The following is a 57,671-nucleotide window of genomic DNA, read 5'->3' on the forward strand; positions in this document are numbered from 1 at the left end:
ATTAGGCCTGCCGCTAGCGTTCATCCTGAGCCAAGATCAAACTCTCCATTGTAAAATGTTCTACACCCGTTCGAAAACGGGCTGATGTCGAGTGCTGACCTTGCTCACATATTGACATTATGGTCAAATTCGTTTCGCTTGGTTTGTTTCACTGTGCTTCTTCCGAAGAAGAAGCAGCAAGTGGAACACTTACTATTTTGTCTATTTCCGTCATTCAAAGAACGTGTGATGCCTCCATTTGAAGCGTCAGTGTGGGTTGGTGTGTTAGCCCGGGGTTGTCGTTACCGACCTTTGTTCGTTTTGGGATTGCAAAGGTAGAAACTATTTTTGATTCGTCAACCTTGTTCGAAAAATTCTGTGTTTTTCGATTTGATTCCCAAATCTACTCTTTCGATTAAAGTAGCTTTTTTGTTTGTGAGTCAGCTGGTTATGGCTGGCTTTTGGTTACCTGCTCCTTTTGGGAGTGCAAAGGTAGAAGGTTTTTTCGGATTTCAAATTTTTCGGCGAAAATTTTTGAATTATTTTCGTTCCGATTTTCAAGTTCTGGCTGCTTCCGATTGGAGCGGACTGCAAAGGTACGGTGGCTTTTTTCGCTGGTGCAAGCTATTTGAGAAATAAATCTCGGGGCTTGCAGCTGGCTGCGGTGGGTAAGACAAGCTTCCTTCCGTGGGAGTTCCCAGCCTTTCAATTTGTTGCCGGAGCGGGTGCTTTTGGCGTTTCCGTTGGTCCGTTTGACGTTTCGGGACTGCAAAGGTAGGGGGACTTTGGGAGGCGGCAAGGAAACTTTTACGAAATAGATGGATTGGGGTTGTAAGTGGTTGAGGTTCGGGCGCAAATTTTTGGTCTGAGCCCGAACCTCAATGGCACTAGTAGTTCTCTGACTCTTCTTATAGGTCTGCTCGGAGTTCATCAGGATTTACAACAAACCCTGTTTTACCATTAATGGAGAATACATTTATCAGAAAGCCGTTTTCTTCAAAAGGTGTTAGACGTGTTGACATTAGCTCTTCAAGAGTAAGCTTGTGAGGTAAATATCCTTGCCACTCTCCTACTGCGTTCAGTTCGGCGTACGCTGCTACGGGCCAGAGGGAAAATAAGGTATTCCCTTCGAATTATGCTAGTGCCCACGTTCCATCGGCATGGGTGAGCGTGTGGGCTGCTACAAAATCAACGACCCTTTTTACCATGTATTGGTATCGGTCGAACGGTTTCAGAGCTGATACGCTGTCTGTCGCCTTCTGATTTGGCTTGTATTCCATAGCAGTACTAGCGGTGAAGGGTGCTAATACGGTCAGGGCCGACGCTAACGATGCGGATGGGGACTTGGAGCTCGCGTTCGAGGAAATCGAGGTAGGCGACTAGATTGGGGGGGAGTTGGGCGGCGGCGGTGAGGGTGGTGAGGTCGCAGTGCCAGCCGGGAAGGGTAATGTACTCGGGGGTAATGGTGGTGAGCTCGCCGGGGTCGGGGAGCTGGGGGGTGCTTTCGCCGGTGGCGGTGCGGTAGTGGGTGCAGGCCTGGATTTCGATGAAGCCGTCGAGGACGTCGGCTTTCATGAGGTGGAGCTCGGTGACGCCGTTGAGCATGATGGCGTAGCGGAGGGCGGGCAAGTCTATCCAGCCGGTGCGACGGGGGCGGCCGGTGGTGGAGCCGAATTCGTGGCCGGCTTGGCGGATTTGCTCCCCCACTTCGTCGTGGAGCTCGGTGGGGAATGGGCCGCTGCCGACGCGGGTGCTGTAGGCTTTGATGATACCGTAGACCTTATCGATGTGGCGCGGGGCAATGCCGAGGCCGGTGCAGGCACCGGCGGCAATGGTACTGGACGAGGTGACGTAGGGATAGGAGCCGAAGTCAATATCTAACAGGGAGCCCTGGGCACCTTCGGCGAGGATGCGCTTGCCTTGGGTGAGGAGGTCGTTGAGAAGGTATTCGGTGTCGGTGAGCTGGAGGCTGCGCAGGAATTCGATGGCGGAGAAGAAGTCAGCTTCGAGAGGCTCGATTTCAAGCTCCTTGTGGTGGTGGGCGGCAATGGCGGCGTGCTGCGCGACGGCTTCTTTGTAGCGCTGCTCGAAATCGGGCAGCAGGATGTGGCCGACGCGGAGGCCGACGCGACCGATTTTGTCGGAATAAGTGGGACCGATGCCTTTGAGGGTGCTGCCGATTTTGGTGTTGCCGCGGGCTTCTTCGCTGATGCGGTCGAGGGCGCGGTGCGAAGGGAGGATGAGTTGGGCTTTCTTAGAGATGTAGAGGTTTTTGGACCAGTCTACTCCCCTATCGGTGAGTTTCTGGAGTTCCTGGCGGAAAACGACGGGGTCAAGGACGACGCCGTTGCCGACGATGTTGAGGATGTGCGGGTGAAAAATACCACTGGGCACCTGGTGCAGGACGTGCTTTACGCCGTCGAAGAAGAGGGTGTGACCGGCGTTGGGACCGCCTTGGAAGCGGGCGACGGCATCGTAGGTCGGCGCGAGAACGTCTACGATTTTGCCTTTGCCTTCATCGCCCCATTGGAGGCCTACTAATACGTCTACTGGCATGTGCTTGTGTGAAAACCTCACCCCCGGTCCCTCTCCAAAAGAGAGGGGAGCCTAACGGTGAATAATTGAAAATTTATTGATGACGGATTTAGGCAAAAAAACGGCCGCCTAATTGGCGGCCGGGGTTAGCTGTAGGCGGGCGGTGGCTTCGTCGGGCGAAACGGTGAAGATATTGTTTAGCTTGGTGATGGCCAGCATCTTTTTGGGATGGTCGGCGGGGTTGATGAGGACCAACTCGCCGCCGCGGCTGCGGAATTTGGTGAGGAGCGAGACGAGGATGCCGATGCCGGTGCTGTTGATGTAACGGATTTCGGAGAGGTCGACGGCACAGTGGGTGAGGTCTTCGCCGAGGTGCGTATTGACGGATTGCAGAAGCTGGTCGGTGTCAGGGCTGCCAATGAGGTCGCCGTTGAGGCGGAGGAACAGGATGCCGTTATCGACGGTGCTAGTGGTGGTCATACGTGGGAGTTTCGAGCGGCGGCCTGGGCGCGGCAGTCGCCGCAGATGCCGTAAAGATTTAAAGAATGGTGCAAGATATGGAAGTTCAGCAAGTCGCCGACCATGGTTTGGATGCCGTGAATGCGGGGGTCGCAGAATTCCACCACTTTATGGCATTCAGTGCAAATAACGTGGTCGTGCTGGCGGTAGCCGTAGCTTTTCTCGTACTGGGCGAGGTTGCGGCCGAACTGGTGCTTGCTGACGAGGCCCTGTTCGACCAGCAAATCTAGGGTGTTGTAGACGGTGGCGCGGCTTACTTGCAGGCCGCGCTCCTTCATACCGGCGTAGAGCTCATCTACATCGAAGTGGCCGGAGCGGGCGTAAATTTCTTCGAGAATGGCGTAACGCTCGCCGGTTTTGCGGAGGCCTTTGTTTTCGAGGTGGGCGGTGAAGAGCTTGCGGACTTCGTCGAGCTTATCGGTATTGAGGGTTGCCTCGGAAGCGGGGCTGGGCGTGTGCTTGGCCGCGTAGCCGGTTTCGGATGAGCCGCCCATGCCCTGGTCGGCCGCATCGGCGGGGGCAATTGGGGCGGAATTGGCGGGGAATTTAGGCACAGTATATATAAGGTGTATATCGGCGGGACAAAAGTACGGCTGTTCTGACGGAACGCCTCCCCCCCGGCCTCCTCTCCGATGGAGAGGAGGCCGGGGGGGAGGCGCATTTATCACCTTTTATTGTTCGAAATAGAGGTGGTAATGGTTGGCGCAGCCGGGATTGAAGGCGGCCTGGCAGTGCGGGCAGGTATTATTGCAGCTTAAGTAGCTGGCGATAGGTAAGGTTTGGTGGCAGCTGCCGCAGTAGATGGCTTCGGTCTGGAATTCGGCTTTGGGCCAGACTTGCGCGGGGTGATTGGCAACTTCATTGTGGCACTGGATGCAGGCGTAGAATTTGTCGCAGCATTTGTGCTGGATGGCGATAATGTCGCGCTCGGAGTGGTAGTGGGCGCATTGGGTGCGCTCATTGACATCGCAGCCGTGGATAGAGATGGGCGTGGTGGCTTTCACGGCTTACGAATCGAACCGCTCGACCTGGAGCACGCCGTCGACTCTTTTGAGGCGCTGGATAAGTTTGGTGAGGTGGTCGGTGTCGTTGACGAAAACCATAATCTGGCCTTCGAAGAAGCCATCATCGGCAGTGATGGTGATGGAACGCATGTTGACCTTGAGGCTGGTGCTGATGATGCGCGTGACGTCGTTGACGAGGCCCACGCGGTCAGAACCTTTGAGGCGGACGCCGGCCAGAAAGGCCAGTTCGAGTTGGTCGGTCCACTTGGCGCGCACGATGCGGTTGCCGTAGTTCGACATTAAATCAACGGCGCGGGGGCAGCTGGTGCGGTGGATGATGAGGCCCTGGTCGGTTTCAAAACCAAACACGTCGTCGCCGGGAATGGGGTTGCAGCAGCGGGCGATGCTGTAGTTGAACTTGTCGGTGTGCTCGCCGACCACCAGCATATCGGGGCGCACGCCGCGGATTTTCTGAACTTCGTTGTCGAAGGTTTTGGGTTCGAGCACGGCCGGCAGCGGCTTTTCAGACGTGAAAAGCGACTCGCGGATGGCGCGGCCGTCAATCTGCCCCGTAGCTAAGCGGTAGTAGAATTCCTGGGCGCTGGGCGCGTTGAAATAGGCCAGCAGGCGGTTGAAGTTGTCCTGCGTGAAGGGCACGCTGATGAGTTCCAGGCGCTTTTCGAGCAGGAAGCGGCCGTCTTCGGCTTTGGCGCGCTTGTCGTCGCGCAGGAAATCCTTGATTTTGGAGCGCGCCTTGGTTGTGATGACGTAATTGAGCCACTCAGCCGTGGGGCGCTGTTTGTGCGAGGTCAGGATTTCGACCTGGTCGCCGTTGTGCAGCTGGTAGCTAAGGGGCTCCAGCTTCTGGTTTACTTTGGCTCCGAGGCAGTGAATACCGATTTGGGAGTGAATTTCGAACGCAAAATCCAACGCCGTAGCCTTCTCCGGCAATATCAGCAGCTTGCCCTTGGGCGTGAAGGCGTACACCTCCTTCACAAACAGGTTCTGCCGGAATTCGTCCATGAATTCGAGCGCGCTGGAATTGTTGGATTCCAGCATGTCGCGCACCTTATTCACCCAGCCTTCGAGCGAGCTTTCGGGCTGGATGCTGCCAGTATCCTTATATTTCCAGTGCGCGGCGTAGCCTTTCTCGGCGATGTCGTCCATTCGGCGCGAGCGGATTTGCACCTCCACCCACTGGCCGGCCCGGCTCATGACGGTGGTGTGCAGGCTCTCGTAGCCATTGGCTTTGGGCGTGGAAACCCAGTCGCGCAGGCGGTCGGGATTGGGCTGATAAAAGTCCGTCACAATGCTGTACACCTGCCAGCAGGCAGCTTTCTCCTGCTCCGGTGGCACATCCAGAATCACGCGGATGGCAAACAAGTCATATACCTCGTCGAAGGTGATGTTCTGCTTCTTAATCTTTTTCAGGATGGAATAAATGCTTTTCGGGCGGCCTTTGATTTCGTACTCGAAGCCCTGCGCCTTCAGTTCCTCATCAATCGGCTGCACAAACTCCTTGATGAAGCGGTTACGCGCTGCCTGACTCTGCCGAACCTTGGCCTTCAGCTCGTTGTACATCTCCGTATCCGTGAACTTGAGGTACAAATCCTCCAGCTCACTCTTTATAGTATAGAGGCCAAGGCGGTGCGCCAGCGGCGCATACAGATACAGCGTCTCCGACGCAATTTTCAGCTGCTTGTGGCGCGGCATCGAATCCAGGGTGCGCATGTTGTGCAGGCGGTCGGCGATTTTGATGAGAATCACGCGCACATCCTCGCTCAACGTGAGCAGCATTTTGCGGAAGTTCTCGGCCTGCTCGCTGGTCCCGTATTCGAATACCCCCGAAATCTTGGTCAGCCCATCAATGATGCGGGCCACTTTGGGGCCGAACTCGCGCTCGATATCGGAGATTTCAGTAGGCGTGTCCTCTACCACATCGTGCAGCAGTGCCGCCACAATGCTGGTGGGACCCAAGCCAATTTCCTCTACCGCAATCTGGGCCACAGCCAACGGGTGCAGAATATACGGTTCGCCCGACTTGCGCCGCATCTCCTTATGGGCCTCCAAACTCTGGTTGAATGCTTTTTTAATCAGCTTGGCATCGCCGTCTTTTAGGTAAGGCTTGGCAGCGCGCAGCAGGCGGCGGTAGTGGCGCAGGATTTCCTGGCGCTCGGCTTCGGGAGAGATAACGGGAGGCATAATAGGTAAAGTAACAACGCAGGGCTGGAAAAGGTGGCCCCGTAAGCGCTTCTGGCACGAGTTATACCCAGACTTTGCACACAATGGTTTTCCCGAGTACCTTTGCGGGCCCGTAGCAAACGGCTGCGGCGCCCCATATGCGGATATGGCGAAATTGGTAGACGTGCCAGACTTAGGATCTGGTGCCGCAAGGCGTGTGGGTTCGAGTCCCTCTATCCGCACTTTTATTTGATGCAGGCCTTCAGTCGTATAGGCTGGAGGCTTTTTTTTCAACCTTTCAATCTGGCCGGCAGCAGCTGGCTCCCTGTTTTGAACATTACTCTCGACAAGAACGACGAGCAGCTGACCGGGCTGCTGACCGTGAACCTGACAGAAGCCGACTACGCGCCCACCGTCGACAAGCAAATCAAAGAGTACACCAAGCGCGCCCAGGTGAAGGGCTTCCGCCCCGGCATGGTGCCCGTAGGCATGGTGCGCAAGATGTACGGCAAAGGCATTCTGGCCGAGGAAATCAACAAAATGCTGGGCAAAGCGGTGGATTCCTACATCAAGGAGAACAACGTGAAGCTGCTGGGCGAACCCCTGCCCGTGCCGAGCGATGTTGATTTTGATACGGCGAAGGATTTCGCTTTCCAGTTTGAGTTGGGCCTGCTACCCGATTTCGAGCTGCCCGCCGACCTCGCCGTGGAGCGCCACCAGGTGAGCCTCGACGACGAGACGCTGGCCCAGACCAACGAGCAAATCGCGCGTCAGTACGGCGAGACGACCAACCCCGACGAGTCGGAGGCGGGCGACTACCTCTTTGGCAAGCTGAAGAAGGTGGGTGAAGAAGCCGAAGGCCGCACCATCCTACTGCCCATCAGCAAGGTGACCGGCGACGCGGCCCAGTTCATCGGCAAGAAAGGCGGCGACGTGATTACGTTTGACCTGAAGGCCGCTTTCAGCAACGATGCCGCTTCGATTTCGAACGTGACCGGCCTGAGCAAAACCGAAGCAGAAGAAGCTACCGGCGACTATGAGTTCAGCGTGGAAAAAGTGAACCGCACGGCTGCCCCGGAAATGAACCAGGAGCTGTTCGACAAAGTGTTCGGCCCCGAGGCCGTGGCTTCGCAGGAAGAATTCGATGCCAAAGTGCGCGAAACCATCCAGTCGAACTACGACCGCGAGAGCGACGGTGCTATGAACAACAGCATCGTGGAGCAGCTGGTGAGCAAAACCGAAATCAAAGTACCCACGGAGTTTTTCAAGAAGTGGCTGGTGCGCGCCAACGAAGGCAAACTGACCGCCGAGAAGGTGGAAGAGCACTACGCCGACTACGAGAAGGAGTTGAAGTGGAGCATGATTCGCAACAAGGTGGTGGAAGATGCCGGCCTGAAGGTGAGCAACGACGAAATTCTGGAGCGCACACTCGACAAAATCATGGGCCAGTTCAACATGCCGAACATGCCCGACGAGATGCGCGAATCGATGCGCAACTACGCCAACGAGTACCTCAAGCAGGAGAACGGCAAGAACTACGTGAACGAGTACGAGGCCATTCTGGCAGAGAAAGTAATCGAAAACCTGCGCGGCAAAGTTGTTGTTACGGACAAGCCCGTAACGGCCGAAGAATTCCGGACCCTGCACAGCTAACCCCTGCGCAACCCGATTTTTGGAAAAGCCCTTACGGAAACGTAGGGGCTTTTTTGTTGGGTTTCCAGCAACATTCGCTTTCTTCGTCCGTCTTACTACCCTCACCTGCGCAAGCTGAAGCATGCGCTACATTTTTCTCCAATGAATCCATTACTGAATAGACAAGAATTCCGCAAGTTTGCCGTGAAAGGCCAGGGACTGAGCGGCCTGGGCGTTGACCAGTACCTGAACCACATGGAAGGCCAGGTGCGCAATGGCATGATGCTGCCCACCAACATGACCCGCTCGGTGATTGAAGAACGTCCGCAGAACTTCCGCGAAATCGACGTGTTCTCGCGCCTTATTATGGACCGCATCGTGTTCCTGGGCACGGCCGTGGACGATTACATCGCCAACATCCTGACGGCCCAAATGCTGTTCCTGGAATCGGCCGATGCCAAGAAGGATATCCTGCTTTACATCAACTCGCCCGGCGGCTCGGTGTATGCCGGCCTTGGTATTTATGACACGATGCAATACGTGAACCCCGACGTGGCCACGATTTGCACGGGTCTGGCGGCTTCGATGGGTGCCGTGTTGTTGGCCGGTGGTGCCGCCAACAAACGCTCGGCCCTCCCCCACGCCCGCGTGATGATTCACCAGCCTTCGGGCGGCGCGCAGGGTCAGTCGTCGGATATTGAAATCACGGCGCGCGAAATCCTGAAACTGAAGAAGGAGCTGTATGACATTCTGGCGCAGCATACCGGCAAAACCTACCAGGAAATCCACGACAACTCAGACCGCGACTACTGGATGCGCGCCGACGAGGCCAAAGAGTACGGCCTGATTGACGAGGTGCTGGAGAAGAAGAAAGCCTAACCGCAGATTTTCGCGGACTTGGCGAATTCCCATCGATTCGATTAGTTCCAAAAAAGTCCCTGCTGATTTAGCAGGGGCTTTTTTATTGATTGATTTTGCGCGAGCAGTTCAGGCGCTGGTAACGGCCAATCGGAGCCGGACGGGAGGCGCGTAATAGCCAGCCGGGCGCGATGGCTGGATGGGAGTAGCGGTGAAAACCCACCCCGTGCCCCAGGCCGGTGTGACGGTGGAAGCCAAAAAAACTAATTGCAGATGTTGGGCTGGTGATTCCATTGGTGAAAGCAGAAAGCGTGACCTACGCGATGCGCGCCGCCTTATTTGGCTGGCCTTGGCAATGCCGGTGCCCGGTGGGTAACGCAGCACCACGGCAAGTCACTTGGTGTGGGATAAAACAGGGTGTGGGAATTCGTTTTCAATGAGCTAGCGCAGGGCAACTAATGGCAGCACGAGGGTGGGGCCAGCCCATTGGCAATATTTTCAGGCGTGGCCTTCGCGCATGAGGCCCCAGTTGATGGGGGCTCCAGCATCGTGGCCGGCAGCGCACTGGCCGGTGGTCTGAAAACCCAGCCGCTTAAAAAATAGCAGCATTTCTGACCTTTGGGCATCGAGGTAGCACGGGGCGTGGGTGGCCTGCATGGCGGCCAATGTGGCCTGCATCAGGCGGCGGCCCAGGCCGTGGCCCCGGGCGGCGGGGCGCACAGCCAGCGCCAGCAGGTAGTAGTGGCTGGTGGCGGTGAGACTCTGACGACGCAGCCACGCCGACGCCACCAGAAAGTGCCGCAGCCGCTGAAAGCCGGCCCAATCGAGCCGCCACAGGGCGGCGGGCAGCAGGCCCATGCGCAGCAGCCGTCGCAGCGTGACGGCCGGATGGCTGGGTCCCAGCCACACGGCAATGGCGCTGGCATCGGCATTGGTGTACACGCGGCCGTAGCACAGGCCGAAACGCAGCAGCTGTTCTAACAGCCACACTTGCTGGCTTTTGGCATCGGGGCCGGTGCAGCAATATTTCAGGACGGGGTGGTCGGCGCAGGCGGCTTCGAGCAGGGCGGTGGCCCACACCATATCGGCAGGCTCAAGGCGGCGGGCGGGCAGGGTCGTGGTGGGGGACATAGGTGCATTGGGAACGGCTGTGGTTGGTTACCAAGTGATGGCGGGCATGAGTTTTCTCCGGGGTATTCCCGTTCAGTTACGCCCGGCTTATTGGGAGATGTGGCCGTAGCCCCGGTCCGGCTGCGCGCAAATGAGCAAGCCCATTGCGTAGGAAGTAGCGTTTTTTCATGGTGAAGCGTTAATCACCAACCGTGCGTTGGCTGGTAATGTCAAAGCACGGCTTTCCCTCACCAGATATGTTGCGCCGATGTTGCAAATGCATTGGCTAACGTTGCGCTACATGCGTGAACGTTACAAAAGCTTGCTATTTTATAAAATTAGCTTGGATTAATTCAGTAAAAGCAAACAAAATCGTGACCAGATTACCTGTTTATAATTTTATTATTTATTGAAATTAATCAATAATACTTTTGCTTTTAGCTCCCTCCTCTCCTACCATTGCTCCTTGCCGGGCTACTGCGCTGGGCGGCAAACCAAACTGCCGCGAAAAGGCCGTGGAAAATGCGGCCGGGCTGCCAAAGCCCACTTGGTAAGCCACTTCGGCCACTGTACCTACCTGCGCCTGCAAAAGGGCCAGCGCCCGGTTTAAGCGCGTGGCGCGGAGGCTCTCGCCCGGCGACTGCCCGGTGAGAGCCTTCAGCTTGCGGTGAATCTGGGTGCGGCTCAGGCCAATGTCGGCCCCAAGCTCATCGACGCCGAAGGATTCGTCGGCCAGGTGGCGTAGCATCGACTCGCTCACGCGCCGCAAAAAATCCTGGTCGAGGGACAGCTGGCCGGCGGCGGCGGCAGTATGGGCCGCCGCCTGCCCGGGCTCCAGGCTGGCCAGGGGGGCGGCGCTGGATGCCGCCGGGGGCAGCGGGGCAAAATGGGCTTGCACCTGCCGGCGCAGCGCCAGCAGGTTGCGCACCTGCGCCCGCAGCTCACGGGGGTTGAAGGGCTTGGCGAGAAAACTATCGGCACCGGTTTCGAGGCCTTCGAGCTTGGCACCGGGGCCGGATTTGGCCGTGAGCAGCACCACCGGAATGTGGCTGGTGGCGAGGTCGCTTTTCAGTTGGGTGCATACCTGGTAGCCATCCAGGCCGGGCATCATCACGTCGCTCACCACGAGGTCGGGCACTTCGGCCCGGGCCAGGGCCAGGCCGGCATCACCGGTGGCGGCCAGCAGGAGGCGGTAGCCGGCCGGGGCCAGCGTACTGTGGATGAATTCGCGCACCTCGTCGTTGTCTTCAATGACGAGGACGAGGGCAGGCTCGGCGGCGCTTTGGATGGAAACGTCGGCTTCAGAGCTATCAGAAACAAGCAGTGGGGCCAGCGGCGGATAAGCAGAACTGGGCGTGGTGGGCCCGGCCATCGAGGCCGGCACCTCGCTGGCCGGGGCGACGGGCAAGCCGTGGGGCAGCTGCACCGTGAAGGTAGAACCAGTGCCGGGCTGGCTCACTACGGCCACCGTGCCACCGTGCAGCATGGTGAGCTCGCGCACCAGCGCCAAGCCAATGCCGGTACCGGTAGGCCGGGCCTCGCTGCCAGGGTTATTGGCCTGAAAAAAACGGTCGAACAGGTAGGGCACGTCTTCGGCAGCTATGCCCGAGCCCGTGTCCTGTACGGCAATGCTTACGCTGCCGACGGGAGCGATGGCCGTGGCCGGCTCCTCGGTCACAGACACAGTTACGCGGCCACCGGCCGGGGTGAAACGCAACGCATTGGCCACCAGATTGGTGAGAATTTCTTCCAGCTTGGCCGCATCGAACACCAGTGGCACCGGCTGAGCGGGTGCTTGACAGGTCAGGGCAATCTGCCGGCCGACAGCCAGCGCGTCAAAGGACGCAACCACCTGCCGTACGGTCAGCACAACATCGCCCTGGGTGAACACCGGATGGAGGGCACCGGCTTCAAGCTTGCTTAAATCGAGTAGCTGATTGATGAGCGTGAGCAGCTTACGGGCATTGCGCAGCACCAGGCCTGCCTGGCGGCGCACGGCGGGGTCGGCCGGGCCGGTGGCCAACTCTTCGGCCGGCCCCAGAATGAGCGTGAGCGGGGTACGAAACTCGTGGCTGACGTTAGTAAAAAAGTCGGTTTTCACGCGGTCCAGTTCCTGAAGGTGTTGCAGGGCCTGGCGTTCCAGCTGACGGTCGGCGCGCTCGCGCTCGCGGTCGCGGGTGTAGGCGCGCACCGCGTACATCATACAGGCAAAACCCGCCGCATACAACAAGTAAGCCCACCAGGTGCGCCACCACGGCGGCTGCACCCTAAAGGGAAATACTGCCGGCCGGGGGCTCCACAGGCCGTTTTCGTTGGCGGCCCGCACCTCAAACTGGTAGTCGCCGGGCGGCAGGTTGGTGTAGGTGGCGGAGCGCGCCGCCGATGGGCCGTTCCAGCGCTGCTCGAAGCCCGCCAGCCGGTATTGGTAGCGCACCCGGCCGGGCGTGGTGAGGCTGGTAGCGCCGTAGTCGAAGGTGAGGTAGTTGAGGCGGTGCGGCAGGCGAGTATGGGGCAGCAGCACCGTGTCGTGCATAAACAGACGAAAGCCGGTGAGCTGGGGGCGCGGTGGCACGCGGTTGGGGTGAGCCCCGGCGGGCGTGTAGCGCATCAGGCCAAACACGGTGCCGGCCCACAGCACGCCGTTGGGCTCGGCCAGCACGGCATTGATGCCGGTTTCCTGGCCAATGAAGCCTTCTTCCCGGCCAAAAAAATCCTGGCGGCCGGTGGCAGGCGTGTAGCATAATAAGCCCCGGGTGGTACCCAGCCAGACGGCATCGCTGGCGTCGCACTGCACAAAATAGGGGTTGTTGACGTGGGCACCCGGCACATCCCGCAAAGGCACCGGCCGCAGCCCGGCGGCCGCATGCGCGGGGTTGTAGCAAAACATGCCTTCGCCGAAACTACTGAGCCACAGCCGCCCGTGGCCGTCCTCACTCATCGAAAAAACACTGAGCGGCTCGGCCCCCACCGGCCGGGGGGCCACGGTGCGGAATCGCAGGCCGGGCAGCGTGCCGGGGCGGGCGGGGGCGGTTTCCTGGGCTTCGAGCAGGCCGAGGTTTTCGGTACCCAGCCAGATGGTGCCGGTGCGGCTGCGCAAGAGCTTCATCACGCGCCGCGCCCCGGCCAGGGTGGGTCCCACGTATTGCTGGTAGTGCGCCGTGGCGGGGTCGTACACTATCAGGCCCTGGGTTTCGGTGGCCAGCCAGATGCGGCCGTGTCGGTCCTCGGCCAAGCTGGCCACGGTGGCGTCGCTGAGCTCCGGAATTTGGGTATTCAGCGAAAGCCAACGCGCTTGCCGGGGGCTCCAGATGGCGGTGCCGCCTTTGGTGGCACCGGCCCACACGTCGCCGTTGGCCCGCTCCAGCACAGCCCGGATGATGTTGTAGGTGTCGGGCGTGCGCGAGGGCAGCACCCGGCAGCGCGTGGCCGGAAACGGCCCTGGGTGTAGCAGCGCTAGGCCATTATTGGTCCCCACCCAATAGTCGCCGCTCGTGCCCCGGGCCTTGGCCAGGGCATATACTTTGGCTCCGGGCAGCCCATCGAGGGTGCCGAACAGGGCAAAGCGGGCATCGGGCGGGTACTGGGTGAGGCCATTGGCGGAGGTGGCCCAGAGGTTGCCTTCGCGGTCGCGCAGCAGGTCGCCCCGGCGGTAGCTGTGGCTCACCAGGCCGGTACCCGGCAGGCAGCGGGCCACCGGGGCCGTGGCCCGCTCCAGGTAGCTCAGGCCCTGGCCCGTGAGTACCCAGACGCGGCCGGCCGGGCCAGGCTCCGCCACAGTTCGCAGCACTTTATCGGAGCACAATCCTTCAGCAGCAGTGTATTGACGCACCCCGCCACCAGCGGCGGGCAAGTCGAGCACAAACAGGCCGGCGCGCTCGGTGCCCGCCCACAGGCGGCCATCGGCGGCGGCGTTCAGGGCCAGCACCGGCCCGATGGCCAGGGCAGGCGGCCACGGCCCCGGCAGCGGCAGCAGCTGCCCCGTGGCTTCGTCTACGAGTAGCAGCCCCTGGTCGGTGGCAACCCACAGGGTACCGGCCGGCCCCAGGGCCAGGCTATTAATGGCAGGTGGCTGCCCGCCCGGGCCAATGGGCAGCGATACCCGCTGCACCTGCGGGGCCGTAGGCCAGGCGCGCCGTCCTGGCTCCCGGGGCCAGCGCAGGCAATACAGGTTGCCGCCGCCGGTGCCCACCCACACCCGCTGGCGGGCGGCGCTGTCGCGGGCCAGGATGGCTCGTACATCGGTGGGATAGCCCGGCACGCGGGGTGTTACGCGCTGCACGCGCTCGGAGGTGGGGTTGAAGTAACAAAGGGAGCCATCGCGCAGGCCCATCCAGAGGCCAGCGGCCGGGCCGGGGTCGGCCGCCAGGGCCGTTACGCGGGTGTTGGGCATCCCCGATTGGGTGGTGAGCGAATGGAAGGCGTGGCCATCGTACCAAGCCGCTCCTACTTCCGACACCAGCCACAGCCGGCCCAGGCCATCCTGCGCCAAGGCGCTCACACTGGTTTCGGGCAGCCCCTCGGCCAGGCTGAAACTGCGCGACGGCAGCGTCTGGCCCACGGCTGCTAAGCCGGACAGTGCGGCCATACTGCCCAGCACCACCCTCGCTAGCCACCAAAACCGCTTGTATTCAAGTCCCATACCAGTGCCGTTTAATTTAGGGATTCGAATATGGTAGATTGCCAAATATAAGTAATGCCTCCTGAATTGGCTTACCGTAACTAGCGGCCTGACCAGCAACGGCCACGGCCGGCTCGACGCAACCATCCGCACCCAAACAGAGTCGTTTTATAACCACCTCAAAGTCCTTGCGGCAACTACCTGCCGATTCAGGCAAGCAGTTTACGGGCAATGGCTTGCCCCTTAAATTACGCCAATTTCGCGAGCCATGACGTGCAACCGCACGGCTTGCCCGGGTGAATGCGATGGCACCATTTTTCTAGCCGTCGACGTTGGGCGTGTCGTATCTTTGAGCCCGCTTGTTCTAAAACTTGCCCCTCCACCCTACTCTATTCCTCCCTCCGTGGCCGAAATATCCTGTTCCTTTTGCAATAAGAGCAAGCGCGAAGTCGCCGTCATGATTTCGGGCATTAATGCCCACATTTGCGAAAAATGCGTGGGCCAGGCCCAGCATATCCTCGACGAAGAAGCCAAAGCCCAGGATGCCGGCAAGCAGCCTAAGTTCAACCTCATCAAGCCCAAAGCCATCAAGGAGCACCTCGACCAGTACGTGGTGGGCCAGGACGAGGCCAAGCGCGTGATGGCCGTGGCCGTGTACAACCACTACAAGCGCCTGATGCAGAAGCCTCAGGAAGATGAAGTGCAGATTGAAAAGTCCAACATCATCATGGTGGGCGAAACCGGCACGGGCAAAACGTTTCTGGCGCGCATGCTGGCCAAAATCCTGCAAGTACCTTTCTGCATAGCCGATGCGACCGTGCTGACGGAGGCCGGCTACGTGGGCGAAGACGTGGAAAGCATCCTCACCCGCCTGCTACAAGCGGCTGACTACAACCTGGAAGCGGCCGAGCGCGGCATCGTGTACATCGACGAAATTGATAAGATTGCCCGTAAGAGCGACAACCCCAGCATCACGCGCGACGTGAGCGGCGAGGGCGTGCAACAAGCGCTGCTCAAGCTGCTCGAAGGCACTAATATCAACGTGCCGCCGCAGGGTGGCCGCAAGCACCCCGAGCAGAAGATGATTTCGGTGAACACCGAGAACATCCTCTTCATCTGCGGCGGTGCCTTCTCGGGCCTTGACCGCATCATCAAGAGCCGCTTGAATACCAAGCCGATGGGCTTTGCCAAAACGAACCTGGAGGACCAGGTGGACACGCAGAACTTCCTGCGCTACGTGTCGGCCCAGGATATCAAGAGCTTCGGCCTGATTCCCGAGCTGATTGGCCGCCTGCCCGTCCTCACCCACCTCAACCCGCTGGACCGCAGCACGCTGCGCCTGATTCTGACCGAGCCCAAAAACTCGCTCGTGCGCCAGTACAAGCGCCTGTTCGGCATGGAAAACATCGAGCTCAGCTTCACGGAGGACGCGCTGGAATACATCGTGGAGAAGGCCGACGAGTACCGCCTCGGGGCGCGCGGCCTGCGCTCCATCTGCGAGAGCATCATGACCGATGCCATGTTCGAGATGCCGTCGGAGGAGGGCTCCGACGAGTTGCAAATAAGCCTGAGTTACTGCCGCAGCAAGTTTGAGAAGTCGCCGCTGCGGCACATGCGGGCGGCATAAGGCTTTCCGCTCTGCTGTACCGGTTGCCACATAATTACAAGTAAAGAGCCCGCCTGAATTATCAGGCGGGCTCTTTACTTGTAATTATGTGGGAGCGCAGTGGGCTGACTAGTGCATGCATCAGAGATTGTACAGGGAGATTCCACTTTTTAAAAATACCTGTACAATCTGGCGGCTGCGCTTGTACAGGTATTTTTGAAAGATAAAATCTACCTGTACAAATACCAACGCTATCCGGTGCTTTTGAGAATGGCAGCTTACCACATAACGGGTTTCATTTTCCACGGCTCATAAAAAAGGCCCGCCAATTGGCGGGCCTTTTCCGTTCATAATTGGAAATTTTCCAATCAACTTTCACTACTCCACTACCACGCGCTGGATGCTTGGGGCGCTACCCTCCGTTTGCACGGTGAGCAGGTAGGTACCGGTGGATAAGCCAGTGGTGGGCAGCTCGGTGGTGCTGCCGCTGAAGGTGCGGGTAGCTACCAGCTGGCCCAGCACGTTGCGCAGGGTGGCGCTGGCCTTGGCAGCCGGGGCCGTGAGGGCGACGTGCAGGGTGGATTTGCCCGCTACCGGGTTGGGCCACACGCTGAACTCGCTCTGGTTGGCCCGGGCGGTGGCCAGGCCAGTGGTCACGGTGTACACGTTGGTGGTGGTGCTGGGGCCGCCGGCCGTCGTCACCACCACGTTGCCGGTGGTGGCACCAGCGGGGATGAAGAAGGTGATGGTGGTCCCGTTCACGATGGTGAAATTCGTGATAACCACGCCGTTCAGGGTGATGGAGGTGGTGCCCAGCAGGTTGGTACCGGTCAGGGTTACGTAGGTACCGACGGCCCCGGTGGAGGGCGTCAGGCTGGCAATGGTGGGAGCCGGCGGCACTACCGTGAACAGGATGCCGTTGCTGGCTCCGCCGCCGGTCGTCACAACAACGTTGCCGGTGGTGGCGGTGGCGGGCACTACGGCCGTCATGCTGGTGGCGCTGGTCACGTTGAACGTGGTGGCCGCTACCCCGTTGAACGTAATGCCCGTAGCACCGCCAAAACCGCTGCCCGTGAGGGTAACCGTGGTACCGGTGGGGCCGCTGGGCGGCGCAATCCGGCTGATGGTGGGCACGGGCGTGGTGACCGTGAAGAGCAGGCCGTTGCTAGCAATGCCATTGCCGGCGTACACGATTACGTTGCCGGTGGTAGCGCCGTTGGGCACGGTCACGGCAATGGTCTGGGCATCAATAATGCCAACGGTAGCCGTCGCCACACCGTTGAAAGTCACGCGCGTGACACCGGTGAAGTTGGTACCGGTCAGCACCACGCCCGAGGCGATGGGGCCGGTGTTGGGCGTGAGGCTGATGAGCGTGGGGGTGGGCGGCGGCGTGGCGCAGGTAGTGCTGAGCACGAAATTGCCCGCCGCGATGGCCCCGGTGCCCCGGTAGCCACTCACAAACACGTAATAGGTGGTACCAAAAGTCGAATTAAACGTCACCGTCGAGGCCAGCGAGTTGGCGGCGCAGGTAGCAGCGTCATCATTGGCACCCACGCAGGTGAAAGACCCGCAAGTGCCCGAGTACACAAACAGCTTGGAGTCAAAGTTGGTAGCAGCGTTGCAGGTCGATACCGTGATGCTGGCACCCGTGCCCACAATGCTGTAGAACACGCCGGCACCGTCCACACTGATGGCGGTACAGCTGCCCGTGGGGTCGCCGGTGGCCGTGGAGCCAACGGTGGTGCCGGTGACCGACTGGCCGCAGGTCAGGGCAATGGCGCTGGAGCAGGCATCGTTGGCTGGCGGCACCGTGAAGGCCGTGGTAGAAGTACCCGTACCGCCCAGGGCCGTCACCGCGATGAAGCCAGTGGTAACTCCGGCCGGCGCGGTCACCGTAATCTGGGTAGCCGAGTTCACGGTGAAAGTGGGGGCCACGGTGCCGTTGAAGGTCACCTGCGTAGCGCCGGTAAAGTTGAGACCGGTGATAACCACCACGGTACCCGCCATGCCGTTGGTGGGCGTGAAGGACGATATAATCGGGGCCGGAATCACCACAAAATTGGTGGTCGAAACACCGGTACCCACGGGCGTCGTCACGGCAATGGGGCCCGTGGAAGCACTTGCCGGTACAGTGGCCGTAATCTGGGTGCTCGAAACGACCGTGAACGTAGGCGCAATAGTCGTATTGAATTTCACCTGCGAAGCCAAGGTGAAGTCGGTGCCGGTAATGGTGACCACTGTGCCCACCGCCCCCGTTGTGGGCGTGAAGCTGATGATAACGGGCGGCGCGCCCACCACAAACGGCGTAGCCGAAGTAGCCGTGCCGGTGGGGGCCGTGATGGTGATGGGGCCGGTGGTGGTGCCAGCGGCCACGGTAGCCGTGAGCTGCGTAGCCGAAACCACCGTGAAAGTGGCAGCAGCGGTGCCGTTGAAAGCCACAGCCGTAGCACCCGTAAAATTTGAGCCCAGCACCGTTACCACCGTGCCAGCCAAGCCGCCCGTAGGCGTGAAGCTGGAGATGGTGGGGCCGGGAGCCGGCGTGGTGATGGTGAAATTGGTGTTCGAGATGTCAAAGAAGTAGTTGTCAGCGGCTTCAACCATGATGCGCGCCTGCGTCTGGTTAGCCGTTGGGCTCGGGGCAATTACCACGGCCGAACCGTTGTTGGGCACGGCAGTGGCCAGCGCGGTGGGGTAGGTCAGGCCGCCGTCGAGGCTCAGGCGGATGTTGACCGTGGCGCAGCTAACGGGGGCATTGGTGGTGCCGGCCACATCCCAGGTTACGGTTTGGGCCGCGCCGCCCGTCCAGGTTACGGCCGTGTTGGGGGCCTGCACCACGAAGGGGCCGGAGGTGCTGCTCACGCTCAGGCTCACCAGCGAGCTGTAGTTGACGCCGCCGATAACGCCGGCCGGGCCGCTGTGCTCATCGCGGGCCGTGCAGCGGAACGCCAGCGTGCGCGTCACGGTGGGCAGGCGCTCGCCGATGACGGTGGTGTTGTTCAGCAGGTTGCTCAGGCGCGGGAAGTAGCGCGTGCCGCTGGTCAGGGGCACGAAGGAGCGGAACAGGGGCACGTTCTGGCCGGCCACCTGAGCATCGTTGGGCGCGGCCGAGGGACCGAGGTCCAACTCTTCCCACATATAAGTGAGAGCATCGTTGTCGGCATCCGTAGCGGTGGCCGTCAATTTGAAAGGCGTACCAACGGGCAATGTTTTACCGCTGGCGGGAGCCGTCACCACGGGGGCCGTGTTGCCGGTGGCCGTGGCAGTGCTGCACGTCGTGCCATCAATAAAGGCGCGCATCTCCTGGTAGTTGCCCGTGTGGAAAGTCGGGTCCGAGTGGGGCTGCAAGTCATTGGTAGAAGTACAGATACCGGCATACGCCATGATGGTCGTGCCCGAACCGGGCTCCCAGGCCGTGGTAGCATTGCGGTTGCCGCCAGAGCAGCTGCCCGCGTTGCCATTGAAGGGGTGGTTACCGCCAAACTGGTGGCCCATTTCGTGGGCTACGTAATCAATATCGAAGGCATCGCCCACGGGGCTGGGCGACCCGGTCAGGCCCTGGGCCTTTCTGGTCCCGCACACCACACCCAGACCCGCCACGCCACCGCCGCCCGTGCCCACTAAGTGGCCAATATCGTAGTTGGCATTGCCGATGATGGCATCGACATTATTCTGATTAGCCGTCAAGTCGCCGCTGGTGTTGGCGTAAGGGTCGGTAGCCGCATTGGTGTACACCAGCAAGCTGTTGTTGGGCACGAGCACCAGGCGCACGGCCAACTCTTTTTCATACACGCCCACCACACGGTTTACGGTGGTTACGATGGCGGCCTGGCCCAGCGCCACGGTGCCCCCGTGGAAGGTGGTGTACTCGCCGGTAGCGGCCACCGCCAGGCGGTAGGTGCGCAGCTGCGGGCCAGTAGACAGCGCGGTGGCACTGCTACCCGAAGCAGTCCCGGCCAGACGAGTGGCCGCCGCTTGCTTATCGGCGGGAGTCAGCTGGAAATCACAGCTAGGAATAGGACCAGCGGCCGTGGCGGCCCGGTTCATATCCGTCTTGTAGAAGGCCAGGTAGTGCCGGGTATCGGTCCGGGTCACGGGGTCGATGTAGAAGCTCTGGCCCGCGCCGGTCAGCACCTGGGCATGAAAACCCTGGGGCGACAAATCGAGGCGCAGCGAAGCCGAAGCATCATCCAAGCCCACGCCGGCGTAGGTCTTGATGGCCGGGAACTGCGCGGCCAATGCGGGAGCCATAACCGGGGCTTCGCGCAACGCAAAACGGCCGGTGCCGCCGTTGGGCAGCGGCAGCGCCAGCACCAGCGGCGCGGCGTCGGGCCGGGTTTCGAGCGGGGCCGTGGCCAGGGCCGCCCGCAGGCCGTTCACGTCTAGCGTGAGGGGCTGCGAGTGGAACAGCGCCGCCGACAGAGGCGAAGCCGCCGCCGCACTGCGGGCCTCAGCATCGGCCTGAAAGAATTGAGGCGTAGCCTGTTGGGCATTGGCCCCGAAAGTCAGGCCCAGGGCCAGCAGCAGGGTGCCCACCCGGCCACGGCCAGTACCAGCAGCAACGGATGCAAGCCGTTGGGTGGCCGGCCAGCGAAAGTAATTTTGTTTCATTAAGAAGAGGGGGGTTGGTATGAGAGGAGTAAATCTAAGGAATAACCGGTACTCAGTAAGGCGTTTAGTCGGCTAAGAGGCTGATTTAGCCGACAATTCCAGTTCCCGCAGCTGACATTTGAGCCTAACGCCACTATTCGCGTTTTATGAACATAAAAAAAGCCCCTGGAAATACCAGGAGCTTTTTGTAGATAATCGGCCGCCGCTAAGCGCGTCTGGCCGCTATTTATTTCGCAGGTAGCTCACCATCAGCTCGGCGGTTTTTTTGGCGGCCTGGTGCTGGCCGAGCTTTTCGCGCAGCTCGGCGTAGCCGGCCTTCATGCGGGCCAGATAGGCGGGGTCGGTGAGTAGGCTGCGCAGCTCATCGAGCAGGTTGCGGGCCGTGAAGTCACCCTGAATCAACTCCTTCACTACCTCGCGGCCGGCAATCAGGTTCACCAGCGAGATGTAAGGCACTTTGATGACCATCTTGCCGATGGCGTAGCTCAGCGAGCTGGTGCGGTAGCACACAATCTGGGGCACATCAAACAGGGCCGTCTCGAGGGTGGCCGTGCCGCTGGTGACGAGGGCCGCCGTGGCGTGGCTGAGCAGGTCGAACGTCTGGTCGAAGACGAAGCGGATACCGTTGCGGTGGAAGTGCTTGTAGTAGTTAGGGTCGAGGTTGGTGACGCCGGCCACCACGAACTGATATTCCTGAAACCCCGGCAGAATGGCAATCATCTCGTGCAGCATCTCCTCAATTTCCTGCTTGCGCGAGCCCGGTAGCACGGCAATAATGGGCTTGTCGGGCTCCAGGCGGTTGCGCTCGTAGAAGTCGGTGGTGGGCTGAAACTCGGCCACGGCATCGGCCGTGGGGTTGCCCGCGTAATCAACGTGGTAGTTGAACTTCTGGTAGAACTCCGTCTCGAAGGGCAGGATGACGAACATCTTGTCCACGCGGGCCTTCACCTGCTCGACGCGGCCCTGGTTCCAGGCCCATATTTTGGGCGATATGTAGTAGAACACCTTGATGCCGTGGTCTTTGGCAATTTTGGCCATGCGCAGGTTGAAGCCCGCGTAGTCAACCAGAATCAGCACATCGGGCTTGTAGGCCAGCAAGTCCTGCTGGCACTGCTTGAGGTAGCCGCGAAACTTGAGGATGCTGGTCGCGGCCTCCAGAAAGCCCATGATGGCCAGGTCCTGGTAGTGGCGCACGAGCTCGCCACCTTCGGCCTGCATCATGTCGCCGCCCCAGTAGCGGAACTGGGCGTCGGCGTCGTGCCCGCGCAGTTCGTGCATGAGGTTAGCAGCGTGGAAATCGCCCGACCGTTCGCCGGCAATGAGGTAGTATTTCATTTGTTGAGTTAAGAGTTAAAAGTTATGAGTTATGAGTTCTTGTTTGGGATGCTGGCTGGGTGAGAATCGACCAGGCCTCAACTCATAACTTTTAACTCTTAACTTCTTCAGCCGCCGTAATATTCTACGAAGTTGCGCGGCGTTTCGTAGAGTTTGATGCAGTGCAGCTTTGCGGGAGTGATGGCGGGCAGCTCGCGCTCGATGATTTGCCAGAAGGCGATGGCCAGGTTTTCGGTGCTGGCCATCTGGCCGGCCATGAAGGGCACGTCGAGGTTGAGGTTTTTGTGGTCGACCTGGTCGGTGATGTGCGTACGCAGCAGGTCGGATAGGGCCTTCAAATCGACGACAAACCCGGTTTCGGGGTCGGGTTCGCCCTTCACCGTCACAATGAGGTCGTAGTTGTGGCCGTGCCAGTTGGTGTTGGCGCAGGGGCCAAATACTTCGCGGTTGCGCTCCTCGCTCCACTTGGGATTATTGAGCTTGTGGGCGGCGTTAAAATGTTCCTGGCGACTGATGTATATCATTCTAGTTATTAGCTGTTAGTTGGCAGTTGTTAGTTTCGAAAGGCATTTATGTTTCCTGACAACTGACAACCAACAACTGGCAACTATGAAGTTTTCCGCAGCAAATATACGAAGAAGGGTACCCCGAACAGGGCCGTGACCAACCCCACCGGCAGCCCGGCCGGCGGGTAGAGCAGCCGGGCCAACAGGTCGCAGGCCAGTAAAAAGCTGCCGCCCAGCACCGCGCACGCCAATAAATTGTAGCGGCCCGTGGTGCCCAGCAGCCCCCGCGTGAGGTGCGGAATGAGCAGGCCCACGAAGCCCACCGGCCCGCACAGCGCCACCACCCCGCCCGTGAGGCCGGCCGCCAGCAGCACCAGCAGCCAGCGGAGCCGCGCCACGGGGAGGCCCAGGGCGGCGGCCCGCTCCTCACCCAGCAGCAACAGGTTGAGGTCTTTTTGCAGAAATGCCAGCACCAGCAGGCTGATGCCCAACGCGGCGGCCGGGTACGGAAGCACCTGCCACCCGGCCCGCTCGAAGCTGCCAAAGGCCCAGAATACCACGCTCCGCAGGCTGCCCTCGGGCGAGGCCAGGAAGGTGAGCAGACTGCCCACGGCCGCCGCCAGCGCCCCCACGGCCACGCCCGCCAGCAGTAGCGGGGCCGGCAGAATCCGGCCGCGCCGGGTGCCCAGCGCCACCACCAGCAGCGTGGCCCCGAATGCCCCGACCAGAGCCGCCACCGGCGGCAGATACACGCCCATAAACGTGAGCGACGGCACCAAAATATACGTCGCAATGGCCCCCAAAGAAGCCCCCGAGGCCGTGCCTAATAAGTAAGGGTCGGCCAGCGGGTTGGTGACCAGCGTTTGGAGCAGATAGCCGCTCACGGCCAGGCTGGCCCCGGCCAGCAGCGCCAGCACCAGGCGCGGCAGCCGCAGTTGCACCAAGACCAGCTGGGCCGGGTCGGCAGGATTGTAGTGCTGGAAGGTGTTCAGGACGAAGCTGTACGACGTGGTGTAGCTGCCCACGCGCAGACCCAGTATGAGCAGGGCCAGCGTGAGCAGCAGGCCGATTAGCAGCCACAACGCAGGGCGACGAATCGGCATTAGCGGGCGGAAGTGGGCGGTTTGGGCTCGGCCTGATTCAGCAAGACTTGTAGCTCCCGCACCGACTCGACCACGCGCGGACCGGGCCGCTCCATAAAGTTGCCGGTGATGGCGAATACACGCCGATTTTTATACGCCTTGATGCCCTTTAGCTCGGGGTAGTTTTTGAAGAACGTGCTGTCCAGCTTACCGAAGCTGCCGCCGAGCAGCAGGTCGGGATTCAGCTTGAGCACGTACTCGCGGGTGAGGGCCGGATAAGGCTGCGGGAAGGTTTCGGTGATGGCATTCTGGCCGCCGGCCAGGCGGATTTCATCGGTGAAGAGCGTGTTCTGGCCATAGCTGTAAATGGGGTCGAGCCAGGTGATGGCCAGCACGTTGGGCGGCGTGGCAGCTTGATGAGCGGCTGAGTTAGTCAGCAGCATCAGATTGTGCCGGAGCGAATCCGTAAGTTGGCGGGCCTGCGCCTCGCGTCCCAACAGCCGGCCTACTATGTCAATACCTTTAAAAACATCCTCCACAGTACGGTAGCGCTGGAAATACACCGGGATGCCCAGGTCCTGGAGGCGCTTGGCATCATCGACGGAAGTAATGCCTTCGATGGTAAAAACCACGTCGGGCTTCAATAGGACCAACTTTTCCAGGTCGAGCGGGTAGTTGTTGACGACCGGCTTGCGGTAGACGGCGGCGGGGTAGTTGTCCTGCGGCACGCGGGCCACGATGGTGGCAGTATCGGCCACGGCGAAGAGAATTTCGGTCATGCTGGGGGCCAGGGCCAGCACGCGGCGCGGGTGGGCGGGCAGGGTCAGGGCGCGGCCCATTCCGTCGAGCACCTGCACAGTGCCCGTTTTTTCGGTTTCGGATTGGCAACCCAGTAGCAGGGCCAGGGGTAAAAGCAGCAACAGAACACGCATGGCGCAAAGGTAGGCGGGCGGCCCGGCGCGCCGGTTTACCTTTGCCCACCTCCGCTTCAATCTTCGCTCCCATGATAGTAGTCACCGGCGCGGCCGGCTTCATTGCCAGCTGCCTAGTTTCCCGCCTCAACGCCGCCAATTTCAACGACATTGTGGTGGTGGATAATTTTTCCATCGAAAAGAAGCTGCCCAATATCGAAGGCAAAAAGCTGCGCGAGTACGTGGACCGCGAAACGTTTTTCGAGTGGCTTGATACCAACCACGAGCAGGTGGAATTCATTTTCCACCTCGGGGCCCGCACCGATACCGCCGAGATGGACCCGGCCGTGTTCGACGTGCTTAACCTGAACTATTCCAAGCAGATGTGGCTGGCCTGCGTGAAGTATAACCTACCGCTGGTCTACGCCTCCTCGGCCGCGACTTACGGCGATGGCACCCTGGGCTACACCGATAAAGACGAGGCCCTGTTCCCCCTCTACCGCCCGCTGAACCCTTACGGCGACTCGAAAAACGACTTCGACAACTGGGCTTTGCAGCAGGCGGAAAAGCCGTATTTCTGGGCGGGTCTAAAGTTTTTCAACGTGTACGGCCCCAACGAATATCACAAGGGCCGCATGGCTTCGGTGATACTGCACGCCTTCAACCAGATTCAGCAGTCGGGCTCGATGATGCTCTTTAAGTCGCACAACCCCGACTATACCGACGGCGGTCAGATGCGCGATTTTGTATATGTGAAGGATGTAGCGGAAGTGTGTTTTTTTCTATTGAACCACCGCACGCACTCGGGCATCTACAACCTGGGCAGCGGCCAGGCCCGCACCTTCCTCGATTTGGCGTTGAACACGTTCAGCGCGCTGGGCCGCACGGCAGATATTCAGTTCCGGGACACGCCGGAGGATATTCGGGATAAATACCAGTATTTCACTGAGGCCGATATGAGCAAGCTTCAGGGCATTGGCTACGACCAGCCATTTACGCGCCTGGAAGACGGCATTGCTGATTACGTGCAGAACTACCTCATGCCGGGGCGGTATATGTAGCGCGTACCGTGGACTCTGCGAGTCCGCGCATTGCCAGAACAACACGCGGACTCGCAGAGTCCACGGTACATTTTCAATTGCCTCACCTCCTTACGCCCGTGCCTCAACCCGCCCGTCTCGTCATTACCGTTGTGGGCGGCGGCTTCGCGGGCACGGCGCTGGTGTTGCAGCTGCGGCGGCAGGCGGCGCTGGCGGGGGCCGAAATTCACCTCATCGAGCCGCGGGACGCGCCCGGCCCCGGTCTGGCCTACACCGCCCGCCGGCCCGAGTACCTGCTCAACGTGCGCCCCGGCGGCCTGAGCCTGTACCCAGACGTGCCCAACCACTTTGCCGACTGGCTGCAAGCTCAGCCCGAAAGTGCCGCCGGCATCCCGGAATTTGCCTCCCGCGCCGCCTACGGGCGCTATTTGCGTGAGGAGCTGGCCCGGGAACTGGTCACGTCCGCCGTGCGCTGGCACCACACCAGCGCGGTGGCCGCTCCGCTCCTGCCCACTGGCCGCCGCGCCGTGCAGCTGGCCGATGGCACCGTAATCAGCAGCGATATCGTGGTGTTGGCACTGGGCAACTTCCCGCCCCCGCCGCCCGCCGGCCCCGACTACCGCTACCTTCAGCACCCCGGCTACCACGCCGACCCTTGGGTGATTGGCAACCTACGCCGCATCGGCCCCGACGAAGACGTGCTGCTCATCGGCTCAGGCCTGACGGCAGTAGATGTGCTGCTGGCCCTGCGCCAGGATGGCCACCGCGCCCCCATTACCGTGGTGGCCCGCCACGGGCGCTGGCCCTCGGCCCACGGCCCAGCAGCGGCCGCATACCCCAGTTTCTACCCAGAGTTGGCCCCCGAAACCACCGTAACGGGTGTGGTGGCGGTGTATAAGCGGCACCTGAAAGCCGCCGCCGCGCAGGGCCTCGACTGGCGGCCGGTACTGGATTCGCTCCGGCCCGATTTGGGCCGCATTTGGGCGGCGTGGCCGCTGGCGGAGCAGCGCCGGTTTCTGCAGCACCTGGCGGGGGTGTGGGCCGTGGCGCGCCACCGCAGCCCGCCCCAGAACGCTACGGCGGTGGCCGCCCTCACGGCCGCCGGACTGGTGCAACTGCACATCGGCACGGTGCGCGAAATTTTGCCGGACGGCAACCGGCTACGGATTGGCGTGCGGGCTCATGGGCTGAATAGGTGCTGGCACACCGCCGACCACGTTGTGAGTTGCGCGGGGCCGCTACTGGACTACACCCGCATCGCCGACCCGCTGGTGGGCAGCCTGCGCGCGGCCGGTGCCCTCACCCCCGACCCGCTGCATCTGGGCCTGCTCACCGATGCCCACGGCGCGCTACTGGCCGCCGATGGCACCGTTTCGCCGAACCTGTTCACGCTCGGCCCCAGCCGCCGGCCGGCTTACTTTGAGTCAACAGCTGTGCCGGAGCTGCGGCAGCAGGCGGCGGCGCTGGCAGCCCATCTGGCGCAATAAAAAGCCCCCGAAACAACTATTTCGGGGGCTTTGAATATCTGCCGGCCTGGCGGTCAGGCAGCCATGCGCTCCTGGCCGGGGTAGAGCGGCAGTACCGGGGCCTCATCAGCGAAGAAGGACGAAGCAGCAGAAACCGTTGCGGGAGCGGCAGCCGTATCAGTGGCGTGGTGGCGCAGGGCGCGCATCAGCAGGTAGCGGTATTTCTCGGCATCGGCCACGGCTTGCTCGATGGCTTGCAGGGCGGCATCATAGGCCACCACGGGCTGCAATTCGCGGCGGGGGCGGCGGGCTTCAAACACTTGGTTTTCGAGGTATTGGACGGCGGACTTCATCGCAGGAATCGGCTGGTTTTAAGTCATCTGACAGCGTACTTTATCAACCCCAAAACCTTCATTTTCATTCCAGAAAACAAAGGTTTTACCACTCATTTGACAAGCAAAACGGGGGCTCAGAATCAATGATTCTGAGCCCCCGTTTTGCTTGTTAATCAGCTAAATTTTTAGCCGATTTTCAGCACTACTTTGCCAAACTGCGCGCCCGCATCGAGGCGGCGCAGGGCGGCTTCGCCCTCGGCCAAAGGGAAGATTTCATCAATGACCGGCACAATCTTTTTCTCGGTAACGAGGTCCAACATGCCGTCGAAATCTTGGGCATTGCCCATGGACGAGCCCAGCAGGCTGAGCTGCTTCCAGAATACTTTGGCGGGCGGGATGTCGGTAATATTGCCCAGTGTACCCCCGAAAAACACGATGCGGCCACCCTGCGCGGCGGCGTCAAGCAAGGCCCCAAAGGCACTGCCCCCGGCACTGTCGATGATAACATCGAACGCCCCGCCGGCTTGTTGGGTGAGGGTTTTCACCCAGTTTTCGGCGTTGTAGCTGATGCCGCCTTTGGCTCCCAGCGCCTGGGCACGGGCAATTTTTTCCTCGGAGCTGGACGTTACCCACACCTCGGCACCCCGGGCCACGCACAGCTGCACCGCCGTGATGGCCACGCCGCCGCCCACGCCGGTCACCAGCACGCGCTCGCCGGGCTGTACTTGGGCGCGGGTGAAGGCCGCCCGGTAGGCCGTGAGGCCGGCCAGCGGCAGGGCCGCGCCCTGCTCGAAGCTGAGGTGGGCCGGCAGCGGCCGGATGTACTGGGCCGGCAGCGTAATGTATTCGGCAAAAGTGCCGGGGTCGGGCATGCCGAGAACTACAAATTCCTTGGCTTGGACGCGAAGATTATCACCCCAGCGCAGGCCGGGGTTGATGAGCACGCGGGTGCCCACGGTCGGGGCATCGGCGGGCACGTCGGTGCCGTGGGCGGCTACTTCGCCGGCTCCATCGGCCCCGAGGGTGCAGGGCAGCTTGATGCCGGCATACTTGCCCTGCTGAATGAATACGTCACGATGATTAAGAGCGGCGGCGTGCAGTTTCACCAGGATTTCGCCGGGGCCGGGCGTGGGCGTGGGCACGTCGCGCACGGTGGCGGGCTGGTTGATGGCATCGAGCTGGAGAGCTTGCATGAGGTGACTTTTGGATTTAGGTTAGTGGGGAACGGTAAGGAGCATCAGACTGAGCGGAGCGCAGTCGAAGCATTTCTACTGCGTAAGTAGCGGTAGAGATGCGCGGATAAGCGTCACATGGCACGTTTTGTTGGCACTACGCCGCCCCCGGATGCTCCACGCTCTTCAACCCGATAAACGACAGCGGGCCGGCAATGAACAGGCCCGTGGCCAGCCCGCCAAAGTGGGCTGCGTTATCAATGTTGCCGGTGAGGCCCGAGAGCAGGTTGCTGAGCACCAGATACAGCACGAGGCCCAGCATGGCGCGGCGGTCGGATTTATCGAGCACCAGCTTCTTGCCAATCAGGAGCGCCAGCAGCAGGCCGTAGAGGCCGAAAATAGCTCCGCTGGCCCCTACTGAGTTGATGCCCTGGGTGTTCCACCACAGGCTGGCCAGGCCGCCGCCCACGCCGCAGGCCAGGTACACCAGCAGCAGGCGCAGCGGCCCCACCCGGTCTTCCACCAGCAAACCCAACAGCCAGAGCGAGAGGATATTCAGCAGTAGGTGCGAGAGGCCGGCATGCACAAACATGTAGGTGAGCAGCCGCCAGGGCTGGCCGTGCAGCGTGAAATCGGTCACGTTGGAGCCCCAGCGCACGAGCTGCTGCCCGGTGGGGTCGGAGGCCGATACGCCGCTGAGCACCATGAGGCCGAATACCAGCAAGCAGGCATCGATGAGTAGCGGCGTGGCGAGGAAGCGGCGCGAGGGAATGAGCAGCCCGCGAAGCAGTTGGCCCAGCAGCTGCGGCCAGGTTTCGGCCTCGGTTTCGGCGGGTGGCGGGGGCGGGGCGAGGCGCGAGTTGTCGGGCAGCAGGCCGCGCCGGTTGAGCTCGGCCACGGCAGCAGCCCCCACGGCGGGCGGGTAGCGGGCCGAATTCTGGGCCAGGTACAGCAGTTCGGCTTCGGGCTTCTGGGCGAAGAGCTGGGCAGCGAGGGCGGCCGTGGAGCCGGGGGCGTGGTCGGGGGGCGATGATTCCATGGAAAGCCGGACGCGGCAAGGAGTGCGCCAGCTTCCCCAACCGGCCACTTTGCCAGATGTTGGAATTGGGCCGCTTACAGTCGCACCCGACGCACGATGGTATTGTAGGGCTGGCCCGTGACCGGCGATTTTGACAGCAGGCCGGAGAGCAGGTCGCTGACATCGGCGGTGCGTTTGCGGGTCTGGTCGTTTTCGTAGCTCTGGGGGTTGTTGGCCACAATCAGCAGGTCGTTCAGGCCTTCCTGCTGCTGCTGGGCCACGCGGGTCATGAGGTCGAGGTGGGTGGTCATGGCCGGGCCAAATTTATAGCTGTAGCGCAACGCCTTGTTCCACTGCTCCCAGGTGGCTTCCACGGCCTGAATGTGGCCCGGGAGGGCGGCATCAAGCTGGCCCTGCCGGGCCTGGTTCATCACGTATTCGGTCTGGGTTTCGGCGGTCCAGAAGCGCTTGGCCAGCTCGCGGTATTGGCGCAGGGGCATGGCTTCCTGGGCCGCAGCGGCGCGCTCGGCGGCCGGAATGCGCTGCACCTGCCGTTGCACGCTGGCCGTCACGGCCGGCCCGAAGTCGGGGATGGTGGAGGTGGCCACCGCTATGAGGCGGGGCGGCGCTTTGGGCTTGGCCGGGGCGGCGGCCACCGTTGGCGCGGGGTTATTGTTCTGCTTGATGAAGTAGAATACGCCCAGGCCCAGGGCCAGCACCACGGCTACGGCCAGCACCAGCGGGCCGGTAGGCAGGCTGCGCGTAGCTGGCGCGGCGGCCGTGGCCAGCGGGGCCGGCGCGGGCTGGGGCAGCGCCACGCCCCGGCGGCGCAGTTCGCGGCGGGCTTCGGCCACAATGTCGGGCTGGTAGTGGTCAGGGTTTTCGACGAAGAACTGCAACTCGGCGTCGGTTTTCTGGTGGTAGAAGTCGGTGATGGAATCGGCCACGGCAGGCGGGGAAATGGGTTGAAAGGGAAAACCGGCGGCAAGATGGCATACACCGCGCAATCGGCCGCGCCCAACCGTGCGGGCCGTCGGCCGTAAACCCAGCTATGGGGCCGCTTTCGCGTCTCTCTCATCCTTTTCATTTCCTCTCAACCATGCCCGACCCCACGCAGAATCCCACCGACCCGCAGCCCGACTTCGCGCCCACGTCGAGCACGCCCGACGAATCGTCGGAGCAGGCTGCCACCGTAAACCCTACGCCCGACAAAGGGCCTGATGAGCAGCCCCGCACCGGCAGCACCATCCCCAGCAGCACCCAGCAGAACATGGGCGACGGCGCGGGCATTCGCGGTGACTATGGCGACGCCAGCCAGACCAATGGCCTCGAAGGCGGCCCCGATACCAGCCCCGACACCCCCGACCAGCCGATGACCGATACTGAGCTCACGGGCTCGTAAGTCCGGCAGCAATAACCGCTTAAAAACGGTCATGCTGAACGCAGCCGAAGCATCCCTATCGCAGTACTAAATCCTATTAGTTGCGCAGTAGGGAGGCCTCAGCTGCGCTCAGCATGACCGTTCTTTATTCAGCATGACCGTGCTTTTGCATCATACCTACCCGCTTTAATGGCGTAATTTGCGGCCATTATTCCCGCTGCTGATTATTCCTTGATGCTCCGTTTCCTTGCCGCTGGCCGGTTTTTGCTGTTGATAATGTTGCTGAGTGGCCTCGGCAGCCTGGTTCCCGCGCTGGCCCAGACGGCGGGCGACTCCACCGAAACCCCGCCGCCGCCCAAACGCGAGCTGCGCGGCATGTGGATTGCCACCGTCGAAAATATCGACTGGCCCAACCAGCGCGGCGAGGCCCCCGAGCAGTACCGCCGCGACTACCGCCGCCTGCTCGATGCCGGCCAGCGCGCCGGCCTCAACGCGGTGTTCGTGCAGATTCGGCCCGCCTCGGATGCCTTTTATAAATCGGACCTGGAGCCTTGGAGCAAGTGGCTGACCGGTGTGCAGGGCAAGGCCCCCGCCAATGGCGACGACCCGTTGCCCTTCCTCATCACCGAGGCGCACCGGCGCGGCATGGAGTTTCACGCCTGGTTTAACCCCTATCGCGCCACCATGGACTCGGTGACGCGTCGGCTGGCCCCCAACCACCCTTACCGCCAGCACCCGCAGTGGTTTTTGCGCTACGGCGGGCAGCTGCTGTACAATCCCGGCCTGCCGGAAGTGCGCGCCCACATCACCCGCGTGATTCTAGACGTGGTGCGGCGCTACGACATCGACGCGGTGCATTTCGATGATTATTTCTACCCCTACCCCGACCCGGGCAAGGTGTTTCACGATGAGGCGGCCTTCCGCGATTTCAATCCCGACAGCCTCCAGAAGCTGGGCGATTGGCGGCGGCAGAACGTCAACATTCTCATCCGTGACCTGCACGACAGCATTCAGAGCGCCAAGCGTTGGGTGAAATTCGGCATCTCGCCCTTTGGGGTTTGGATGAATAAGTCGAAGGATTTTCCGCAGGGCTCCGATACCCATGCCGGGCAGCCGTCGTACTCGAATTTGTATGCCGATACGCGGCTATGGCTGGAAAAAGGCTGGATTGACTACGTGGTGCCGCAGCTGTACTGGAGCACCAATTTCCGCCTCTGCCCCTACCCCGTGCTAGTGAAATGGTGGGCCGAGAACCACTTCGACCGCCACCTCTACATCGGCCACGGCACCTACCGGATGCTGGAAAGCACCCGCTCCGATACCACCTGGCGCAACCCGCGCGAACTGCCCCGCCAGATTCGCATCAACCGCGCCACCGATGGCGAGGCCGTGGGCAGCGTGTTCTTCTCGGCCAAGTCGGTGCTCACTAACCCGCTCCACACCACCGACTCGCTGCGGCAGGACCTGTTCCGCTACCCCGCCCTGGTGCCGGCCATGCCCTGGAAAGACAACGTGCCGCCCCTGCCCGTGACCAACCTCACGCTGCGCCGCCTCAGCCACTACGTGACGCTGAACTGGCAGTCCGGCCTGCCCGCCGCCGACGGCGACGCGGCCACCTACTACGTCCTCTACCGCTTCGAGCCCACCGAGGCCAGTACCCCCAACGACCCGCGCCACATCCTGGCGCTGCCCCGGCCGGCCCCCGGCTTCCCCGCCACCTACGTGGACACCACGGCAGTGCCCGGCCAGGCCTACGCTTACTACGTGACCGCCGTGGACCGCCTGCACAACGAGAGCCGGCCCATGCGCGTCATCACCACCGGCCAGCAATCGGCGGAGCTGGCCCTGGGCCAGGCCCCCGGCGGGGTGCGCCCGGCCGCCCCCGCCGTGGCCGCGCAGCCCGCGCCGGCTACCCCGCGCCCCAGCATCCGCCTCAATGCCCCAGCCGACAAGCCCGAAGCCTCGGCTCCTTTTTCCAAGCTCAAAATCAAGGAGAAGCCCAAGAAGCACGGCTTCTTTGCGCGGCTGTTTGGCCATTAATTCCGGCAGTATTTCAACGGCGTCGCATTGTAGCTTCCTAACACAATAGGACTGCAAAATACTGCGTTTCAAGTACGACGCAACGCTGCGCGAAATTCATTGAACCGAATTTATTCTTTTCCATCTTCGCTATGAGCCGGTTCCTTTTCATCTTCTTCGCCCTGTTCAGCACGGCCGCCGCTGCCCAGCCCCGCCTGAACGCCGCTCTCAAGCACGAGTTGGACAGTATTTATGTCCTCGACCAGCACTACCGGGAACTGATAAGTGCCGCATCTACCCCCCGCGGGGTTGACTCTGTGGCACGGCAAATGGGCATAACTGGCCCCGAACTCAGCAACTACCTGATTGGCAAGATGCTGATGACCGACTCCAGCAACATGCGATGCGTGGCCCGCATTATCCGGCAGCACGGCTACCCGGGCAGGGCACTAGTGGGCACGCCCGCAAATGAGGCGGCCTTCTACGTTATCCAGCACTCCAACGCCATCCCGCGCTACCTGCCGCTGGTGAAGCAGGCTGCCGAAACCGGCGAACTGCCCTTCCGCCTCTACGCCATGATGTTGGACCGCCAGCTCATGTACGAAGGCAAAGAGCAGGTGTACGGTACACAGGGACGTTTTTTCACGATACCGAACCCGGCTACCGGCCAGCCGCAGTCCGTCAAAATCATTTGGCCCATCAAGGACGCGGCTGGCGTGAACGCCCGGCGGCGCAAAGCCGGTTTCGACCAAACCGTGGAGGAAAACGCACAACGCCTAGGCATCCCCTACCGCCCACTCACGTTGACCGAAGTAAACAAAATGCAAAAGCAATAGCCTGACATAAGGTTTTACCAAACCAAAAGAGGCCTTTCCCGCGCGGGAAAGGCCTCTTTTGGTTTGGTAGTAGCTCAAAGCTGCTACAGCGACCTGTACTCGAACCGCACCCGGGCGCTGGAGCCGGCACTGCCTGCCTTCACGCTGAGGATGCGCAGGAGCATGACTTCCGCGCCGCGCACTTTCACGGCAAACACGTCGTTGGCCGCAATTGCGCCCACGTCGGCCAGGGCCAGCGTGGGGTTCAGGTAGAGGGCCGTGGCGGTGGTGTTCACGCTGGGCGAGGAGTAGAAACCGGCCGCGAGCTGCGCCGCCGACAGGCGGTAGAGGCGCGTGGTGTTGGCCGCCGACAGCGTGACGCTGTTGCCGGTGCCGCTCAGGAACAGGTCTTTGGCGGTGGCGGGGTTGGCGGCGGGCTCAATGAGGCCGGTGCGCAGGTTGAACGCCAGCGAATCGAGCGTCACGCCGGGGCCGCCGGCTATGCGGCCGGTGCGCAGGGTTGCCAGCGGCGTGGGGTTGGCCACGTTGATGGGCGGAGCGGTAATGGTGAGCGTCTGCACGGCGGCGTAGGCTTCAAAGATGAAGGTGACGGGCTGGCCGTTGGCTTTGGGCGGAATGGTCACGTCCACGGTGCGGGGGTTGGCCGCGCCGGTCGTGGGGGTGCGTATCACGCTGGCCCGCACCCGCGGCTGCGTGCCGATGCGATAGAAGGTAGTGAGGCTATCCACGCCCTTAAACAGCAAGCCCGTAGCCGGCGGCGTGGGCACCGCGCCCAGCCCTCCTTTGTTGAGGATGACGGGGTAGCCGATAACGTCGCCTTCGCTTTGGGCCGTGGCCGTAAGGGCATTACGGAACACCGGCACCGGCGGCGTGGTGGCAAATTCCAGCGTGGCCGGCGCGGCCACCGTGTAGACGAAGCGGCGCAGGCGCTTGCCGCCGTTCTGGAAGTTCAGGGTCACATCCACGCGCACCAGCACGCCGTTGGCGGCGGTGGCGGGCACCACGTAGGGCAGCGCCTGCACCAGCAGGCCGCCGGCGGCATTGTAGGTACCGTTGGCCGCGTAGGTGCCGGTCACCGTCGAGTCGGTTTTGCCCACTACCTGAAACACGGTCACGTCGCGCAGCTGGTCGGCCTCGGCGAAGGACACGTAGAGCGGCACGGCATCGCCGGGGGCGTAGCGCGTGGCCAGGGGCACCCGGGGCAGGCCCAGCCCCGCAAAGCCAGGGGCCGAGTCGGGGGTGTAATAGGTATCCAGGTCTTTTTTACAGCTGCCCAGCAACAGGCCCAGCAGCGGCAGCACCAGCAGCAGCAGGGTTTTACTTGAAAAATGGCTCATATAACGGGAGGTTAAAGTCGTGAAAGGGGTATTCAGAAGAACGTCATGCTGCCGCTATTGGGTCATGCTTCGCTACGCTCGGCATGACCCAATGGCGGCCACTACCGCTACGGGCGGTCGAACCACAGGGGCTTGGTGGCGTAGTCTTCGTTGGTCGTGGCGCCGGCCTCGGCAAAGAGGGCAGCCACGGCGTTGGGATTCACGGCTACTTCGGTGGCACCGGGCAGCAGGCGGCGCGGGAACTTTCCGGGGGCCAGGGCCAGCGGCGGCGTGCTGCCGGTGTACTTCGGAAACTGCAGGTTGACGTAGATGGCCGTGCTGAAATCCAGCCGGCGCATATCCGACCACGAGTCCGGGTTCAGGAACATGGCGATGTACTTCTGCTCCATAATGCTGCGCAGCGTGAGGTCGGCCGGGTTCTGGGGCACGGCGGCGCTGGCCAGGTAGGCATTAATCTGGGCATCGGTGATGAAGGGGAACGTGACGGTGGGCGGCGAGTAGGTGCCGCCGGTGCTCATCTTCTTCATGTGCGCCCGGATGCCTTCTTTGAGGGCGGCTAGGGCACGGGGCAGGTTGTTGGCCCGGAAGGCGGCTTCGGCCTCGATGAACTTGAGCTCGTGGTAGGTGATGGCCTCGAAGTAGCCCAGGTCGCGGGCGTACCAGCCGCCGTAGAAGTCGGTCACTTGCGGCACCGAGCCGGGCAAGAAGTTGGTGGTGGTGCCCAGGCCGGGGTCGGTGCCGGTACTGGTCGTGGGTATCATCACCCCAAAGCGCGGGTCAACCACGCCCGAGAACGTCGTTCCGTTCAGGTACTTAACAATGTTGGCCGAGTACGTGGCCCCGCCGAAGTTATTCCGCGTGGGACCGTAGATGTTGGTCGTGTTCGAGAGCGGTGCCACCGCCACCTGGAAGTTAACCTGGGCATCGTCGGCCGACGAAGTGAAAGCCTGGTCGCACAGGGCCAGTACGGCGGCGGCGCTGTAGGCAGTTTTTCTGGTGAGGTGCTGGGCCTGGCGGGCCTTCAGGGCGTAGGCCAGGCGCAGCCACTTGGCGGGGTCGCCCTTGTACAGAATGTCGCCGCTTTCGCTGGGCGAAGTGCTGTAGAAAGGGCGGAACTCGGCGCTGGCCGGCTTGGCCATTTCCACCGCGCCCTCGTCGCAAAGCTGGTTGATGGTGGCGTAAATCTTTTCCTGCGGGTCGTATTTGGGCGTGAAGTTGGCCCCGCCCTGGTACGCTTCAGAGTAGGGAATGTCGCCGAGCATGTCGGTGGCGTGGGCCAGAATCAGGGCCTGCATGATTTTGCCGGCCCCTACGTAGTAGGGCGAGCCCTCGTCCTGCGCCGACTTCATCATGCCCGGAATGTTGCCCCCAGACTGGAAATAGCTATAGTTAAACGTATTGGTGCTGTTGGCGTTGGTCAGCAGAAACTGGTCGGCCCCGGCGTTGGCGGTGCGGCTGGCCACGTACTGCGTGAGGTAGGGCAGGCGCAACGAGGTGAACATCTGGGTCTGGATGCCGTTGGAAATGATGCCGGGCAGCAGGAAGTTCGGCGTCGAGACGACGGGGTTGTTGGGGTTGTTGTTCACGTCGAGAAACTTCTCGCACGCCGTGAGGGCGCCGGTGCTTAGCAGCAGGCCCAGCCCGATTATATATCGTTTCATTGGATGAGTAGTTAGGAAGTTGGCCATCATGCGGAGCAGAGCCAGGCCTTAGAAATTCACGCGCAAGCCCATGTCCACGCCGCGCGTGCCCGGAACGTTGCCAAAGTCGAAGCCGTTCGAGCCGCCACCGCGCACGCCAGCACCAGCCGCCGCCGTTTCGGGGTCGCCGCCGGTGTATTTGGTCAGCAGCACCAGGTTGCGGCCGGTCACGCTGAACTCCACACCTTTGATGAAGCCGGTGTGGCTCAGCAGCGTAGTTGGCAAGGCGTAGCTCAGGGTCACGTAGCGCAGGCGGGCCCACGAGCCGTCCTCCACGAACACGGTGCCGATGCCGCTCAGGGTGCTGTAGTAGTTCTGAGTCAGCTCCACCGAGCGGGTGTTAGGGGTGTAGGTGGTATTGCCGGCCGCATCTTTTCCGGCCACTACACCATTGAATACTACCTGCTTATAACGGTCCTGGGTGCGCAGTGAGGTGCCCACGCCGGTCTGGTACTGGTCGTTGCCGTTCACCACCACGCCGCCCTTGCGGAAGTCGAGCAGTGCCGTCAGCGACAGCGCTTTGTAGGTGAACGTATTGGTAAGCTGAGTGGTGAACTGCGGAGCGCGGTTGCCGGCGTACACGGTGGGCGGCGCGGCCGTGCCCGTAGGGTAGCCCGTCGAGGCGATGATGGGCATGTTGTAGTACTGGCTATTGGGGTCGGTCACGCGCACGAAGTCGGTGGCGGCCAGACCCGAAATGGAGCGGCCGGGGAACGCACCGCCCTCATGCACATTGGTGATGAAGGCATCGGATTGCAGCACCACTGTGAGCGGATAGGGCAGTTCTTGCACAATGTTGGTGTTGTGGTAGAAGTTGGCCACAATGTCCCAGGTGAAGTTTTTACCTTTCACGGGCGTGCCGGTCAGCGAGATTTCCTGGCCTTCGTTGGTCACGATGCCGCCGTTGATGTACTGCAGGATGAAGCCAGCCGACTGGCTCACGCGGGGCGCGATAATCTGGTCGGTGGTGCGCGAATAGTAGTAGTTGAAGTCCAGCCCCAACCGGTTTTTCAGGAACTGCAGGTTCATGCCGGCCTCGTAGGTGCGGGTACGCTCGGGGCGCAGCAGCGGGTTCGAGCCGAAGAAGTCGTTGCGGAAGCCGCCACCGATGTACGTATTCTGCGTCAGGGCCGACTGCACGCGGTAGGGCTGCGTGTCCTTGCCCACTTCGGCCACCGAGGCGCGGACCTTGCCGTAGTTCAGGATGTTGTTCTGCTCCAGGCCCAGCGTTTTGGTGAACTCGTAGCCCAGGCCGGCCGAGCCGTAGAGGAATCCCTTGCCGTAAATCTTGTTCTGGTCGGGGCGCGGCAGGGTCGACGACTGGTCGTAGCGGCCCTGCAATTCCACGAAAATCTGGTCGAGCAGCGTCACGCTCAAACGGGCAAAGTTGCCGATGAGGTGGCGCTTGGTATCGCGCTGCAAGGCGTTGCGGTTCACGGTGTTGTTCAGGCCCACGAAGTTGGGGTTCTGAAACACGAGGCCGAGGTAGTCCACGGCCTGGTCCTTGTTTTCCTCAATGGAGTTGCCCAGCACCAGCGAGGTGCCAATCTTTTCGCCGAAGCTGTGGGAGAAGCTGGCCAGCGTGGTGGCGGTCAGCAGGCGGAACTGGTCCACGGTTTCGGCAATGCCGCCGTTCTGGTTGCTCACCTGCGAGGTACCCACGGCCCGCACCGACGTATTGCGCGAAGTATAGAGGTCAGTACCGATGTTATGACTCAGCGTCACCCACTTAAAGGGCTTGAAGCTGAGCTGCACGTTGCCGATAAAGCGGTTGGTGCGGTCAGTCTGCGGGTTGTTGTACACGGTCCAGTACGGGTTGTCGGCGTCAGCATCCACCCCATTGCCGGGGGCCAGCAGGCGGCGGCGGGTGCCGTCCGGGTTCAGGTAGTTGCGGGCATCGTCGTCACGCGGCCAGTTTATCAGGCTCAGCAAAAAGCCGCCCGACGAGGTGCCGGCCGTGGTGAGCAGGCCCTGCCCCTGCAAGGGCCGCAGGCCGCCCGAGGTCAGGTATTCGGCCGAGCCACTCACGCTGAATTTGGGCGAGATGGCGGCCGTGCCCGACAGGCGCACCGTGCTTTTGTCGTAGTCGCTCTGGGGCACCACGCCGTTTTGCTGGAGGTTGGAAGCCGATACGAAGAAGCTGGCTTTGTCCGAGCCGCCCGACATATTCAGGAAGTTCTGGAAGGCGTGGCCTTTCTGGAAGAAGTTGCCCACGTTGTCGTACACCGGCTCGCCGGGCGCAAAGCGCGGGCCCCACGACTGGCGCGTGGTGAGGTCGGCCAGGCCATTGCTGCCGCGCTTGTATTGGTCCTGCATTTTGGGCAGGCGGCTCACCTCATCCACCGAATACTGGGTGCGGTAGTTGAGCGTGGTGCGACCGGCCACGCCTTTTTTGGTGGTGATAACCACGGCCCCATTGGCGGCGCGCAGGCCGTAGAGGGCAGCGGCGGCGGGGCCTTTCAGCACCGTCATGCTCTCAATGTCCTCGGGGTTAAGGTCGCCGGCGCGGTTGGCCGCACCCACCGAGCGGCCCAGCAGGCCGTTGAACTGCGAGCCCGCGCCGGGTGCGGCGCTCTCCTGAAACGAGCTGTTATCCATTATCATCCCGTCGATGACGAACAGCGGCTGGTTGTCGCCGTCGAGCGAGGTGCCGCCCCGGATAACGATGCTGGCACCCTCGCCCGGCGAGCCGCCCGAGGACGTGATGTTCACCCCAGCCACCTTGCCCTGCAAGGCATTCACCACGTTGGTCTGGCGCGAGTCGATGATGTCCTTGCTCTTCACTTCCTGCACGGCCGTCACCAGCTCGCGCTTGTTTTGGGCAATGTTGTAGGCCGTCACCACCACCTCATCGAGGCCGGTGGTGCTTTCCTTCAGGGCCACGTCCACGGCCCCATCGGCACCCACGGTGCGCTCCTGCGAGCTGTAGCCGATGAAGCTGAACACGATGACCGCGCCCGGCGCGGCCGATACCGTGTAGCGGCCGTCGGAGCCGGTGGTGCTGCCGGTAGTGGTGCCTTTCACGAGCACGGTCACGCCGGGCAGCGGGCTTTGGTCGGTGCCCGAGGTGACAATGCCCGACACCGGGCGGGCCGTCTGGGCCCAGACGGGCGTGGCCAGCAGCACGCCCAGCAGCAATAGCATTAGCCAGTATGTTTTCTTCATGGAAAGAGGGATTAGGGTGAGGAATTGGGGGTGAGAATCAACGAAAAAGCCGGAACCCGGCGCGGCGTACGCTTAGGTTCCGGCCTTAGGCAAAGGCGGTAAGGGGCAACAACAAGCAGCTGTGCAACTCATGGCATCAGGACTAAAAGAGTGAGTAGTGGGAAAGAAGGGGTCAAATGTGCGAAATAATCAGGTAACATTCACTGAAAATCACACACTTGAAACAGCAGCAATTAGCACATTCTATTTTATAATTATTTATTTTTCAATATTTATCAGCATAATATCAACCCGCATTTTACCTTGATAATCAGGCCTGACCATGCCAATCTACAACCCGGCCCGCTCCTGTGGCGGCCCAAGCTGGCCGAAGGCGCGGGCCAAGCCAGCTAAAAAATAGCTACCAAGCAGCACGGCCACCCCTAGGTAAAGATAAAGTTTTCACGATATTAGCCACCTCATCCCTCACCCCCACCTAACCCTCTCTTTCCCATGCGAAACACCTACTCGTTTAGCAGCCCCGGCCTCCGCTGGACCGGGTTGCTGCTGTTGCTCCTGCTGGCCGCCCTCTCGGCCGGCGCGCAAACGGCGCAGCGCTATACCCTGCAAGGCCGCGTGACCGATGCCGGCGGCCAGGGCCTGCCAGGAGCCACGGTGCTGCTGAACGGCACCACGCTCGGAGCCTCCACCGGGGCCGATGGCGGCTACTCACTAGACGCCAACGTAGCCCTCGGAGGCTACACCCTCACCGTGTCGCTGATTGGCTACGCGGCCGTGTCGCGGCCCCTCACGCTGGGCGCAGCCACGACGGTGACCACCGATGTGTCGCTGACCGAAGCCCGCCAGAAGCTGGACGAAGTGGTGGTGGTGGGCTCCACCATCAGCGCGCCGAAGCGGGAGCTGGGCAACGCCATCAGCACCATTCGGGCCGAGGACTTGGCCCAGAGCGGCTCGGGCGGGCTGCTGAACTCGTTGCAGGGCAAGGTGGCCGGCGCGCAGATTACCCAGAACTCGGGCGACCCGGCCGGCTCGCTCTCGGTACGGCTGCGCGGGGTGCATTCGCTGCAGGGCTCCTCCGACCCGCTGTATGTCATTGATGGCGTGATTGTGAGCAACGCCAGCACCAACGTGTCGCAGCTGGCGCTGAGCAACGACATCGGCGCGGCCAACCCCGGCCAGAACCGTTTGGCCGACCTCAACCCGAACGACATTGCCAGCCTCAACATCATCAACGGGGCGGCGGCGGCGGCCCAGTACGGCTCGCGGGCGGCCAACGGCGTGGTGCTCATCACCACCAAGCGCGGGCAGAGCGGCGCGGCGCGGGTGTCGGTGTCCACCAGCTTTAACATAAATGAGCTGCGGAAATCGGTGCCGGTGAATACCTATGGCAAGCAGTTCGGGGCCAACACCTACCCGACCCGCAACCCGGATGGCAGCATCACCACCAATACGTTCCGGCTGTATTCCATCGGCTCGGCCGCGCCGCTGAGCGCTGCCAACATTCCGGTGCCGGGCCTCACCACCACCACCATTACCCGCGCCGGCTTGCCCACGCCGCTGGCCACCAACCTGGTGGACGTGACCCGCTACAACTACTTCGACCAGATTTTCCGGACCGGCTACGGCACCGATAACGCGGTGTCGGTGTCGGGCGGCTCGGAGCGCACGCAGTATTACATATCGGCCAATTATCTGAAGAACGAGGGCATCATCAAGGGCACCGACTTCACGCGCTACAACCTGCGGGCGCGGGTCGACCAGCGGCTCACGGACTGGGCCAAGGTGTCGGCGGGCGTGAGCTACGTGAACAGCTTCTCGAACGAGAAGGCCAACGGCAACGTGTTCTACAGCCCGATTAACTCCATCAACATCACCAACAACATCTACGACATCACCCAGCGCGACGCGGCCGGCAACCTGCTGGCCGTGGAGCCCACCCGCGTAAACCCGCTCTCGACCATCGAGGACATGAAATTTACGCAGAGCGTGAACCGCACCGTGAGCGACGTGCAGGTGAACCTGACGCCCTTCAAAGGCTTTTCGGCCGACTACGTGCTGGGCGTGGATGCCTACTCGCAGGTGGGCCAGAGCTACATCCGGCCCTACCCCTACCAGGCCACGGCCGGCCTGCCCCTCGCCCGCTACCCCGGCGGCTTCGCGGCCAACGGCAGCAACGCCGTTATCCAGCTGAACTCCGATATCAACCTGGGCTACGAGTACCAAATCAGCGAAAACCTGAAGCTGAACCTGCGCACCGGCTACAGCTACCAGTACGCGCAGCAGGACTACATCACCACGCAGGGCCAGAGCCTGGCCCCGTTCATTACCACGGTGTCGGGGGGCGGCAGCACCACCATCACCTCGGCCTACAACCTCGACCGCTACAGCCTGAGCGGCTACTACGGGCAGGCCACCATCGGCTTCCGCAACCTGGCGTTTCTGACGGGCGCGGTGCGGCGCGACCGGTCCTCGAAATTCTCGTCGTCGGAAACCAACCAGGTGTACCCCAAGGTGAGCGGCTCGTTGGTGGTGTCGGATTTTAGCTTCTGGCAAAACAGCGCCTACGCCACGTCCTTCAACAGCCTGAAGCTGCGTGCCAGCTACGGCGAGGCCGGCAACCTGACGGGCATCAACTCCTACGACCGGTTCTATCAGTTCAGTCCGGTGGGCTTTTTGGGTAAGAACACCATCACGCCGGGCACGCAGCTGGCCAACCCCGCCGTGAAGCCCGAGCGCATGGCCGAGCTGGAAGGCGGGGCCGACCTGGCCTTCCTGCGCGACCGCCTCACGCTGGGCGTCACGGTTTATTATCAGAAAATCACCGACCTAGTGGTGCGCCGCAACCTGGCTCCGAGCACCGGCGGCTCGGCCATCGTGAACAACGTGGGCTCGATGGAAAACCGGGGCCTGGAAGTATCGCTGGGCGGCACGCCCTTGAAAACCACGGATTTCACCTGGGACGTGGCCTTCATTTTCAGCCGCAACCGCAACAAGGTGCTGAGCCTGCCCGGCTCGAACGGCAGCGTGCAGGCCATTTCGATTGATAACGCGGCCGGCGCGCCGGTGTATTTACTGGAGGGCCAGCCGGCGGGTGTGTTCTACGGCTCGGGCTACGCCCGCAACCCCGACGGCTCGCTGCTGCTCACGCCCCAGGGCTTCGCGCAGGACGAGCGCGCCGTGGGCCAGGCCGTGGGCGCGGTGGGCTTCACGCCGGCCCGCAGCAGCGACGGCCAGCCATTGTACGGCTCCGGCTCCACCATCGCCAACGTACTCATCGGCAACCCCAACCCGAAATGGACGGGCTCCTTCAACACCAACTTCACCTACAAAAAACTGGGCCTGCACGTGCTCCTCGATGCCGTGCAGGGCGTGAGCGTGTTCAATGCCGACAAGCGCACCCGCCAGGGCGTGGGCCTCGGCGATTTGGCCGAGCAGGAGCTGCGCGGCAGCATCCCGCGCGGCTCCATTTTCGCCATCTACAACACCCAGGAATTCCGGGTGGATGATGGCTCCTACGTGAAGCTGCGCGAGGTGGCGCTGAGTTATGGGCTGCCCACGTTCACGAAGTTCATCAGTTCGCTGAACCTGTCGCTGGTGGGCCGCAGCCTGTATTCGTGGGATAAATACAACGGTTTCGACCCCGAAACCAGTGCCGGTGGCGCATCGGATTTGCTGCGCGCCATTGACTTTGGCAACGTGCCGATTCCGCGCACTTACCAGGTTAAGCTGGCGGCTACATTTTGATAGTAGCGCGAACTTTTAGTTCGCGTGAGCGCCAGCCCGGCGCGAACTAAAAGTTCGCGCTACTTCCCACCTTTCGCAACCCAACCTCATGAAGAAGATACTCACTCTCGCAGCCCTGCTTTCGGCCGTCACGCTGGGCAGCTGCAACAAAGAATACCTCAACCCGAGCACCGCCAGCCAGCAGCAGGTGGTCACTTCCTCCGATGGCCTGATTACGCTCTGCAATGGCTTGCAGGCGCGCTACAGCACGGGTGGCCTGCTCAGCGTGCTGTATAATACGGTGGCGGCCGGCGGGCTGAGCACCCGCGAGCTCAACATCCTCAACGTGGGTAATATCGAGGAATACAACCTCAGCCTCGGGGCCAGCAGCCTCACCAACAGCAACGGCGTGGTGCGCAACCTCTGGACCCAGGCCAACCTGGTGAAATCCAACGCCGACCTAGTGCTGGCCAATGTGGGCAACGCGCCGGATGCGGGCACCCGCAGCGGCATCGTGGCCTACGCCAGCATTTTCCGGGCCTTGAGCATCGGCACGCTGGCGCAGTATTTCGAGCAGATTCCGCTGGCCACGCAGGAAAGCGCGCCGTTTGTGCCACGCGTGGATGCGCTGCGCAACGCCGTGGCCCAACTCGAAGCGGCGGCCACGCAGCTAGCCGCCACGCCGGTTTCGGCCGATTTCAACGCCAAGATTGTGCCCGGCCTCGACCTGCCGAATACGTTGCAAGCCCTCATTGCCCGCTACAGCCTGGAGGCCGGCGACTACGACAAAGCTCTGGCTGCCGTCGGCCGCGTGGACCTTACCAAACGCTCGGTCTTCAACTTCGACGACAACACCCGTAACCCGTTGTTTGAAACGTCGTTCGGCAACAAAAACGTGTTTGAGCCCACCAACACCAGCCTGGGCCTCACCGGCGCGCTGGCTCCCGAAACGGGCGACAAGCGCCTGCCCTCCCTGCTGCGCATCAGCCCGCCGCCGATGACGACCCAGAACCTGGGCACAGGCTTCTACACCGCCAACAGCGCCCCCATCCCGGTGTACGTGCCCAACGAAATGCTCCTGATTCGGGCCGAGGCCTACGCCCGCAAAAACGACCTGCCCAACGCCGTGATTGAGCTGAACAAGGTGCGGACCAGCACGGCCGCCGCGGCCACTACCACCACGGGCCTGCTGCTGGCCCTGCCCGGCGCGGCCCTGCCCGCCTACACCAGCCCCCTCACCACCGCTGACGTGCTCACCGACATCCTGCGCAACCGCGACATCGAGCTGGCCTTCCAGGGCTTCCGCCTGGCCGACAGCCGCCGCTTCGGCCGCCCCGCGCCGGGCACCGCCGGAGCCGAGCGCAACCGCAATTTCTTCCCCTACCCCCGCACGGAGCGCGAAAACAACCCCGCCACCCCCGCCGACCCGGCGATTTAGCCCGCGCCGCCGGCTGCCGGTCCGACCGCCCTAGGCGGTCCGACCGGTTGTTGAACCACTGATTTCGTTACCGATTCCGTTCTTGCAACGACCGGTCGGTCCGCCTAGGGCGGTCGGACCGGTTGTTCTGCTTCCCATCCCCGCCCCCATGCCCCCGCCCAATTCCCACCCCGCCCCCATCGCCACCACGGTTTATGCTGATTCCGAGCTGGCCTCGGCCGCCGTGGCCGGCCATATTGCCGACCTCATCCGGACCCGCGCCGCCGAAGGCAAAACCTGCGTCCTCGGCTTGGCCACGGGCTCCTCGCCCACCCGCGTGTACGAGGAGCTGGTGCGCCTGCACCGCGAAGACGGCCTGAGCTTTCAGAACGTCATTAGCTTCAACCTCGATGAGTACTACCCGATGGCCCCTGACTCCTTGCAGAGCTACGTGCGCTTCATGCGGGAGTACTTATTTGACCATGTCGATATAAAACCGGAGAACGTGCATATCCCCGACGGCACCGTGCCGCCCGAGCAGGTGACCGAATTCTGCCGGCGCTACGAGGAGCAGATTCGGGCCGCCGGCGGGATTGATTTGCAGCTGCTGGGCATCGGGCGCACCGGCCATATCGGGTTCAATGAGCCCGGTTCCGGTCCGGCCTCCCGCACCCGCCTCATTACCCTAGACCACGTCACGCGCACCGACGCGGCTTCGGACTTTTACGGCGAAGAAAACGTGCCGCGCCGCGCCCTGACTATGGGCGTGGGGACCATTCTCGAAGCCCGCCAGATTGTGCTGCTGGCCTGGGGCGAGGGCAAGGCCGCCGTGGTGAAGCGCATGGTGGAAGGCGAGGTAACCGACACCGTGCCCGCCACCTACCTCCAGCGCCACCCCGCCGTGCAGGTGGTGTTGGACGAAGCCGCCGGGGCCGAGCTCACCCCGCGCAAAACGCCCTGGCTGCTGGGCCTGCCCTGCAACTGGCACGATGCCGCGCTAGTCCGCAAGGCCATCACCTGGCTGGCCCGCACCGTGACCAAGCCCATCCTGAAACTGACCGAGGAAGACTACAACGAAAACGGCCTGTCGGAATTGCTGGCGCAGTCCGGCCCGGCCTACGACATCAACATTCGCGTTTTCAACGAGCTCCAGCACACCATCACCGGCTGGCCCGGCGGCAAGCCCAACGCCGACGACACCTACCGCCCCGAGCGCGCCGCGCCTTTCCCCAAGCGCGTCCTCATCTTCAGCCCGCACCCCGACGACGACGTGATTTCAATGGGCGGCACCCTGCTGCGATTAGTCGACCAGGGCCACGAGGTACACGTCGCCTACCAGACCTCCGGCAACATCGCGGTGTTCGATGACGAGGCCATCCGCTTCGCCGATTTCGTAGCCGATTACGACCAGGCGTTTCACCTGCCCACCGGCGAGCCGGCCGACAACCTCTACCACCGCGTGGCCGATTTCCTCAAAAATAAGCAGCCCGGCCAGGTCGACTCCGACGAAGTGCAGCAGATAAAGGGCCTTATCCGGCGCGGCGAGGCCAAGAGCGCCTGCCGCCTCGCCGGCATCCCCGATGCCAACGTGCATTTCCTGGATTTGCCCTTCTACGAAACCGGCCGGGTGCGCAAAAAGCCGCTGGGCGATGAAGATATCCGCCTTACTATGGAGCTCCTCAACCGCATCCAGCCCCAGCAGATTTACGCCGCCGGTGACCTTTCTGACCCGCACGGCACGCACCGCGTGTGCCTGGCGGCCATTTTCGAGTCCATCCACCGCCTCAAAGCCTCCGACACCGCCTGGCTCGACGACTGCTGGGTGTGGCTCTACCGCGGGGCCTGGCAGGAATGGGACATCGACCAGATTGAGATGGCCGTGCCCCTCTCGCCGCAGGAGCTCACGCGCAAGCGCCGCGCCATCTTCAAGCACCAAAGCCAGAAGGACCGGCCGCTATTTCCCGGGGCCGACCAGCGCGAGTTCTGGCAGCGCGCCGAGGCGCGGAATAGAACAACGGCCAAGCTGTATGATGAATTAGGACTGCCGGAGTACGAAGGGATTGAGGCGTTTGTGCGGTGGGAGTTTTGAGGGCCGTTTGTTTAAAAAGAACCTCATGCTGAGCGCAGCCGAAGCATAACGTTCTTTCTTGTTCCTTCTACACTCAATACCCACCCGCTCATGCAACGCACCACCCAGGCCGCCCTCGAAACCACCGGCACCCTGCCCCTGGCCGAAGCCTCCCAGCCCGGTCGCCTCATCAGCCTCGACGTGTTCCGGGGAATCACCGTCATGGCCATGATTCTGGTGAACAACCCCGGCGACTGGGGCCACATCTACCCGCCCTTCGAGCACGCCGAATGGAACGGCTGCACCCCCACAGACCTCATTTTTCCGTTCTTCCTGTTCATCGTGGGCGTGAGTCTGGTGTATGCCCTGGACGGCACAAAGCGCCAGGGCGGGCCGCAGGGCGCGGTAATGTTGCGGGTGCTACGCCGCGCCGCCGTGCTGTTTGGCCTGGGCCTGCTGCTGTCGCTGTACCCCAAATTCGACTTCAGTACCGTGCGGATTATGGGCGTGTTGGCGCGCATTGCGCTGGTGTTTCTGGGGTGCAGCGTCATCTTCCTCAAAACCAGCTGGCGCACGCAGGTATGGCTGATTATCAGCTTTCTCATCGGCTACGCGGTGCTGATGCAGTTGGTGCCCGTGCCCGGTTTCGGCCCCGCCAACCTGGAGCCCACCACCAACCTCGGGGCCTGGCTCGACCGCACCATCTTCACCGAAGCCCACCTCTGGAAAACCAGCAAAACCTGGGACCCCGAAGGCCTGCTCGGCACCCTGCCAGCCCTGGCCACCGGCCTGCTCGGCGGCCTCACCGCCCAGTGGCTGCGCTGGCGCGGCCCGGAACCCGCCGCCAAAGTGGCCTGGCTGTTTGTGGCCGGCGGCGGCCTTATCCTGCTCGGCCTGTGCTGGGCCCCGTGGTTTCCCATCAACAAAGCCCTGTGGAGCAGCCCCTACGTGCTCTACACCGGCGGGCTGGCTATGGCCGGCCTGGCGGCGCTCTACTGGATTTGCGACGTGCAGGGCTACCGCGCCTGGACGCGCCCGGCGCTGGTCTACGGCGTGAATGCCATCCTGGTCTTCTGCCTTTCGGCGCTACTATCGCGCACGTTCGGGCTATTCAAGCTGGCCTTGCCCGGCGGCGAAACGGGCGGCATCAAGGAGTGGCTTTACGAATGGGGCATCGCCCCGCATTTCACCGACCCGCGCACGGCCTCGCTCGTGGGCGCGGTCACGCTCATCGTCATCTGGTATTTCATCCTGAGCTGGATGTATAAGAAAGGCGTGGTGCTGAAGGTGTGAGGCAGAGCTGAGAACAAACAGACCGTCATGCAGAGCGCAGCGAAGCATCTTTACCGCAGTAGTAAATAAATTACTTGCGCGGTAAAGATGCTTCGCTGCGCTCTGCATGACGGTCTGTTTCTCGACGTGCTACTCTTCGACGTTCTTTCTACCGTGCCGTTCTTTGCCAACTCAGACGGCATTCACAACAATGAAAATCCTCATCATCGGCGGCGGCAACATGGGCCTGACTTACGCCCGCAGCTTCGTGCGCGCCCACATCACCTCGCGGCTCGATTTGCGCCTGCTGGCCCGCTCGCCCGAGCGCGTGCCGGCCCTGGCGGCCCACGAAATCGGCACGGTCTGGGGCTCGCCCGCCGAGTGCGTACCGGGGGCCGACATCCTCACCCTAGCCGTGAAGCCGCAGGATTCGTCCGCCCTGTTTGCGGCACTGAAGGGTCTGGTGCAGCCGCAACAGCTCATCCTGAGCATCATGGCCGGCGTGCGGATTGACACCTTGCGCGAGACGCTGGGTACGCCCAAAATCATCCGGGCCATGCCCAACCTGCCCGCCCAGATTGGCATGGGCATGACGGCTTTCACCAGCACCGACGAGGTGACCCGCGCCGAGCTGGTGCAGGTACAAAACCTGCTCAGCACCACCGGCAAGACGGTTTATGTGGAAAACGAAAGCGCCATTGATGCCAGCACGGCCATCTCGGGCAGCGGCCCGGCCTACGTGTATTACTGTATGGAGGCGCTAATGGCCGCCGCCGCCCAAATGGGTTTCAGCGGAGCCGAAGCCGAGTTGCTGGTGAGCCAGACCTTTCGCGGTGCGGTGGAACTCTACTCCCAATCGGGCCTGAGCTGCCAGGACTGGATTGCCAAAGTGGCCTCCAAGGGCGGCACCACCGAGGCCGCGCTGGGTGCTTTTGGGGCCGGGGCCGTGCGCGAGGGCCTCATGGCCGGGGCCGGCGCGGCGCGGGACAGAGCGGAGGAGTTGGGGAGATAATAACGGTGTGTTTCGCTTTTGTGTCGGTTATTTAGCTCATGAAAAACCCCTTCCTCTTCTTGCTATTTGCCGGCGCTATCTACGTGCCGGCGCAGGCCCGAACAACGAAACCGACCACGGCGGCTACCGCTGTCCTCGCGCCTATTTCGGCCAGTCATCGCCAAGCAGCAGAGTCGCTGCTGACCCTTATATACCCTCCGGGCTCATTCGATAAGCTCATCGACCAGATGCTGGATTCTCAACTCAAGCAGCATCCCGATGCCGTTGCCATTCAGCCTGAGATGCGGACATTTTTCAGCAAATACATGAGCTGGAACAGCCTGAAACCCGATATAGTCGAAGTTTACAGCCGCAATTTCACGGAGCCGGAACTGCGCGACATCACGAAATTTTATCAAACGCCCACCGGGCGCAAGATGTCGGCCGTGCTGCCCCAGTTGATGCAGTCCGGCATGGAAATCGGCCAGAAACGCATCTAGGACCATTTGCCAGAGCTACAGGAGGCCATCAAAGCCAAGATGGAGGCCGAGAAAGGGAAATAGCCTGCTCCTTCTGCTCAACCAGTTGCGGCCGCCTTGTTCTACTCATTTAGGCCAAGGCGGCCGCAACTATTTTTAGGCCACCGAATACCCCGCGAAATCCTTCCGAAGTTGCGTTTTGAGCAGCTTGCCGGTAGCGGTATGTGGCAGCGAATCCACGAATTCCACGGCATCGGGCTCGCAGAACTTGGCTACCCGGCCCCGGAAGAAATTCAGCATTTCCTCGGCCGATAATTCCATGCCGGGGCGGCGCACCACTATCAGCAGCGGCCGCTCGCTCCACTTGGCGCTGGGCACGCCGATGACGGCAGCCTCGGCCACGGCGGGGTGCGCCACGGCCAGGTTCTCCAGGTCGATGCTGGAAATCCACTCGCCGCCCGACTTGATGACGTCTTTGGAGCGGTCGGTGATTTGCATGTAGCCGTCGGCGTCAATGGTGGCCACGTCGCCGGTGCGGAACCAGCCGTCGGCGGTGAGCTCGCCGGGCGTGGCGGCACGGAAGTAGTCGCGCACCACCCACGGGCCGCGCACCAGCAGGTCGCCGAAGGCCACGCCATCGTGCGGCAGCGCGTGGCCGTCGTCGCCCACAATTTTCATATCGACCCCAAACACCGCCCGGCCCTGCTTGCTGCGGATGGCCAGGCTATCGGCCGGGCTGAGGTCGGCGTGCTTGGCTTTGAGGCGTGCGCCGGTGCCCAGCGGGCTGGTTTCGGTCATGCCCCAGGCGTGGAGTACAGTCACGTTCAGCTCGTCCTCAAAGGCCTTCATCAGGGCCGGCGGGCAGGAGGCCCCGCCCACCACCGTGCGCCGCAGCGTAGTGAAATGGCGCTGGCCTTCGCGCATAAATTGCAGCAGCGCCAGCCAGATGGTGGGCACCCCGGCCGAGAACGTCACGCCTTCGCTCTCCATTAGCTCAAACAGACTAGCGCTGTCCATGCCCGCGCCGGGCAGCACCAGTTTCGCACCGTTGAGCGGGGCCGCGTAGGGCAAACCCCAGGCATTGACGTGGAACATGGGCACCACGGGCATTATCACATCCAGCGCCGAGCAGCCCAGCGCATCGGGCAGCGAAATACCGAAGGCGTGGAGCAGGGTGGAGCGGTGCGAGTACAGCACGCCCTTGGGCTGGTCGGTGGTGCCGGAGGTGTAGCAGAGCGAGCAAGCCGTGTTTTCGTCGAAGCTGGGCCATTCGTAGTCCCCGGTTTCGGCCGCTACCAAGTCCTCGTAGCTGCACAAGCCGGGCAGGGCCGAGTCTTTAGGCAGGTGCTCGGGGCCGGCCATGAGCACCCATTTTTCCACGGTGGGGCACACGGCGGCCAGGCGCTCGACGAGGGGCAGAAAGGTGAGGTCGAAGAACAGCAGCCGGTCTTCGGCGTGGTTGATGATGAACACGAGCTGCTCCGGAAACAGGCGCGGGTTGATGGTGTGGCACACCGCCCCGATGCCCGCCACGCCATAATAAAGCTCGAAATGGCGGTGGGTATTCCAGGCCAGGGTGCCCACCCGGTCGCCGTTTTCGATGCCGAGTTTCAACAGAGCCTGGGCCAACTGCTTGCTGCGGTGGTTGGCGTCGGCGTAGGTGTAGCGGTGGATGCCGCCCTCGGGCAGGCGCGACACAATTTCAGTATCCGAATGCCACTTGGCGGCGTGCTCAATAATTGTGGCCACGCGGAGCGGCTCGGCCATCATCAGTCCTAACATAGAGTGCGGGGTGGGAATGTAGGGCCGTAAGGTACATCGCTGGCCCTGCATCTCGTCAAGCCTGCACCGTCTTTTTTATGGGAGTCGATACCACAAGGTGCCCCCTTCCAGGAAGGCTACCACGCCCACGCCCCTCGCATAGTACACCCGCCGGATGGGCTTGGTGCGGGGCAAGGGCGTGGAGGCGGCGTAAGGACTATTTGAAACCTGGATAACCGGGCCGTAGGTAACGCCTCCTACCTGCAACGAAGGCAGCAAATGAGCCGCCGTATCCGGCAGCGGCTGGTTAGCTACTACTTCTTGAATGGGCAGGTAATTATAAAAGCCAAAATCCCAGTTGATTTCCGACCGGGCCACCGCCGAGCCGCTTCCGTGGTTATCATTGGTACGTAGCTCAAGCAACGTGTTTGCGTAAGTTGCCGGCACCGAATCAGGCTTGGTTGGGGTGCTGCCAGGGCTGGGTATGTAGCGCACGGTATCGGTGCGGCGGAAGTCTACTCTAATTTGCTGCAGCTTTGAAGGCGTGGGCCCCGCCAGCACGGGGATGCCTCCACCGTTTGAGAGCGTGATAATGCGGTCGTCTACCTCAGTGATGACAAACGTACGCACCTTGCTGCTACGCGCCTGCCCGAACCGGAGCACATCGCCAACGTGGTACGGCTGCCACGCCAGTTGCTCGGCGGAAAGACGGTATTCGGGCGTTTCCTTTTTGCCGCAGCCCGCGACGGCTAACATCAGCAGGCAAATGGCGGGAGCGGTGCGGAAGGAAAACATCGACTGAAGCTGAGTGGAAAAGCTCTGGTAAGTTACAGATTTTGTATCTTGATTTGGTAGCAGGCCAGCGTCGAGTTCCGTTATCGCGCCGCCTCAATCGCCAGCTGCAGCAGCGCGCTCCGCACGCTCAATTCGCCCAGTTTATTATTCCGCCGCGTAGGGTGTACGCGGTTGGTAAGCAGCACCACCACCAGGTCCTTCTCGGGCTCGACCCAGAAGTAGGTGCCCGTGAAACCGGTGTGGCCGTAGCTGCTTTGGGAGGCACTTTTGGCCGAGTTTACCGTGGGGTTGGCGGCGGGGCGGTCGAAGGCCAGGGCCCGGCGGTTGTCGGGGCAGAACTGGCAGCGGGTCCAATCGGCCAACACGGCTTTGTCGAAGAGCTGTTGGCCGCCGTAGCGCCCGCCCCAGGCGTAGGTCTGGGCCAGTTTGGCCACGTCGTTGGCATCGCCAAACAGGCCGGCGTGGCCCGAGAGGCCGCCCAGCAGGGCCGCGCCCTCGTCATGCACCGTGCCATGCACCAGCTGCTTGCGGAAGGCCGAATCCACTTCCGTGGGTACAATGCGCGCCAGCGGAAAGCGGTTGGTAGGCCGGAAGCCCAGTGTGGTAGCGCCCAGCGGCCCGTACACTTCCTTCTGCAAAAAGGCATTGAGCGGCAGCCCGGTGCGGGCCTGCACCAGCGCCGGGTACAGCACAAACGACAAATCAGAGTACACGTAGCCCGGCTTTTCATTCAGCGGCGAGGCCCCGATTTCCTTATAGATGCGGGCCGGCAAATCCTTGCGCGCCCACAGGCCCTGGGCCGCCGGCAGCGGGAACCGGGCCGAAGAATCGGCGCGGAAGTAGCGGCGGCGCAGGTCCCCGTTTTTCTTCACCAATTCCTTCCAGAAGGGAATAAAGGCCTTGAGCCGGGCCTGGTGGGCCAGCACGTCGCGCATCTTCAAGCCGGCTTTGTCAGTGCCGCGCAGGAAGGGAAAATAGTTGCCCAGCGTGCTGTCGGGGCTGAATTTATGGTCGGCTTCCAGGCGCATCAAGGCGGGAGTCGAGGCCAGCAGCTTGGTCATGGAAGCGAGGTCGTAGAGGTCGTCGTCCTTCACCGGGCGCGGTACCGACACGGGTTTGGTATCGGTCACCACGGCAGCGGTTTTCTTCTTTCTCTTATCAACCACCGCTTCGCTGAAGCCCGCGTAGGTCTGGTTGCCGTAGCTTTTGCGGAGCACCACCGTGCCGCGCCGGGCAATGAGCACCTGCGCCCCCGGAAACGCCTGCGCCGCCAGTGCCCGGCCCACCAGGCTATCGACGCGGGCTTCGAGGCGGCCGTCCATGTTCACGTCCTCGGGGTTGGCATAGCGCAGGCGGTAGCCAGCGGCCGTGCGCAGGCCGTAGCCGCGCGGGTACTTGTCGCTCACCGTCACGGGCAGCTTGCCGGTGGCCGCGATGCCGCCAAAAATGGCCTGAGCGGCCAGATTTTGAGCGTTCGGGCTTTCCTGGTAGGCCATAATGACGGCGGCGGCGCGGTCCAAATCGCGCACCTTGGCCACGGCGTAGGCCGAGCCAAAGACGCTGAGCACCAGGGTTTGCTTCTGGTCGGCCAACTCGCGCAGCATCATGTTGTCTTCCGGCGTGATGCCGAAACCGGTGGCGGGCAGGCGGCCCAGACTTTGCAAGCTTACTAGTATCAGGTTGTAGGGTTTGAGGGCGGCGCGCAGCTTCATCAGCTCATCAAGCGAGGCCGTGGCCGAGGCGTGGAAATGGGCCGTGGGCGCATAGTCGGCCACCGCCCGCTGGAAGTCGGTGGTGTCGCGCGGCAGCCCGCCCAGCACCAGCGTGGCAATGCGGAGCGTGTCGAGGCGCTGGAGCGGCAGCAGGCTCTTCTGGTTGCGCAGCAGCGTGATGCTCAGCTCGGTGAGGCGGTGGCTAAGGTACTGGGCGTGCGGGCCGTTGAGGTCGTCGTAGATGTTTTTGGTATCGATGGGGCGGTAGTGGTTCAGGCCGGACCACTGCTTGAGGGCCAGCACGCGGCGGCAGTGCTCATCGATTTCGGTTTGCGAAATCCGGCCGCTGTCCACCGCCACGCGCACCATTTTCAGCGCCAGCGGAATGTTCTTACTGAACTCCAGAATATCGTTGCCAGCCATGATGGCGCGCACATCAGCCTCACCGGGCGGGAACCGGCTGATAACGCCGCGCATGTTCATGGCATCGGTGAAAATCAGTCCTTTGAATCCCATTTCCTCGCGCAGCACGCCCGTGATGATGGGCCGGGAGAGCGTACTCGGGCCCAGCACCGTGTCCAGGGCCGGTACGTTGAGGTGGGCCACCATCACGCCGCCCAGCCCGCCGGCCATGAGGCTGCGGAAGGGCGGCAGTTCCAGCGTATCGAGTCGGCGACGGTCGACGCGCACGGTGGGCAGGGCGAGGTGCGAGTCGGCGTCCACATCGCCGTGGCCGGGAAAGTGCTTGGCCACGGCCAGAATGCCGGCATCCTGCATGCCGCGCATGTACTGGCGGCCGTCACGGGCCACGGCGGCCGGGTTTTCGCCCCAGCTGCGGAAACCGATAACCGGGTTGGCGGGGTTGTTATTGACATCGACCACCGGCGCGAAGTTGACGTGCATGCCCAGGCGCTTGAACTGCCGGGCTACCTCGCGGCCCATGTCGTAGAGCAGGGCCGTATCGGTTTCGCCGCCCAGGCTCATCTGGTAGGGGAATTTCACCACACTATCGAGGCGCATGCCTACGCCCCATTCGCCATCCAGGGCCACCAGCAGGGGCACTTTCGCCTGGCTCTGGTAGCGGTTCAGCAACCGCGCCTGCCGGCCCGGCCCGCCCTGAAAAAATATCAGCCCGCCAATGCCGTACTGCTGGATGAGCGTGGAAACGGAGTCCTCAAAAACCCGGGTGCGGTTGGAGTACGCGGCCACCATAAAGAGCTGCGCGGCACGCTGGTCGGGCGTGAGCGCCCGCATCAGGCTATCAACCCAAGACGAGTGCAGGTAGCGGGTGAAGGCGGGCGTGCCGGGGGGCAGCGCTATGCGGCTGACAGGGCGGGGCGCTCCCCGCTTGCCAACGGCCTTGGCTTTGCCGGCGGCCGCTTTTGCGGGCCGGCTGGTTGGGTTGGCTTTGGGCGCTGCCGACGGAACTGTGTGCGTGTGCAATGCCGGAGCCGGCCGGTGCTGGGCCGCGCTATGCAGCGATACGGCCAGCAGCAATAACAACAGAAGTGACTTGGAAAAAGGCAAGGGCGTGGGTGTTTTTTTAACGAAAGTAGCGCCAACAGCCTTGAACGAAGGACACCACGGCTTTTGCAATTCCCCCAATCAGTATTCCCTTTTCACGCTAGCTCACAGTTGGTACGAAATGCCTCTGGGGAATTTTCTGAGTCCAAAACGCTTTGCTCAGCCTGTTTCAGCACCCAATTTATTATTTTTGATAATAACTAATTGTAAATCAATAATATGAGAATAACTGGCCGATAACAGCACTAGGGGAATTGGAATTATTTTTTGTAATCAAAACAAGAACGTTCCTTACCTTGCCTTGAATACATTCTTATTAATGCTTGAATTAAATCAATTCAAACATTGCTGAATTTAATAATTAATAATTTTAGCCTTTAGCAGAAGCCTTATTCAATTGTCTCGCTGCATGGCTTCGCCAATACGCCTACCTCACCATCCCATCGCCGAATCTTTCTGTTCACAAAAGTTCTTTTCTCATGAGTACAACCCCTACCACCATTTTGAGCCGTTTCAATGCTGGCTCAACGTTCAATTTTTTGTTTTTTTTACTATTCATGCTGCTTTCAACGGTGGTTCAAGCCCAGACCACTTACTACTGGGTAGGAGCCGGGGCCGATAACAACTGGTCGACCGCAGCTAATTGGAATACCACCCTGGGAGGCGGCGGCTCAGTCCGCAATCCAGCCACCAACGACATTCTCGTCTTTAGCGGCGGCACCCCTACTGTGGCGATGGACATCAACCAGACAATTGGCCGCCTGAGCTTTATCGGCACCACCACAGCTACGCTCAACTCGCCCTTAGACTTAACCCGCACCGTCACCATCACCGGCGATGCCGCCGACAATGACCTCTTTATTGGCAGCGGTTCGTCGGTGTCGCTGGTAGGGAATTTAAGCACTGGCAGTAAAAGCGCAGGGGTGCTACTCGCCCTCGGGACCAGCGCGACGGGCTCCGTTGCCGGCGACCTTAAGCTCAACAGCACCGGGGGCAATGGCCCCTCCAACGCGGTGAATAAGCTCCAGAGCACCACTGCAGGCTCCTTGCATTTTACCAGTCCCGGCAAGCTCATCATTGCCGACAGGATGTCCAGCACCGCCTTTACCAATGCGCCGGTTTTTGAAACAGGCTCAACCCTGGAGCAGAACGCCGCCAACTCATCCGACCACGGCCCACTTGCTACGTACCAGCCCGGTAGTACCTTTCGCTACGTTGATGGCACGTTTGGCGGCGCTTCCCTAACCACCGACCGAACCTTTGGCAATCTTGAATTTGCCAGCTCGAACCCGCAAACCATCGGCGGGGCAGTGAACCTGACCATTGCGAACAACCTGGCCATAACCGGCAGCGCTAACCTTACCCTTAGCGCCCGGGGTAGCGCTACCGGCACCCCTACCGGCACCCTTATCGGTGGCAATGTCAGCAACACCAACGCCACCGCAACGCTGACATTCTCTCCTAGCACTGCCGCACCCAACACTCCCAAAGTGGTTTTCAATGGCACTTCGCCGCAGACCATCAGCAGCGCCGGTCCCCTCACCTTCGGCACCAATGCCAAGCTGGAAATCAACAACTCCGCCGGGGTAACGCTGCAGAAAGACCTCATCATTGCCAGCGAACTACTGCTGACCAATGGCCTGCTGACCACCAGTGCGGCCGGAACAGGGCTGCTGACAATGACGGCTGCCGCCACCCTGCCCGTTGGTAGCGGCAGTAGCACCAGTTTCGTGAATGGTCCCCTGGCTCGCCTAAATGCCACTGGCACCTCCACCCTGGTATTTCCGGTGGGCAAGGTGGCCACCAACGGCGACCTCAACTACCGCCCCATCACGCTGGCACTTACCAGCCAGACGAACTCCGTCACCTACACGGCCCAGCAGTTTGAGGCCTCGGCCAAGCCCTTTGGGGTGAGTGGCCCAATTGACCACGTCTCGACCCGGCGCTATTTCACTGTTGCGGCCTCGGCCACTCCC

Annotated in this window: 38 protein-coding genes, 1 tRNA gene and 1 pseudogene (1 of these 40 running past the window's edge); 17 read left to right on the forward strand and 23 right to left on the reverse strand. The window is 61.9% G+C overall.

Annotated elements, in window-relative coordinates; genetic code table 11:
• Positions 1-369: 369 nt before the first annotated feature.
• Positions 370-618, forward strand: a complete 249-nt coding sequence (locus tag ACVWYF_RS08250; RefSeq protein ID WP_457066521.1) for a hypothetical protein — start codon at positions 370-372, stop codon at positions 616-618.
• A gap of 269 nt (positions 619-887) precedes the next feature.
• Here ACVWYF_RS08250 and ACVWYF_RS08255 read toward each other — a convergent pair.
• From ACVWYF_RS08255 to ACVWYF_RS08280, 6 genes and pseudogenes are all read right to left on the reverse strand, one after another.
• Positions 888-1,097: pseudogene (locus tag ACVWYF_RS08255) on the reverse strand (DUF2750 domain-containing protein); the annotation flags it as partial.
• 169 nt (positions 1,098-1,266) lie between these two features.
• A complete protein-coding gene (locus tag ACVWYF_RS08260) occupies positions 1,267-2,535 on the reverse strand; it encodes an adenylosuccinate synthase (protein ID WP_457066523.1) in 1,269 nt (422 codons plus the stop codon).
• 108 nt (positions 2,536-2,643) lie between these two features.
• On the reverse strand, positions 2,644-2,994 hold the full coding sequence (locus ACVWYF_RS08265; RefSeq protein ID WP_457066525.1) for an STAS domain-containing protein: 351 nt from the start codon (positions 2,992-2,994) through the stop codon (positions 2,644-2,646).
• Positions 2,991-3,527, reverse strand: coding sequence for a Fur family transcriptional regulator (locus ACVWYF_RS08270; protein ID WP_457068207.1), 537 nt, complete (start codon positions 3,525-3,527; stop codon positions 2,991-2,993). The genes ACVWYF_RS08265 and ACVWYF_RS08270 overlap by 4 nt, the downstream gene beginning before the upstream one ends.
• 177 nt (positions 3,528-3,704) lie before the next feature.
• Entirely contained in the window at positions 3,705-4,037 is a 333-nt protein-coding gene (locus ACVWYF_RS08275) for a CHY zinc finger protein (RefSeq protein ID WP_457066527.1), read from the reverse strand.
• A 3-nt stretch (positions 4,038-4,040) separates the two neighbouring features.
• Positions 4,041-6,239 (reverse strand): RelA/SpoT family protein, encoded by a 2,199-nt coding sequence (locus ACVWYF_RS08280; RefSeq protein ID WP_457066529.1) that lies wholly within the window; start codon positions 6,237-6,239, stop codon positions 4,041-4,043.
• A gap of 139 nt (positions 6,240-6,378) precedes the next feature.
• Here ACVWYF_RS08280 and ACVWYF_RS08285 point away from each other — a divergent pair.
• The 3 genes from ACVWYF_RS08285 (at position 6,379) to ACVWYF_RS08295 (ending at position 8,729) form a co-directional block, all read left to right on the forward strand.
• A tRNA-Leu gene (locus ACVWYF_RS08285) sits at positions 6,379-6,460 on the forward strand.
• A gap of 88 nt (positions 6,461-6,548) precedes the next feature.
• Positions 6,549-7,871 carry a trigger factor gene (tig, locus tag ACVWYF_RS08290; protein ID WP_457066531.1) on the forward strand — a complete coding sequence of 441 codons (1,323 nt, stop codon included), beginning with the start codon at positions 6,549-6,551 and terminating at the stop codon, positions 7,869-7,871.
• Between the two features lie 141 nt (positions 7,872-8,012).
• Entirely contained in the window at positions 8,013-8,729 is a 717-nt protein-coding gene (locus ACVWYF_RS08295; RefSeq protein WP_277881541.1) for a ClpP family protease, read from the forward strand.
• A 477-nt stretch (positions 8,730-9,206) separates the two neighbouring features.
• Here ACVWYF_RS08295 and ACVWYF_RS08300 read toward each other — a convergent pair whose 3' ends face one another.
• Positions 9,207-9,839, reverse strand: a complete 633-nt coding sequence (locus ACVWYF_RS08300) for a GNAT family N-acetyltransferase (protein WP_457066533.1) — start codon at positions 9,837-9,839, stop codon at positions 9,207-9,209.
• 394 nt (positions 9,840-10,233) lie between these two features.
• The gene (locus tag ACVWYF_RS08305; protein ID WP_457066535.1) at positions 10,234-14,403 is read right to left on the reverse strand and encodes a hybrid sensor histidine kinase/response regulator transcription factor; all 4,170 of its coding nucleotides are present in this window, start codon (positions 14,401-14,403) and stop codon (positions 10,234-10,236) included.
• A 436-nt stretch (positions 14,404-14,839) separates the two neighbouring features.
• Here ACVWYF_RS08305 and clpX point away from each other — a divergent pair, with 436 nt between their 5' ends.
• Positions 14,840-16,063 (forward strand): ATP-dependent Clp protease ATP-binding subunit ClpX, encoded by a 1,224-nt coding sequence (clpX, locus tag ACVWYF_RS08310; RefSeq protein ID WP_457066537.1) that lies wholly within the window; start codon positions 14,840-14,842, stop codon positions 16,061-16,063.
• Between the two features lie 357 nt (positions 16,064-16,420).
• On the opposite strand, the gene ACVWYF_RS08315 is transcribed toward clpX, so the two are convergent.
• From ACVWYF_RS08315 to ACVWYF_RS08335, 5 genes are all read right to left on the reverse strand, one after another.
• Positions 16,421-20,650: an IPT/TIG domain-containing protein gene (locus tag ACVWYF_RS08315; protein ID WP_457066539.1), complete on the reverse strand. Its 4,230-nt coding sequence runs from the start codon at positions 20,648-20,650 to the stop codon at positions 16,421-16,423.
• A 222-nt stretch (positions 20,651-20,872) separates the two neighbouring features.
• Positions 20,873-21,985: a lipid-A-disaccharide synthase gene (gene lpxB / locus ACVWYF_RS08320; RefSeq protein WP_457066541.1), complete on the reverse strand. Its 1,113-nt coding sequence runs from the start codon at positions 21,983-21,985 to the stop codon at positions 20,873-20,875.
• Between the two features lie 107 nt (positions 21,986-22,092).
• A complete protein-coding gene (locus tag ACVWYF_RS08325; RefSeq protein WP_457066543.1) occupies positions 22,093-22,509 on the reverse strand; it encodes a 6-pyruvoyl trahydropterin synthase family protein in 417 nt (138 codons plus the stop codon).
• An 83-nt stretch (positions 22,510-22,592) separates the two neighbouring features.
• On the reverse strand, positions 22,593-23,594 hold the full coding sequence (locus ACVWYF_RS08330) for a FecCD family ABC transporter permease (protein ID WP_457066545.1): 1,002 nt from the start codon (positions 23,592-23,594) through the stop codon (positions 22,593-22,595).
• Complete coding sequence (locus ACVWYF_RS08335) at positions 23,594-24,505, reverse strand: ABC transporter substrate-binding protein (RefSeq protein ID WP_457066547.1); 912 nt, start codon at positions 24,503-24,505, stop codon at positions 23,594-23,596. Before ACVWYF_RS08335 ends, ACVWYF_RS08330 begins: the two co-directional genes overlap by 1 nt.
• 71 nt (positions 24,506-24,576) lie before the next feature.
• Between ACVWYF_RS08335 and rfaD the strand changes: the two genes are divergently transcribed.
• Both rfaD and ACVWYF_RS08345 read left to right on the forward strand, forming a co-directional pair.
• Positions 24,577-25,545, forward strand: coding sequence for an ADP-glyceromanno-heptose 6-epimerase (gene rfaD / locus ACVWYF_RS08340; RefSeq protein WP_457066549.1), 969 nt, complete (start codon positions 24,577-24,579; stop codon positions 25,543-25,545).
• Positions 25,546-25,643: 98 nt separating this feature from the next.
• Positions 25,644-27,011, forward strand: a complete 1,368-nt coding sequence (locus tag ACVWYF_RS08345) for an FAD/NAD(P)-binding protein (protein WP_457066551.1) — start codon at positions 25,644-25,646, stop codon at positions 27,009-27,011.
• Positions 27,012-27,064: 53 nt separating this feature from the next.
• Here ACVWYF_RS08345 and ACVWYF_RS08350 read toward each other — a convergent pair whose 3' ends face one another.
• The 4 genes from ACVWYF_RS08350 to ACVWYF_RS08365 form a co-directional block, all read right to left on the reverse strand.
• Positions 27,065-27,343: a hypothetical protein gene (locus tag ACVWYF_RS08350; protein ID WP_457066553.1), complete on the reverse strand. Its 279-nt coding sequence runs from the start codon at positions 27,341-27,343 to the stop codon at positions 27,065-27,067.
• Positions 27,344-27,510: 167 nt separating this feature from the next.
• Positions 27,511-28,518: a zinc-binding dehydrogenase gene (locus tag ACVWYF_RS08355; protein WP_457066555.1), complete on the reverse strand. Its 1,008-nt coding sequence runs from the start codon at positions 28,516-28,518 to the stop codon at positions 27,511-27,513.
• A 136-nt stretch (positions 28,519-28,654) separates the two neighbouring features.
• Positions 28,655-29,536, reverse strand: a complete 882-nt coding sequence (locus tag ACVWYF_RS08360; protein WP_457066557.1) for a rhomboid family intramembrane serine protease — start codon at positions 29,534-29,536, stop codon at positions 28,655-28,657.
• A 74-nt stretch (positions 29,537-29,610) separates the two neighbouring features.
• Positions 29,611-30,462: a hypothetical protein gene (locus ACVWYF_RS08365; protein WP_457066559.1), complete on the reverse strand. Its 852-nt coding sequence runs from the start codon at positions 30,460-30,462 to the stop codon at positions 29,611-29,613.
• 152 nt (positions 30,463-30,614) lie between these two features.
• On the opposite strand from ACVWYF_RS08365, the gene ACVWYF_RS08370 reads away from it, so the two are divergent.
• The 3 genes from ACVWYF_RS08370 (at position 30,615) to ACVWYF_RS08380 (ending at position 33,751) form a co-directional block, all read left to right on the forward strand.
• Complete coding sequence (locus ACVWYF_RS08370) at positions 30,615-30,917, forward strand: hypothetical protein (RefSeq protein WP_457066561.1); 303 nt, start codon at positions 30,615-30,617, stop codon at positions 30,915-30,917.
• Between the two features lie 213 nt (positions 30,918-31,130).
• Complete coding sequence (locus tag ACVWYF_RS08375; RefSeq protein ID WP_457066563.1) at positions 31,131-32,936, forward strand: glycoside hydrolase family 10 protein; 1,806 nt, start codon at positions 31,131-31,133, stop codon at positions 32,934-32,936.
• 131 nt (positions 32,937-33,067) lie between these two features.
• On the forward strand, positions 33,068-33,751 hold the full coding sequence (locus ACVWYF_RS08380; protein WP_457066565.1) for a DUF6624 domain-containing protein: 684 nt from the start codon (positions 33,068-33,070) through the stop codon (positions 33,749-33,751).
• An 83-nt stretch (positions 33,752-33,834) separates the two neighbouring features.
• On the opposite strand, the gene ACVWYF_RS08385 is transcribed toward ACVWYF_RS08380, so the two are convergent.
• The 3 genes from ACVWYF_RS08385 to ACVWYF_RS08395 form a co-directional block, all read right to left on the reverse strand.
• Positions 33,835-35,088, reverse strand: a complete 1,254-nt coding sequence (locus tag ACVWYF_RS08385) for a hypothetical protein (RefSeq protein ID WP_457066567.1) — start codon at positions 35,086-35,088, stop codon at positions 33,835-33,837.
• Positions 35,089-35,195: 107 nt separating this feature from the next.
• Complete coding sequence (locus ACVWYF_RS08390) at positions 35,196-36,749, reverse strand: SusD/RagB family nutrient-binding outer membrane lipoprotein (RefSeq protein ID WP_457066569.1); 1,554 nt, start codon at positions 36,747-36,749, stop codon at positions 35,196-35,198.
• Positions 36,750-36,797: 48 nt separating this feature from the next.
• Positions 36,798-39,953 (reverse strand): SusC/RagA family TonB-linked outer membrane protein, encoded by a 3,156-nt coding sequence (locus ACVWYF_RS08395; protein WP_457066571.1) that lies wholly within the window; start codon positions 39,951-39,953, stop codon positions 36,798-36,800.
• A gap of 492 nt (positions 39,954-40,445) precedes the next feature.
• Between ACVWYF_RS08395 and ACVWYF_RS08400 the strand changes: the two genes are divergently transcribed.
• The 6 genes from ACVWYF_RS08400 to ACVWYF_RS08425 all read left to right on the forward strand — a co-directional run bounded on the left by ACVWYF_RS08400 (position 40,446) and on the right by ACVWYF_RS08425 (position 49,924).
• Positions 40,446-43,697, forward strand: a complete 3,252-nt coding sequence (locus ACVWYF_RS08400; RefSeq protein ID WP_457066573.1) for a SusC/RagA family TonB-linked outer membrane protein — start codon at positions 40,446-40,448, stop codon at positions 43,695-43,697.
• 88 nt (positions 43,698-43,785) lie between these two features.
• Positions 43,786-45,114, forward strand: a complete 1,329-nt coding sequence (locus ACVWYF_RS08405) for a RagB/SusD family nutrient uptake outer membrane protein (RefSeq protein ID WP_457066575.1) — start codon at positions 43,786-43,788, stop codon at positions 45,112-45,114.
• Positions 45,115-45,262: 148 nt separating this feature from the next.
• A complete protein-coding gene (gene nagB / locus ACVWYF_RS08410) occupies positions 45,263-47,182 on the forward strand; it encodes a glucosamine-6-phosphate deaminase (protein WP_457066577.1) in 1,920 nt (639 codons plus the stop codon).
• Between the two features lie 90 nt (positions 47,183-47,272).
• A complete protein-coding gene (locus ACVWYF_RS08415) occupies positions 47,273-48,454 on the forward strand; it encodes an acyltransferase family protein (RefSeq protein ID WP_457066579.1) in 1,182 nt (393 codons plus the stop codon).
• A gap of 190 nt (positions 48,455-48,644) precedes the next feature.
• Entirely contained in the window at positions 48,645-49,445 is an 801-nt protein-coding gene (gene proC / locus ACVWYF_RS08420) for a pyrroline-5-carboxylate reductase (RefSeq protein ID WP_457066581.1), read from the forward strand.
• 38 nt (positions 49,446-49,483) lie between these two features.
• Positions 49,484-49,924, forward strand: a complete 441-nt coding sequence (locus ACVWYF_RS08425; RefSeq protein ID WP_457066583.1) for a DUF2059 domain-containing protein — start codon at positions 49,484-49,486, stop codon at positions 49,922-49,924.
• 135 nt (positions 49,925-50,059) lie between these two features.
• On the opposite strand, the gene ACVWYF_RS08430 is transcribed toward ACVWYF_RS08425, so the two are convergent.
• The 3 genes from ACVWYF_RS08430 to ACVWYF_RS08440 form a co-directional block, all read right to left on the reverse strand.
• Positions 50,060-51,685, reverse strand: a complete 1,626-nt coding sequence (locus ACVWYF_RS08430; protein ID WP_457066585.1) for a 3-(methylthio)propionyl-CoA ligase — start codon at positions 51,683-51,685, stop codon at positions 50,060-50,062.
• A gap of 75 nt (positions 51,686-51,760) precedes the next feature.
• Positions 51,761-52,459, reverse strand: coding sequence for a hypothetical protein (locus ACVWYF_RS08435; RefSeq protein WP_457066587.1), 699 nt, complete (start codon positions 52,457-52,459; stop codon positions 51,761-51,763).
• 80 nt (positions 52,460-52,539) lie between these two features.
• Positions 52,540-55,698, reverse strand: a complete 3,159-nt coding sequence (locus ACVWYF_RS08440; RefSeq protein WP_457066589.1) for a glycoside hydrolase family 3 N-terminal domain-containing protein — start codon at positions 55,696-55,698, stop codon at positions 52,540-52,542.
• Positions 55,699-56,252: 554 nt separating this feature from the next.
• On the opposite strand from ACVWYF_RS08440, the gene ACVWYF_RS08445 reads away from it, so the two are divergent.
• A protein-coding gene (locus tag ACVWYF_RS08445) for a T9SS type A sorting domain-containing protein (RefSeq protein WP_457066591.1) crosses the window boundary here: on the forward strand, positions 56,253-57,671 show its 5' portion. Its footprint extends 789 nt past the window's final position; only the first 1,419 of its 2,208 coding nucleotides appear in the window; it begins with the start codon at positions 56,253-56,255; the stop codon falls past the right edge of the window.

It is taken from the genome of Hymenobacter sp. UYAg731 (assembly GCF_054061335.1).

Bases quoted from the DNA above. Each gene is read 5' to 3' on its own strand.
- ACVWYF_RS08260 (WP_457066523.1), bottom strand. From the start codon at position 2,535: ATGCCAGTAGACGTATTAGTAGGCCTCCAATGGGGCGATGAAGGCAAA.
- ACVWYF_RS08265 (WP_457066525.1), bottom strand. From the start codon at position 2,994: ATGACCACCACTAGCACCGTCGATAACGGCATCCTGTTCCTCCGCCTC.
- ACVWYF_RS08270 (WP_457068207.1), bottom strand. From the start codon at position 3,527: ATGGGCGGCTCATCCGAAACCGGCTACGCGGCCAAGCACACGCCCAGC.
- ACVWYF_RS08280 (WP_457066529.1), bottom strand. From the start codon at position 6,239: ATGCCTCCCGTTATCTCTCCCGAAGCCGAGCGCCAGGAAATCCTGCGC.
- ACVWYF_RS08295 (WP_277881541.1), top strand. From the start codon at position 8,013: ATGAATCCATTACTGAATAGACAAGAATTCCGCAAGTTTGCCGTGAAA.
- ACVWYF_RS08300 (WP_457066533.1), bottom strand. From the start codon at position 9,839: ATGTCCCCCACCACGACCCTGCCCGCCCGCCGCCTTGAGCCTGCCGAT.
- ACVWYF_RS08305 (WP_457066535.1), bottom strand. From the start codon at position 14,403: ATGGCCGCACTGTCCGGCTTAGCAGCCGTGGGCCAGACGCTGCCGTCG.
- ACVWYF_RS08315 (WP_457066539.1), bottom strand. From the start codon at position 20,650: ATGAAACAAAATTACTTTCGCTGGCCGGCCACCCAACGGCTTGCATCC.
- lpxB (WP_457066541.1), bottom strand. From the start codon at position 21,985: ATGAAATACTACCTCATTGCCGGCGAACGGTCGGGCGATTTCCACGCT.
- ACVWYF_RS08325 (WP_457066543.1), bottom strand. From the start codon at position 22,509: ATGATATACATCAGTCGCCAGGAACATTTTAACGCCGCCCACAAGCTC.
- ACVWYF_RS08330 (WP_457066545.1), bottom strand. From the start codon at position 23,594: ATGCCGATTCGTCGCCCTGCGTTGTGGCTGCTAATCGGCCTGCTGCTC.
- ACVWYF_RS08335 (WP_457066547.1), bottom strand. From the start codon at position 24,505: ATGCGTGTTCTGTTGCTGCTTTTACCCCTGGCCCTGCTACTGGGTTGC.
- rfaD (WP_457066549.1), top strand. From the start codon at position 24,577: ATGATAGTAGTCACCGGCGCGGCCGGCTTCATTGCCAGCTGCCTAGTT.
- ACVWYF_RS08350 (WP_457066553.1), bottom strand. From the start codon at position 27,343: ATGAAGTCCGCCGTCCAATACCTCGAAAACCAAGTGTTTGAAGCCCGC.
- ACVWYF_RS08355 (WP_457066555.1), bottom strand. From the start codon at position 28,518: ATGCAAGCTCTCCAGCTCGATGCCATCAACCAGCCCGCCACCGTGCGC.
- ACVWYF_RS08360 (WP_457066557.1), bottom strand. From the start codon at position 29,536: ATGGAATCATCGCCCCCCGACCACGCCCCCGGCTCCACGGCCGCCCTC.
- ACVWYF_RS08370 (WP_457066561.1), top strand. From the start codon at position 30,615: ATGCCCGACCCCACGCAGAATCCCACCGACCCGCAGCCCGACTTCGCG.
- ACVWYF_RS08375 (WP_457066563.1), top strand. From the start codon at position 31,131: ATGCTCCGTTTCCTTGCCGCTGGCCGGTTTTTGCTGTTGATAATGTTG.
- ACVWYF_RS08380 (WP_457066565.1), top strand. From the start codon at position 33,068: ATGAGCCGGTTCCTTTTCATCTTCTTCGCCCTGTTCAGCACGGCCGCC.
- ACVWYF_RS08385 (WP_457066567.1), bottom strand. From the start codon at position 35,088: ATGAGCCATTTTTCAAGTAAAACCCTGCTGCTGCTGGTGCTGCCGCTG.
- ACVWYF_RS08390 (WP_457066569.1), bottom strand. From the start codon at position 36,749: ATGAAACGATATATAATCGGGCTGGGCCTGCTGCTAAGCACCGGCGCC.
- ACVWYF_RS08395 (WP_457066571.1), bottom strand. From the start codon at position 39,953: ATGAAGAAAACATACTGGCTAATGCTATTGCTGCTGGGCGTGCTGCTG.
- ACVWYF_RS08400 (WP_457066573.1), top strand. From the start codon at position 40,446: ATGCGAAACACCTACTCGTTTAGCAGCCCCGGCCTCCGCTGGACCGGG.
- ACVWYF_RS08405 (WP_457066575.1), top strand. From the start codon at position 43,786: ATGAAGAAGATACTCACTCTCGCAGCCCTGCTTTCGGCCGTCACGCTG.
- nagB (WP_457066577.1), top strand. From the start codon at position 45,263: ATGCCCCCGCCCAATTCCCACCCCGCCCCCATCGCCACCACGGTTTAT.
- ACVWYF_RS08415 (WP_457066579.1), top strand. From the start codon at position 47,273: ATGCAACGCACCACCCAGGCCGCCCTCGAAACCACCGGCACCCTGCCC.
- proC (WP_457066581.1), top strand. From the start codon at position 48,645: ATGAAAATCCTCATCATCGGCGGCGGCAACATGGGCCTGACTTACGCC.
- ACVWYF_RS08425 (WP_457066583.1), top strand. From the start codon at position 49,484: ATGAAAAACCCCTTCCTCTTCTTGCTATTTGCCGGCGCTATCTACGTG.
- ACVWYF_RS08430 (WP_457066585.1), bottom strand. From the start codon at position 51,685: ATGTTAGGACTGATGATGGCCGAGCCGCTCCGCGTGGCCACAATTATT.
- ACVWYF_RS08435 (WP_457066587.1), bottom strand. From the start codon at position 52,459: ATGTTTTCCTTCCGCACCGCTCCCGCCATTTGCCTGCTGATGTTAGCC.